This window comes from Allobosea sp. BK604 (assembly GCF_004341515.1).
Taxonomy (GTDB): Bacteria; Pseudomonadota; Alphaproteobacteria; order Rhizobiales; family Beijerinckiaceae; genus Allobosea.
Genome location: NZ_SLZF01000007.1, coordinates 165,032 through 219,953 on the forward strand (window position 1 = coordinate 165,032; position 54,922 = coordinate 219,953).

The window sequence follows — 54,922 nt, forward strand, 5'->3', positions numbered from 1 at the left end:
GCGCGCCCTTTGCCGGCGTGATCCTCCGCAGCGGCAGGAGCGACGTGTTGCCGATGCGGTCGAGTATGGTCGGTTGCGTCTCGCTCATGCTGCCTGCTCCGGTGTCGGTGCAAGGCTTATGGCCGCATAGCAGGCGTTCAGAGGGTACGGAATCCGGACCGCCGGCTCACGCGATCCTGGCGCCGCGCCCGGCCAGAAGCTCGCGCAGCACCGAGCGGTGACAGCGCGCCTCGTCCTCGCAATAGCAGCCGACCGAGAGATCGCTCTTGTGTGAGAGCGTCGCCACCAGATCGAGCGCATGGCGCGCCGCAGGCTCACTCATCTCGGCCTTGAAGGCGCGGGTGAAGTGGCTCCACTCCTTGTCGGTGGTCGCGCCCTGAGCCTCCTTCACCAGCTCGGCACTGGGGGAAAGTTGCGGATACCAGACATCGAACCAGTCATCCGCGGCATAACGCTCCTTGCGCACGCCGCGCGGCAGTCGCCGGACAGTGCCGATGCGCGTGCCCTCCTGCGGGTGGCGCGGCGTGCCGAGCCGGACGATGCGGAGCGTCATGCGGAAAGCTCGCTGGCCGGCCGGGAGGCGGGGGCGACATGGGCGAAGAGATAGCGCTCGAACCAGGTCGGGAAAGCCCGCGCGAGCGCTCGCGGCCCTTCGACTGCCAGACCCAGCCGCTGCGCCTCGACGAAACTCACATCCCCGCGCCACCACGCGACGAGCGCCGGCATTCTGGCCCGGACACAGAGCGGCTCGGGAAAGCCGAGATTCTGGGCGCAGAACGATGCCTCGGTTGGCTTCAGCAGCATGAAGCGCGGCCGGCTTCCCTCGATCTCGAAGCGGATGACGGTCGGCTCCTCCGGCAGGGCGGCGAAGTTCACCCGCCTCTGCATATCCAGCAGCAGCGGCTCGATATCGACGATCTCGCCCTCCGCTTGGCGTGGCAGCCAGCGTTGGCCCCAGGTACCCAGGGCGCCGACCAGAGCCGCCAGTTCCTGCCCCGCCTCGGTCAGCGCATATTCCGGGCCATGCGCGCCCTCGCTGCGGTTGATCGCGCCGACCAGGATAAGTTCCTGCAGCCGTTCCGAGAGCATCGTGCGCGAGATGCGCGGGATGCCGCGCCGGATGTCGTTGAAGCGTCGGCTGCCGCAAAGCAGCTCGCGCACGACGAGCAGCGTCCAGCGGCCGCCGAGAACCTCATGCGCCCGCGCCACCGAGCAGAACTGACCGTGAGCCGTCATGGCGCGAGCCTAACATGCTCATGCCCAATTGGCGGTACGGATTCCGGACCGGCCGGGAGGGTCAGCGCTCGCGCCGGAAGATCATGCCGCCATGTTCAAGCACATCCTCCGAGACGAACACGCCATCGGCGCTGAAGCCGGTATCGTCGACATAGTCGATCTGGTTGCCGGTGATGGCGTAGCGGCCCCGATAGGCGCTCTTGCGATTGCCGCGCTGTTCGTCATAGCGGCCGTTCGGCAGCAATTCGTGGCGAATATGGCCGTCCTCGGTCACCCACATCCCGACATAGCGGTGGGGCGCCGGCTGGGCCGGGCGGCTGCTGTTCTGGGCTTGAGTGGTCATGGCTCTCTCCTGAGGCACGGCGGGCCCGGTCGCCAAAACGGCAAGGGCGGCGAGCCAGATCAGTCGATCGCTGGCGCGCCTCATGGCCGCGCCCCCGGCGCGGCCCGGCGCTCGGCGAACAACGCGCCCAGCGTCTGCGCCGCCTCGATCGCGCGTGGGAAGCCGGCATGGACCGTGGTCAGATGGACGATCTCCTTGAGCTCGGCCTCGCTGACGCCGAGATTGAGCGCGTAGCCGGCATGGACCCTGAGGAAAGGCTGGTTGCCGAGCGCGGCGAAGGCCGAGACGGCGGCGAGCTGGCGCGTGCGATGGTCGAGCCCGGGCCGGCCCCAGACATCGCCGAGCGCATAATCGGTGATGGCGTCGGCGAGATCGGGGAAATCGCGGCGCAAGCCCTCGAGGGCCGGTTGTGGCTGGCCCTGGTTGAGCGTGCGCATCACGTCCTCGCCGCGCCGACGCCGTTCTTCGCCCGACGCCTGGGCGAGTGCCGGTTCGGCCGAGACCATCGCCAGGGCGGCAAGCGCGGGCTTGAATGAAAACATCGTTCCGAGAGTCAAAGCATCCTCCTCCTGTTCGGAGGAGGCAGGCTGCCGCCGGAGTGACGTCCGGCGGTAGATCGTTCCTGCGCGATGATTGCACGATCCTCCAGAGGAGCCGTGCAATCATCCGGAGGCGCGGCCCTACTGTGCCGGCTGCGGCAGGTTCTTCTGCTTCAGCCAGGCGCGCATCTCGCCGATCTCATGCGTCTGCGCGGCGATGATCTCCTGCGCCAGCTTGCGGTTCGCCTCGTCGCGGCCAAAACGCAGCTGGATCTCGGCCATGTCGATTGCGCCCTGGTGATGCGGGATCATGCCGAGCACGAAGGCGGCGTCGGGATCGGGATGGGCGACGCCCTGCATCATCGGCCCGTGCATCCGCTCCATCGCCTGCTGGTAGGCGGCGAGCGCGGGCACCGGCACGGTCGCGGCAGTGGCCGCCTGATGCCCGGCATGTCCGGCATGGCCGGCCGCATCGGCGCCGGTCCGCGGCGGGGCGCCGATGCCGCCGGGCGCCTGCGGGCCATGCGGGTATTCCGGACTATGCGAATGCGTCGCGATCTCGCCGGTGGGCTGGCCGACGCGGCCCTCCGGGCCGTAGAGCGCGATATGCAGGCCCCAATATCCGGTCGCGAAGATCACGAGCGCAGCGGCAAGCCCGGTCGGGACGCCGGCGAGCTTGCGCTTCAGCGCCGGCAGGAAATGCACCTCGCGGGTATGGTCGGCGGCGATCGCGACGATGATCGCCATGATCAGCGCATGACCGATCAGGTCGACGCGGCCGAACGGATAGACCGCCGCATTGAAGATGACGAAGAGCGCGATCGCCGAGAGCCGGCGCACCAGCGGCGTCCAGATCATGCCGAAGCCCATGGTGAACTCGGCGACCCCCGCCATGGGGATGAAGACGTCGCGCGGCATGCCGAAGGTCAGGAAGGGCTTCTCCTCGACCAGCGGGTAGAACCAGTCGGGATAGGCGAATTTCTCAAGGCTCGACCACATCAGCGCGATCGCGACGCCCCAGCGCAGCACCTCGAAACGATGCTTGCGCCATTCCGGATTGCTGGAGGCCTCCAGCACGAGATAGGCGGCGACGCCGACGCCGAGCGCGAGATAGTCGAGCAGGTGGAAGATGTCATAGTCGCGCAACGCCAGCAGCCAGAGGCCGATGATGCCGGCGGCAGCCAGCGGGCGAGTCGCCTGTGGGATGACCAGGGCCGCGATCAGCAACTGCGTCCAGGAGACCCATTCCGCCGGTGTCTTCAGGTCCGGCGTCAGGTAGACGCCGCCGACCGCGAAGATCGCTACGAAGAACGCCGCGATGACGAGCCGGACGAATTCGTCGAGCCGCTGCCAGAGCGGATCGGTGATCCGGTCCATGCCGGCGAGGATCCTCTCGCCGAGCGGCGATTTCTCGATGGCGCGGGTGGCGAGGAAGAAGGCCAGCACCAGCGCGATGCCGGTCCAGAACCAGGTATTGGTCAAGGTCGCGCCGATCGGCTGCGGCGGGGCGCCGACGATATAGGGCGCGAACCATTTCACATGAGCTTGTGCCGGGAGGGAGGCAGCGAGGAAGCCGGCGGCGCCGGCCAGGCGGATCGCGTGGCGTAGGGGCGGGCGGGCAAGGGCAGGGAGCATGACAGCACTCGTCATTCGGCGCCGCGAAGCTGGGCGCGTAAGGGAAATCGGACGGTCGGAGAACTGTATGGATGTGGTCGTCGTCGGCGACGGCGTGGCTTGCGGCGAGCGGTCATGACGCGCCCCCAACGGGACGCGCCTCGCTCGGCAGGCGCAGCGCCTTCGTGCCGATATTGAGCCCGATCTGCAGGCTCTCGGCAATCCGGTGCGCACGGTCGATGAAGGTGGCGGCAGCCGGCCCGGAGCAGAGATCTGCGACCGTCGTCTCGAACAGGCCGAGCCAGCGCTCGAAATGCTCCGGGGTCAGCCCGAGCATCTGGTGCTTCTCATGCGGCCTTCCGCGATAGCGGCCGGTCAGCAGCACGACCGAGGACCAGAATTCGATCATCTGGGCCAGATGCGCATCCCAGCGCCCGGCGAGGCGGCGCTCGAAGATCGGGCCGAGCTCGGCATCGTCACGGATGCGGGCGTAGAAGAGCTGGACCAGCCGCGCGACGAGAGCCTCGGACAGCTCGGCAGGCAGGGCGCGGTCGGTCACGGCATCCTCAAACAGGTATTTTCAGTACCTCTTTCACTAGTGAGAAAAATAGGTATTGTAAATACCTGTTTTAAGAGCTCTGCAGCCAGCCATGAAGTTGACCGCCCATACCGATTACGGCCTGCGCATGCTGATGGCCCTGGCCGTCGCCGGCGAGCGCCGTGTCACGATCGAGGAGGTTGCCGACAGGCACCGGATCTCACGCAACCACCTCATGAAAGTGGCGCAGACGCTGGTCGGGCTCGGCCTGATCAGGAGCACCCGTGGCCGCGGCGGTGGCCTGACGCTGGCGAAGCAGCCGACTGATATTCGCATCGGCGCGGTGGTCCGGGCGCTGGAGACCGATACCGATCTGGTCGCCTGCCTCGGCGACAATCCGGCGAGCTGCGTCTTCAGCGGCGCCTGCCGCCTGACCGGTGCCTTGCGGCAGGCGCTCGAAGCCTTCTTCGCCGAGCTGGACCGGCTCACCTTGGCCGATGTCGCAATGAACCGCGCCGATTTGCGCCAGCGCCTCAGCCTGCCGGCCTGATCGCGCGTTTGTCATGGCGGGCCTGGTTTGCGCGACCTTGCCCTGCCCCTGGTTCAGCGCGAACCTCGTCCTCGTAGGGAGGATCGCCCGGCAGCAAGCCGCGGCGGCGCAAAACGAGGACGTCACCGATGAGCATACGAGACTGGGCCCGGCGCGGAACCGCGGCCACGATCCTGTTTATCGCCTTCACCGCCACGGCAGCCGAGTATCCCGCGCCGAAGCGCGGCACCTGGGTCGCCAAGGATTTCCGGTTTCATACCGGCGAAGTGATGCCGGAGCTGAAGCTCGGCTATGCCACGGTCGGCGACCCTTCCGGCGAGCCGGTCGTGATCCTGCACGGCACCGCGGGTTCGGCCGCGAGCATGCTCAATCCCGCCTTCGCCGGCGAGCTTTTCGGCGCCGGCCAGCCGCTCGACGCTGCCAAATATTTCATCATCCTTCCCGACGCGATTGGCACCGGTCAGTCGACGAAACCCTCCGACGGGCTCAAGGCGAAGTTCCCCAAGTACAATTACGACGACATGGTCGATGCCCAGTACCGGCTGATCAGCGAGGGGCTCGGCCTCAAGCACCTGCGCCTCGTGCTCGGCAATTCGATGGGCGGCATGCAGACCTGGATGTGGGGCGTGAAGCATCCCGGCTTCATGGATGCGCTGGTGCCGATGGCCTCGCAACCGACCGAGATGTCGAGCCGCAACTGGATGATGCGGCGCATGATCGTCGATGCCGTCCGCAACGATCCGGACTGGAAGAACGGCGATTATACCACCCAGCCGCCCGCGTTCCGTACGGCCAATGTCTTCTTCGGCATCGCCACCAGCGGCGGCACGCTCGCTTACCAGAAGCAGGCTCCGACGCGCGAGGCGGCCGACAAGCTGCTCGACGAGCGGCTGAAGGCGCCCTTCACGGCCGATGCCAACGACTTCCTGTTCCAATGGGATTCATCGCGCGACTACAATCCCGCGCCCGGCCTGGATCGCATCAAGGCCCCGCTATTGGCGATCAACGCGGCCGATGACGAGCGCAACCCGCCCGAGACCGGCATCATGGAGCGCGAGTTAAAGCGGCTGTCCAATGGCAAGCTCCTGCTGATTCCCGCGAGCGAAGACACGCGCGGCCATGGCACCACCGGAAACGCCAGGTTCTGGGCCAAGGACATGGGCGCCTGGCTGGCGAACGTGCCCAGGCGCGCCGCGGATTGAGCGGCTGGAGTGCGCCTGACATCGTGCGGCGCTGCGTCGCAGATTGTGGTTGCACGAAAGCGAAACCACGCTAATCTCCCGACCCAGCCGCCACGCGGCCAAAGAAAAAGGGCCACGCAGAAGCGCGGCCCAAGTCTAGGGAGGAAACGCCCAAGGAGGGCGACGCAGCATCTCTGCTGCGGTCCGCATGACGTAGGGTGTGTTCCGATATATCGCAAGAGGAAAAGGGCAGCAGCGCTGCCCTTTTTTAATGCGGGTGGTTTGTAATCCGTTGACCTTGCGGCATCGACCCGAACAGTGGAATGCCCGTTCCGGGTCGACGCGATGCCTGAGGCAAGGAGATAGGTCGTCATGGCGCGTCCGACGGGACGCGCGGCGAAACAGGGTCAGTTCTGCTGCACAGCGGCCGGATCCATCCACATCACCTCCCAGATATGGCCGTCCAGGTCCTGGAAGCCGTGGCCATACATGAAGCCATGATCCTGCGGCTTGTTATAGGTGGAGCCGCCGGCCGCGACTGCGTCCGCGACGATCTTGTCGACCGCTTCGCGGTTCTCGCGTGACAACGCGATCAGCACCTCGCTGGTCTGCGTCGCGTCGGCAATCGCCTTGGGCGTGAATTCCTTGAACTTGGGATGGGTCAGCAGCATCGCGAAGATCGTGTCGCTGATCACCATGCAGGCGGCAGTCTCGTCGGTGAACTGCGCGTTGAAGCTGAAGCCGAGCGCCTTGAAGAAGGCCATCGACTTGTCGAGATCCTTCACCGGCAGGTTGACGAAGATCATCTGGGGCATTGTCGCTCCTTGGGTCTTGTTGGTCGGGGCTGGAGGACGGAAAGCCGCTGCGGCAGGCAGCGGCCGGCGAAACCAGCGAATTTCCGCGTTTCCTCGGATCGCGAAAATTCTATAAGCCTTTGTTTTATCACATTTTCTTCACGCGAACCGGTGCCCGCTTCGCGCGAAAATGCTCTAGGACAGTGCCATCAGGTCCTGCCGCAATCGGTCAGGATCGGCCCCCGGCAGCCCGGCCTCGACGGCGTCATGCGTACGCTGCCAGATCGGCACTGCGCTGGCGAGCAGCGCAATTCCCTCCGGGGTAAGCTTCAGCCGCCGGCTGCGCCTATCCTTCACGTCCTGCATGACGATGACGAGACCACGCCGGGTCAGCGGCTTCAGCGCCGCCGTCAGCGTGGTGCGGTCCATCGCCAGCAGATTGGCGACCGGGCCGAGCGGCGGCGGCTCCGGCCGGTTGAGCGACATCAGCAGCGAGAACTGTCCGTTGGTCAGGTCGAGCGGGCGCAAAGCCTCGTCGAAGCGCCGCGCCAGGGCGCGCGCGGCACGCTGCACATGCAGGCACAGGCAACAATCGCGCACATGCAGGGTTGTCTCGAAGGGGATGGAAAGGGGTTTTGACATCCGAACTTTATGTTGATATCAACGTATTTAGTCAAGCGGTTAAATACGAGCAAGGAGGATGTGCCATGCAACAACACCCCATCGTCTCCCGCGAGGAATGGCTCACGGCCCGCAAGGCGCTGCTGGCCCGCGAGAAGGAAGAGACGCGGCTGCGCGACAAGGTCCGGACCGAGCGTCAGGCGCTGCCCTGGGTCAAGCTCGACAAGGACTATGCCTTCGAGACACCGGCCGGAAAGCGCAGGCTGGCCGATCTCTTCGACGGCCGCAGCCAGCTCCTGATCTACCATTTCATGTTCGGCCCGGACTGGGATGCGGGCTGCACCGGCTGCTCGTTCCTGTCCGATCATCTCGACGGCACCTTGCCGCATCTCAACAATCACGACGTCACGCTGGTTGCGGTCTCGCGCGCCCCGCTCGCCAAGATCGAGGCCTATAAGCGCCGCATGGGCTGGAAATTCCCCTGGGTCTCGTCTGATGGCAGCGACTTCAATTTCGACTTCCATGTCTCCTTCACCAGGGAGGAACTGGCAGGGGAGGCCGTCGATTACAATTTCCGCCAGACGCCGTCCGGTGACGCGCATGACGAACTGCCGGGCCTCAGCGCCTTCTTCCGCAATGAGAAGGGCGAGCTCTTCCATACCTATTCGAGCTATGCGCGCGGTCCGGAAGAGCTGATCGGCACGCTGATGATCCTCGACCGCGCGCCGCTTGGCCGCAACGAGGGGTCGACCATGAATTTCGTCAAGCGTCATGACGAATACGAGGCGGCGCCGAAGGCGCATGTCTGCTGCGCCTGATAAGGGGCGCTCGAGCCTGGAAGGAACAGGCGTGGGGTAGGTAAAGGTGTAGGCGGGATGTTGCGGTCTCGCCGGCGGCATGGGTTGGCCAGGGTCTGAAAGGTGCAATTGGCAAAGCTGCGGCTCTCGTTCAGCTTCCTCTGGTGTTCTCGCCTTTACCTCACACCGCCCTCTTCTTCAGGAGAGGGTGCCTGCGCCTTCCTTGCGAGGCCCGCCATGCTCCTGCTCGACCCGGCCAGCACCCATCTCGTGGTGATCGACTTTCAGGCTCGGCTCATGCCGAAGATCCATGACGGCGCCCGCATTCTCGCCAACGCGCGCCGGCTGGTCGCGATCGCCGAACTGCTCGACATCCCCGTCCTGTTGACCGAGCACAATCCGGCCGGACTGGGCGACACCGTCCGCGAGCTCGCCGAGAGCGGGCCGGTCGTCGCCAAGATGAGCTTCGATGCCTGCGCCGATCCAGATTTCATCGACGCCTTGCCGGATGACGACGAGGAACTCGTCCTATGCGGCTGCGAGGCTCATGTCTGCCTCGGCCAGACCGCGCTCGGCCTGCTCTCGCTCGGTCGGCGCGTCATCGTGGTTCAGGATGCGGTCGGCTCGCGCACGCCCGAGAACAAGGCTGTCGCTCTGCGGCGTCTCGAAAAGCACGGCGTCGAGATCGTCACCACCGAGATGGTCGCCTTCGAATGGCTGCGTAGCGCCGAGCATCCGCGCTTCCGCGATGTCCTGAAGCTGGTCAAATAGGCGCCGCCACCGGAACCCCATCGCGGCGGCTCAGTTTCATCATCTTGTCGGCCTAGTTTTTCCAGGCGCGCTTCCGCGCGGACCGACAAGGGGAGACGTCGATGCTGCGCCGTTCCGTCCTGCAACTCGGCCTTGCCGGGCTTGCTTTCCCGGCCATCATTGGCCGTGCTGCCGCGACCGGGGCGTCGACGCCCGGAACACGGTTCGACGTGACCTATTTCGATCTGCCTGGGATCAAGGGGCCGCATGGCCTCGCCGCCACCGGCGATGGCGCGATCTGGGTCTGCGGCAACAAGAACGGCACGCTCGGCCGCTTCGACCCCCGCACGAGCGAGATCAAGCTCTTCGAGCTCGGTCAGGGCTCTGCGCCGCGCAGCCTGCTGCTCGCTGGTGACGGGGCGTTCTGGCTGAGCGATGCCGGGCAGAACGCGATTCTGCGCGTCGATCCCGCCAGCGGGGCGGTCCAGCCCTTCAAGCTGCCGGCCGAGCGCCCGCACGCCGATCTCGATGCAGCGGTGCTGCGCGACGAGATGCTCTGGTTCACCGGGCAGGAGGGCGTGATCGGCCGCCTCAACACCAAGACGGGCAAGGTCGATCTCAAGGAGGCGCCGCGCGGGCGTGGCGTCGCCGGCATCGTGTTGACGCCGTCCGGCGATCTCTGGTTCGCCTCGACCATCGGGAATTACGTCGCCGAGATCGCGGCCGAGACCTTCGAGGTCATCCCGGCCGAATTGCCGAAGCCAGATCAGGGCCCGCGCCGGCTCGCATCGGATTCGAAGAGCCGCATCTGGGTCACCGAGACCAATTCCGGCAATGTCTCGGCGCTCGACACCAAGAGCCGAAGCTGGAAGAGCTGGAAGCTGCCCGGCGACCGGCCACGCCCGCACGCGGTTTATGTCGACGATTCCGACAAGCTTTGGCTGAGCGACTTCGCCACCAACGCCATCGTGCATTTCGATCCGGTCACGGAGGCCTTCAACAGCCTGCCGAGCGACAAGCCGGGCGCCGAGGTCCGCCACATGCATGGCCGCTCCGGCGAGACCTGGGCCGCCGAGAGCGGGCACGACCGGCTGGTGCGCATCCAGACGGTGAAGCAGGCTTGAGCCGACATCCCGGACGCGCCAAGGCGCGCTGCCGCGCGCTCGCGATGACGCGCTTATAGCGGGCGCTTGATCGCCTTCGCGATGACGCCGACGATGCCTTCGCGGAACAGCAGCACGCAGACCACGAAGATGCAGCCCTGGATGACGGTGACCCAGGCGCCGAAGGATGCCAGGTAGTTCTGCATGGAGACGATGACGAGCGCGCCCGCGATCGGCCCGAACACGGTGCCAAGCCCGCCGACCAGCGTCATCAGCACGACCTCGCCCGACATCGACCAGTGCACGTCGGTCAGCGACGCCAGCTGGAAGACGATCGCCTTGGTGGCGCCCGCCAGTCCGGCGAGCGTCGCCGAGAGCACGAAGACCGCGAGCTTGTACTGGTTGGCGCGGTAGCCGAGCGAGATCGCGCGCGGTTCGTTGTCCCGGATAGCCTTGCAGACCTGGCCGAAGGGCGAATGGATGATGCGGTAGATCAGCAGCAGGCCCGCCATGAAGATCACCGCGACCAGCCAGTAGAGCGCCCGGTCGTCGGCGAGGCTGACGAGGCCGAAGAGCTTGCCGCGCGGCACCGCCTGGATGCCGTCCTCGCCGCCGGTGAAGCGCGGCGTCTGCAGCGAGAAGAAGAACACCATCTGGGCCAGCGCCAGCGTGATCATGGCGAAATAGATGCCCTGGCGGCGGATGGCGAGCGAACCGAACACGGCCCCGAGCGCCGCCGCGATGATCGTTCCCGACAGGATCGCCAGCTCGGGCGTCAGGCCCCAATGCTTGGCGGTATAGGCCGAGACATAGCTCGCCATGCCGAAATAGGCGGCGTGCCCGAAGGACAGCAGGCCGCCATAGCCGAGCAGAAGATTGAAGGCGAGCGCGAACAGCGCAAAGCACATCACCTTCATCACGAAGACGGGATAGGCGACGAAGGGCGCGACCGCGAGAGCGACGGCGAGCCCGATGAAGATCGCCCGGTGCAGCCGCTCGGTGCCCTTGCTGGTTTCGGAAATCGAGAGGCCGGCAGCCGGCGCGTCGGCCGAGATCACGTCTGCCATGGTCAGTTCCTCTCCTTCTCGACGGGCCGCGCGCTCATGCCGTCCTCCCGAACAGCCCGGCCGGCTTAACCAGCAGCACCAGCACCATGATGATGAAGATCACCGTGGCGGAGGCTTCCGGGTAGAACACCTTGGTCAGTCCCTCGATCAGCCCGAGCGAGAAGCCGGTGATGATCGAACCTAGGATCGAGCCCATGCCGCCGATGACGACGACCGCGAAGACGACGATGATCAGGTCCGCGCCCATGTTCGGGTTGACCGAGTAGATCGGCGCCGCCAGCACGCCGGCGAAGGCCGCGAGCGCGACGCCGAAACCATAGGTCAGCGTCACCAGCAGCGGCACGTTGATGCCGAAGGCCTGGGTCAGGGTCGGGTTCTCGGTCGCGGCGCGCAGATAGGCGCCGAGCTTGGTCTTCTCGATCATGAACCAGGTTGCGAGGCACACGACCAGCGAGGCGATCACGACCCAGCCGCGATAGTTCGGCAGGAACATGAAACCGAGATTATGCCCGCCGGCGAGTTGCGGCGGGATCTGGTAGGGCAGGCCGGAGGAGCCGTAGGAATTGCGGAACAGGCCCTGGACGATCAGCGCCAGGCCGAAGGTCAGCAGCAGCCCGTACAGATGGTCGAGATGGGCGATGCGCTTGAGCAGCAGCCGCTCGATCACGACGCCGGTGAAGCCGACAACGATCGGCGAGAGCACGAGCGCGGCCCAATAGTTCAGCCCGAGATAGTTCAGGCCCATCCAGGCGACGAAGGCGCCCATCATGTACTGGGCGCCATGGGTGAAATTGATGATGTTGAGCAGCCCGAAGATCACCGCCAGCCCAAGGCTGAGGATGGCGTAGAACGAGCCATTGATCAGGCCGAGCAGAACCTGGCCGAACAACGCCTGCGGGGGGATTCCAAGAAGCTCGAACATGCCATTCAAACCGTTTCTGTGCGGCAAGGCCGGGGCCGGCTGGCGGCCCCGGCATGGTCGTATCGTCCTGGCTCAGGCGCTCACTTCTTGATGAACGAGCAGCCGCCCTCGGAGAGCGGGCGGAAGGCCTGCTCCGCCGGCAGCACCGCGATCTGCTTGTAATAGTCCCACGGACCCTTCGATTCCGACGGCTTCTTGACCTCGAACAGATACATGTCGTGCATCTTGCGGCCGTCCTCGCGGACCTTGCCCTTGCCGAACAGCGGATCGTCGGTCGGCAGTTCCTTCATCTTGGCCATGACCACGGTCGGGTCCTTGCTCTTGGTCGCCTCGACCGCCTTGAGATAGTGCAGCAGGCCCGAATAGACGCCGGCCTGGACCATGCTCGGCTTCTTGCCGCCATTGAGCTTGGCGAAGCGGTCGGACCAGGCGCGGGTCTGGTCGTTCGTGTCCCAGTAGAAGGACTCGGTCAGCACGAGGCCCTGCGCCGTCTGCAGGCCGAGCGCGTTGACATCGGTGATGAAGACGAGCAGCCCGGCGAGCTTCTGCCCGCCCGCGACGATGCCGAACTCGCCCGCCTGCTTGATCGAGTTGATCGTGTCGCCGCCGGCATTGGCGAGGCCGATCACCTTGGCCTTGGAGGCCTGGGCCTGCAGCAGGAAGGAGGAGAAATCGGTGCCCGGGAACGGCGTCTTGACCGCGCCCAGCACCTTGCCGCCGTTCTTGGTGACGATCGCGGCGGTGTCGCGCTCGAGCGCATGGCCGAAGGCGTAATCCGCGGTCAGGAAGAACCAGGTGTCGCCGCCGGCCTTCACCATGGCGCCGCCGGTGCCCTGCGCGAGCGCATAGGTGTCATAGGTCCAGTGGATCGTGTTCGGCGAGCAGGCCGAGCCGGTCAGGTCCGAGGCGGCGGCGCCCGAGTTGATGAAGATCTTGTTCTTTTCCTTGGTGATCTGGTTGACCGCGAGCGCGACCGAGGAGGTCGGAACGTCCATGATCACGTCGACGCCGTCCTGGTCGTACCATTGCCGGGCGATGGTCGAGCCGACATCGGGCTTGTTCTGGTGGTCGGCCGAGATGATGTCGACTTTGATGCCCTTGTCGGCCGCCTTGAAGTCCTCGACCGCCATGCGAGCGGCGATCACCGAGCCCTCGCCGGAGAGGTCGGCATAGAGGCCGGAGCGGTCGTTGAGCACGCCGACCTTGACGCTGACCTGCGCGAAGGCCGTGCCGCTCATCAGCGCGGCGAAGGCGCCGGCCAGAAGCAGTGACTTGAATTTCATGCCGTTTCTCCCTGAGGATGTCATCGATTGGGATGCGTTTCTTGTTGTTGGGACGTAAGCGATCAAACCCCGAGATAGCCGTGGAGCTTGTCGATGTTCCGGTCGAGCTCGGCATTGGGGATCATGTCGATCACCTTGCCCTGCTCGACCACGTAGTGCCGGTCGGCGACCGTCGCCGCGAAGCGGAAATTCTGCTCGACCAGGATGATGGTGAAGCCCTGTTGCTTCAGCTGTGCGATGGTCCGGCCGATCTGGTCGATGATCACCGGCGCGAGACCCTCGGTCGGCTCGTCCAGGAGCAGCAGGTTGGCGCCGGTGCGCAGGATGCGGCCGATCGCCAGCATCTGCTGCTCGCCGCCCGAGAGCTTGGTGCCCTGGCTGTTGATCCGCTCCTTCAGGTTCGGGAAGAGCGTGAAGATCTGGTCGAGCGAGAGTCCGCCCGGCTTCACCTGCGGCGGCAGCAGGAGGTTCTCCTCCACGCTGAGCGAGGAATAGATGCCGCGCTCCTCCGGCACATAGCCGATGCCGAGCCGGGCGATGGCGCGCGAGGGCAGGCCGATCGTCTCCGTGCCCTCGAGCTTCACCGAGCCCTTGCGCTTGCCCATGATGCCGATGATCGACTTCAGCGTCGTCGTCTTGCCGGCGCCGTTCCTGCCCAGCAAGGTGATGACCTCGCCTGGCGCGACATCGAAATCGATACCGTGCAGCACATGTGATTCGCCGTACCAGGCTTCGAGCCCGCGCACCTGCAGAAGCGGCTGCGTCACCGCTCCCGGCCTCCCGGCGCTCCTGGCCTCAGTGAGCATGGCCGCCTCCCGAGCCGATATAGGCTTCGATCACGCGTGGGTCCTTCGAGACCGTGGCGTAATCGCCCTCGGCCAGGATCTGTCCGCGCGCCAGCACGGTGATGCGGTCGGAGAGCGAGGCGACGACCGAGAGATTGTGCTCCACCATCAGGATGGTGCGGTTGGCAGAGACCTTGCGGATCAGCGCCTCGATGCGCTCGACATCCTCGCGGCCCATGCCGGCCATCGGCTCGTCGAGCAGCATCATCTCGGGGTCGAGCGCCAGCGTGGTCGCGATCTCGAGCGCGCGCTTGCGGCCATAGGAGAGCTCGACCGCCGGCAGCTCGGCGAAGGCGGAGAGCCCGACGGCGTCGACCAGGCGCAGCGCCTCGGCATCGAGCCCGTCCAGCGCCTTCTGCGAGCGCCAGAAATCGAACGAATCGCCGCGCTTGCGCTGCAGGGCGATGCGGACATTGGTCTTGACCGAGAGCTGCGGGAACACTGCCGAGATCTGGAAGGAGCGCACCAGGCCGAGCCGCGCGATCTCCGCTGGCTTCTGGCGGGTGATATCCTTGCCATTATAGACGATCGAGCCCTTGGTCGGCGGCAGGAACTTGGTCAGCAGATTGAAGCAGGTCGTCTTGCCGGCACCGTTCGGGCCGATCAACGCGTGGATCGAGCCGCGCCTGACCTTCAGGTCAACGCCGTTGACGGCGGTAAAACCGCCGAATTCTTTCGTGAGACCTGAGGTTGAAAGAATAATATCCTCAGACATACCACGTATCCATGGCCGTCATCTTGGTCCATTCTTGGCGTGTTCGTTTCCCCTTGGAGGCATGCTGCACCGCGCATATCGTCCATGTCAACGGCGCAGGGATGGCGGCTTTTCCAAGGTAGTAGCCCCAAAAAGGCAAATGCGACCAAAGGCGTAAGCCTAATGTCTAGGGCGCGTGGCGCGCCGGCGCGGTCGCTCTTTCGTGACCGGGGACGCGGCCGCAGGTTAGCAGGAAATCAGCCGGCTCAGCAAGGAGTCGGCACCGCTCCGCCGCGCTTTACCTCGCGTCGCAATCCGGGCGTCGTCATTCAAATGGAGGGTGACGTAGATCACGGAGCATTCTATTGGTCGGGGCTATGTTTCTTTACTTTAGCGTCACGTTGCTGTGTAGTGTAGTCAGCAAGTTCCTTATGTGTCGTTCGGCGGCTACGGCTCGAAATAAACCACGCTGAGGAGCCCTGGCCAGCCCTGCGACGCGGACTTGAAACCAAGGGGGTATGGCCGTGAATACCGTCGTCGTGTCCTGGCTTTCCGCGCTTTGTGCCCGGATCGTCGTCGTCATCGGCGCTTTGCTTTGCCTGGCAAGTCTTGCTGTCCCGGCCCAGGCGGCCCCCGACCGCCGCGTGGCCCTGGTCATCGGCAACAGCGCCTATACCAGCGTCACGCAGCTGCCCAACCCGGAGCGCGACGCCAAGGCCGTCTCGGCCGCGTTGAAGCGGCTCGGCTTCGAGGTCGTCGAAGGCTACGACCTGAAAATGGACGACATGACCATGGTCGTGCGCCAGTTCGCCGAGAAGCTCGACGGCGCGAAGGCGGGCGTCGTCTACTATGCCGGCCATGGCATCGCCGTCGGCGACGAGAACTATCTCCTGCCGGTCGATATCTCGCTGAAGTCGGAGGCCGATCTCGATTTCAAGGCGGTCAATGTCCAGCTCATCCTGCGCCAGATGCAGCGTGACGAGCGCGTCAACATCGTCATCCTCGACGCCTGCCGCGACAATCCCTTCATGGCCCAGCTTGCCGGCAAGTCGCGCGCGATCTCGCGTGGCCTGACGCCGATCGAGACCCAGTCGGCCTCGGGCATCCTGATCGCCTTCGCGACCGACCCGCGCGCCGTGGCGCTCGACGGCACGGCCGGCGCCAACAGCCCGTTCACCACCGCGCTGCTGCGCCATATCGAGACCCCGGACGTCTCGATCACCACGGTGATGGACCGCGTCCGCGCCGATGTCTGGGAATCGACCAACAAGAAACAGAAGCCATGGACCAACTCGTCGATCATCGGTGAGTTCAAGATGAACCCGACCCTGAAGCTCGCCGCGGTCGATCCGTCCTTGCAGGTGCCCTCGCAGGGCGGCGCGGGTGCCGCGGGCACGGCGGCGATCGCCGCTGCCGGCGCGGCCGCCCTCGCATCCGTCCCGGCGGTGCAGGGCCTCGACCGCAGCCAGGTCGACGTCAAGATGTGGGAAGCGGCCGAGCGCGGCAATTCCGCCTCGGATTACAAGGCCTATCTCGAGAGCTTCCCGACCGGCCAGTTCGCCGTCTTCGCCAAGAACCGTCTCGCCAAGCTCGAAGAGCCGGCCGCGCCGGCGAGCACGCCGGCCACACCTTCGCGCCTCGCGGGTGCGGCGGACGAGTCGCTCAAGGGCGAGACCGGCAGCCAGCAGACCGAAACCGCGCTCAAGCTCGGCGCCAAGGATCGGCGCGAGCTGCAGGCCCGCCTGCGCCTCAGCGGCTTCCAGGGGGGCGCGGCCAGCGGCAATTTCGGCCCGGCCCAGCGCATGGCCATCACGGCCTGGCAGAAATCGCGCGAGATCCCGGCGACCGGCTTCTTCACGGCCGCGCAGGTCCAGGCGCTGCGCCTGCAGACCGAGGCCGCCTATCAGCGCTCCCTCGTTGCCGACAAGCCCGTGCCCAAGGCGTCGACGAAGGCTGCTGTCAAGCCGGAGGCCCAGCGCAAGACGCGCAGCGCCGCCCCGAGCCGGGACGAGTACGAGCCGAACAGCTACCGCGCCTCGGCCCGCGAGCGCGGCGGCTATGTCGGGCGCGACCGCAGCTATGACGCCGATCGCTATCAGCGGCAGCAGGACAATTCGGCGGCGGCAGGCGCGATCGGCCAGATCATCGGCGGCGCGGTGCTCGGCGGCTTCGGACGCGGCTTCCGGCGCTGAGGCGCTGCCTTCGGTGGGGGAATACCCCCACCGTCCTTGCGAGCGCAGCGAAGCAATCCAGGAGGTCTCGCTCCACGTCCCCTGGATTTCTTCGCTGCGCTCGCAATGACGGTAAGGGCTAAGGCGCCACCGCCGCCGCGAACACTTTCGCGATATCGTCAAGTCGCTCGGCATAGCCCTCGCAGCTCGGCGTCGCGCCGAGCTTGGCGCCGGCCGCCGCGAACATCAGGCTTCCGATCAGCATGTCGATGCCGATACCGGCCTTGGCCAGCGCGATCTCGCCTGCCTTATCCGCCTCCGTGAACAGGCGCTTCGCGAAGCCGGTGAAGATCTGCTCGAAGGCGATCAGCTCCGGCCCGGCGATGCTGGACATCACCGCCTTCAGCTCGGGCAGGTGCTCGCCGGTGCCGAAACTGGCATAGGCCGTGCCGAAATGGCCGCGCAGCAGCGCCGAGAGCCGGGCCGGGAAGGGCGCTGCCATCACCAGCACGTCACGGCAACGTGCTTCGACACGCTGACCGAGCAAGTGCAGCATCGCCCGGAAGACATCGTCCTTGCCTTTGAAATGGAGGTAGAGCGTCGCCTTGGCGAGCCCGGCCTCCTTGGCGATGTCATCCATGGAGGTGCGCTTGAAGCCGTAGCGGGCGAACAGGCGCAGCGCGGCATCGGCCACCTGCTCGATGCGGTTGGTGCTCTCCTCGGCGGCTGCGCCGGAACCTTCGCTTCGGTCGGACATTGCAGTCTTGACAAGATCCAATCTGCGCGCCACTCTACTGATTAGACTCAAAACGTCTAATCAGTCCAGTCGCGCGACCCAGGACTACGGATCCATAGCCCGTATCTGATATGTCAGATCGGGCCGTCGAGAGCGAGCCTCTCGATCCGCACCATGGTGCCGCGCTGCGTCTTGCCAGCATTCGGAGGCAGCCATGGTCTCACTCAAGGTCAACGGACAGGCGCATAGCGTCGACGTCGACGACGACACCCCGCTTCTTTGGGCGATCCGCGACAATCTCGGCCTCACCGGCACCAAATTCGGCTGCGGCGTCGCGCAATGCGGCGCCTGCACCGTCTATGTCGACGGCCAGCCGGTGCGCTCCTGCGTCACTCCGGTCTCGGCGGTCGGAGACAGCGAAATCACCACGATCGAAGGCCTGTCCGGCAAAGAGGCCGAGGCGGTCCAGGCCTCCTGGACGAAGCTCGACGTGCCGCAATGCGGCTATTGCCAGTCCGGCCAGGTGATGAGCGCCATCGCGCTGCTCAAGGAGAACAGGAAGCCGAGCGATCGCGACATCGATCTCGCGATGAACGGCAATCTCTGCCGCTGCGCCACCTATGTCCGCATCCGCGCCGCGATCCACGACGCGGCCCGCGCGCTGGAGATCTGACCCATGACCGCGCATGACCCGAACCTCTCCCGCCGCTCGCTGCTGAAGGGCGCCGGCGCGCTCGTCATCGGCCTGCACCTGCCGCTCGCTGCCCGCGCCCAGTCCGGCGCCGCCTCGGCGTTCCGTCCCGGTGGCAATGCCACTTTCGCGCCCAACGCCTTTATCCGGGTGGCGCCCGACTCGACCGTGACCGTGCTGATCAAGCATATCGAGTTCGGCCAGGGCCCGTTCACCGGCCTCGCCACCCTCGCCGCCGAGGAGATGGATGCCGACTGGGGCCAGATGCGCAGCGAGCACGCGCCCGCTGACGTCAAGCTCTACGCCAATCTCGCCTTCGGCGCGCAGGGCACTGGCGGCTCGACCGCCATCGCCAATAGCTGGGAGCAGATGCGCAAGGCCGGCGCCGCCGCGCGCGCCATGCTGGTCCAGGCCGCTGCCGAGGCCTGGAAGGTCCCGGCTGCCGAGATCAAGGTCGACGCCGGAGTGATCAGCCACGCTTCCGGCAAGCAGGGCCGCTTCGGCGATTTCGCCGAGGCCGCATCGAAGCTGCCCGTGCCGGAGAACCCGCAGCTCAAGCCCGCATCCGCTTATAAGCTGATCGGCAAGGAAGGCGCGGTGAAGCGCCTCGACTCCTTCGACAAGGCACGCGGCAGGACGCAGTTCACCATCGATATCCATGCACCGAACATGCTGACCGTCGTCGTCGCGCGGCCGCCGCGGTTCGGCGGCAAGGTCGGCAGCTTCGACGCCTCCAATGCGCTGAAGATCAAGGGTGTCGTCGACGTCAAGCAGATCGGCTCCGGCGTCGCCGTCTACGCCACCGGCATGTGGCCGGCGCTGAAGGGCCGCGAGGCGCTGAAGGTCACCTGGGACGAGAGTGAGGCCGAGAAGCGCGGCAGCAAGGAGCTGATCGCCGAATACCGCAAGCTCGCCCGCGAGCCCGGCCTCGTCGCCGGCGCCCATGGCGATGCCGAGGCGGCGCTCGCCAAGGCCGACAAGGTCATCGAAGCCGAGTTCATCTTCCCCTATCTCGCACATGCGCCGATGGAGCCGCTCGACGGCTACCTGGAATGGGATGGCGAGAAGGCGCTCGCCCGCTTCGGCAGCCAGTTCCAGACGACCGAGCACCAGACCATCGCGACGATCCTCGGCCTGCCGCTGGAGAAGGTCCGGCTCGAGACCATGCTCGCTGGCGGCAGCTTTGGCCGGCGCGCCCAGGTCAGCCAGCATCTGGCGGCCGAACTCGCCATGGCCGCCAAGGCCATCGGTCCCAACCGCCCGGTCAAGGTGGTGTGGACCCGCGAGGACGATCTCACCGGCGGCTATTACCGCCCGCTCTTCGTGCACCGCCTGCGCGGCGCGGTGAAGGACGGCAAGATCATCGCCTGGGCCAATCATATCGTCGGCCAGTCCTTCTTCCTGGGCACGCCTTTCGAGGCGATGGTGGTGAAGAACGGGCTCGACGCCACCATGGTCGAGGGCGCCAACGAGATCTTCTACGAGGTAGCGGATTTCCGCTGCGACGTGCACAGCCCGAAGGTCGGCGTTCCCACCCTGTGGTGGCGCTCGGTCGGCCACACCCATACCGGCTATGCCGTCGAGTGCTTCGTCGACGAATTGCTGCAGGCGGCCGGGCAGGATCCGCTCCAGGGCCGGCTCGCCATGATGGGCGACAAGCATCCGCGCGCTGCCGCCGTGCTCAAGGCGGTCGGCGAGATGGCGAACTGGAAGGGCCCTGGCCCGGTCGATGGCCGCGCTCGCGGCGTCGCCGTGGTCGAGAGCTTCGATTCCTTCGTCGCCCAGATCGCCGAGGTCTCGATGGGCCAGGATGGCGAGCCGAGGGTGCACAAGGTCTGGTGCGCGGTCGATTGCGGCGTGGCGGTCAATCCCGACATCATCCGCGCCCAGATGGAGGGCGGCATCGGCTTCGGCCTCGGCCATGCGCTCTATGGCGAGATCACGCTCGATGCCGGCAAGCCGGTCCAGACCAATTTCGACAGCTACCGCTCGCTGCGCATCCACGAGATGCCGGAGGTCGAGGTCAGGATCATGCCCTCGACCGAGAAGCCGACCGGCGTCGGCGAGCCGGGCGTGCCGCCGATCGGGCCCGCCGTCGCCAATGCGCTCGCCGCGCTCGGTCACGGTCGCCCGCGCCAGCTCCCCGTCAAGGGAGGGACGGTCTGATGCGGCGAAGTCTCGTTCTCTCCGCCGCTGCCGGCATCGGCCTCTGTCTAGCCGGCAGCGCGCTGACATGGGCCCAGACGGCGACGCAGTCGCAGCCCGGCGGCGCCTCGCTCAGGCCCGCCGCGAGCTTCAGCAGCATCGCCAACCAGCGCGACCGATCGGTCGCGCTCTTCACCGAGATGGGCAAGGTCATGCAGCATCCGCGCTGCATGAACTGCCATCCGGTCACCGATCGTCCGCGCCAGGGCGACGCGAGGAAACTGCACGAGCCGCTGGTGGTGCGCGGCAAGGACGGGCACGGCGCGCCCGGCCTGCATTGCTCGACCTGCCACGGCAAGCAGAACTATGACCCCGCCCGCATTCCCGGCGACGGCCACTGGGCGCTCGCCCCGGCCTCGATGGCCTGGGAGGGCAAGTCGCTCGGCCAGATCTGCGAGCAGCTCAAGGATCAGAACCGCAATGGCAGCCGCGACCTCGCCGCGCTGGTGAAGCACGTCACCACCGACACGCTGGTGCTCTGGGGCTGGCGTCCGGGCGCGAGCCGCGAGCCGGCGCCCGGCACCGCGGCGCAATTCGGTGAACTGATGCAGGCCTGGGCGGATACAGGCGCGGCCTGCCCGGCGACTTAGCTTTCCCTCTCCCCCTGCGCCCTGAAGGGGCGGATGAGGGGTCGCGCTGCCCTATCCGGTGATTGGGTCTCCCGCAGCCGACACTGCCATCGTCGCGCGACCCCTGATCCGTCTCGGCTTCGCCGAGCCACCTTCTCCCGCAAGGGGAGAAGGCAGGCCCGCGGTTGCTGCACCTTCTCGTATTCGCGCTGCGCCATTTCTCCATGTTGCAACTGCACCATCCGCTCGGCTAGTGCTTGAGGCCGGAGGCAACTTCCCAGCGGCAAAGGCTCTAGCGATGAAGAAGGTTTATCCCGATGCGGCGGCTGCGCTCGCCGGCATCGTCAAGGATGGCATGACCATCATGGCCGGCGGCTTCGGCCTTTGCGGCATTCCCGACAAGTTGATCGAGGCGATCCGTGATTCCGGCGCGAAGAACCTGACCTTCGTCTCCAACAATGCCGGCATCGATGGCGCCGGCCTCGGCATCCTGCTCGAGACCCGCCAGATCAGCAAAATGATCTCGTCCTATGTCGGCGAGAACAAGCTCTTCGCCCAGCAATACCTCGCCGGCGAGCTCGAGCTCGAATTCACCCCGCAGGGCACGCTCGCCGAGCGCATCCGTGCCGGCGGCGCCGGCATCCCGGCCTTCTTCACCAAGACAGGCGTCGGCACCAAGATCGCCGAGGGCAAGGAGGAGCGCGAGTTCGACGGCGAGCGCTATATCATGGAGCGCGGCATTTTCGCCGATATCTCGATCGTCCATGCCTGGAAGGGCGATACCGAGGGTAACCTCGTCTACCGGAAGACGGCGCGGAACTTCAATCCGATGATGGCGACCGCTTCGCGCTTCACCGTGGCGCAGGTCGAGAACCTCGTCGAGGCCGGCGAGATCGATCCTGACCACATGCACACGCCCGGCATCTTCGTGAAGCGCATCGTCCATATCGCCGATCCGGTGAAGCGCATCGAGCAGCGCACCACCCGTCCGCGCACCGCCGCCTGAGGAGCATCGACATGGCCTGGACCCGTGACCAGATGGCCGCCCGCGCGGCCAAGGAACTCAAGGACGGTTACTACGTCAATCTCGGCATCGGCATCCCGACGCTGGTGCCGAACTTCATCCCGGACGGCATGAGCGTGCAGCTCCAGTCGGAGAACGGCATGCTCGGCATGGGTCCCTTCCCCTATGAGGGCGAGGAGGACCCGGACCTGATCAATGCCGGCAAGCAGACCATCACCGAGCTGAAGACGACGAGCTATTTCTCCTCGGCGGATTCCTTCGGCATGATCCGCGGCGGCCATATCGACCTCTCCATCCTCGGCGCCATGCAGGTCGCCCAGAACGGCGACCTCGCCAACTGGATGATCCCCGGCAAGATGGTGAAGGGCATGGGCGGCGCGATGGACCTCGTCGCCGGCGTCAAGAACGTCATTGTCGTGATGGAACATGTCGCCAAGAACAAGGACGGCTCGGAATCGGCGAAGCTGCTCAAAGCCTGCGACCTGCCGCTGACCGGCACCAAGGTGGTCGACATGGTGATCACCGATCTCGGCGTCTTCACCGTCGACAAGGCCAATGGTGGCGGGCTGACGCTGATCGAGCTGGCCGATGGCGTCACGCTCGACGAGATCAAGGCGAAGACCGAGGCCGAGTTCAAGGTCGCGGTCTGAGCGATCCCGCAATCGTCATGGTCGGGCCTGACCCGACCATCTCCATAGGAGAGGCGCCTCGCGCTTAGCCATCTGGGGTGGGAGTTTCACGCCCCCGCCCGACCTCCCAGCCATGCCGAATAAGCTCCGGATCGGCATGTTCCTCCTGCGGGTAGCCGACACAGAGCCAGGCAATCAGCTTCCAGTCCGGCGGCGTATCCAGCGCGGCACTCACCGCCTCCGGCTCCAGGATCGACACCCAGCCGACGCCGATGCCGCGCGCCCGCGCCGCCAGCCAGAACTGCGTGATCGCCGTGACGACCGAATAATCCAGCATCTCCGGCATGGTGCGCCGGCCGAGCCCATGGCCCTGGCCGGTGCCATGGTCGCAGAACACGGCGAACTGCTCCGGCGCATCGCGCAGCCCCTCGAGCTTGAGCCGCGCGTAGAGCGCCGCCTGCTCGCCCTGGTAATCGTCGAGCGCTTCCGCATTGCAGCGCGCAAAGCTCTCGCGCACGGCCTGACGCCGCGCCTCGTCACGGACGCGTATCCAGCGCCAGGGCTGCGAATGGCCGACCGAGGGCGAGAATTCGGTGAGCGCCAGCAGATGCGCGATCGACTCCTCCGGCAACGGCTCCGGCCGGAAACGGCGCACATCGCGCCGCCAGGCGATCAGCTCGTCGAGCTTGCCTGCGAACGCCTCGTCGAAGATGGGCGGCGTGCTCATGCCGGCACGCTGGCGATGGCGTGGAAGAACGAGCCGGTGACGTTCCCGCGGCGGCCGCCGGCGGGCGCGGGAGCCGAGCCATGCGGATCGGTCACCATGGCGAAGGGGGCATCCTCGCCCTGCGAGACGGTGGTGGCGTAGTGGAATTCATGGCCGGTCAACGCCCGCCCGGCCGGGCCGAGTGGCCCATCCGCTTCCAGGACGGCGCGACGGTAGCCCAGGTTCATCCTGCGCTTGGCGAAGGAGGTCTCGACCGAGAGCAGCCCGGCCATCGCATGCGAGATGCCGTCGGCATCGATCAGGCCCTTGCCCAAAACCATGTAGCCGCCGCATTCGCCATGGACCCGCCGCGTCTCGGCGAAGCCGCGCAGGCCGGAGAGGAAGCGGCTCGCAGCCGCCAGTCTTGCCGCGTGCAGCTCCGGATAGCCGCCGGGCAGCCAGCAGGCGTCGCAATCCCCGGGGGGCGCCTCGTCCGCGAGCGGCGAAAACGGCACCAGCGCCGCGCCGGCCGCGCGCCAACCGGCCTCGACATGCGGATAGACGAAGCTGAAGGCGGCATCGCGCGCGATGGCGATGCGCCGGCCGGGGGCGGGCAGGGCAGGCGCGGCAGGTGTCTCGATCGGCAGCACTGTTGCCCCAGCCACTGCGACCACCGCGTCCAGATCGACCGCCGCCGATACCGCTTCCGCCAGCGCATCGAGCCTTGCGTGCAGGCCTTCCGTCTCGCCGGCCTGCACGAGGCCGAGATGGCGCTCAGGCAGGATCAGGCTCGCCTCGCGCGGCAGCGCGCCAAGCACCGGCAGGCCGATCCGTTCCATGCCGGCGCAGGCGAGGCGGCGATGGCGCTCGCTCGCGACCTTGTTGAGGATGACGCCGGCGACCCTGATGCGCTCGTCATAGCGGATGCAGCCGAGCGCCACGGCGCCGGCCGATTGCGCCTGTCCGGAGACGTCGACGACAAGCAGGACCGGCCAGCCGAACATGGCTGCGATATCGGCGCTCGCGCCAGTGTGACCTTCCGGGCCGGGCACTGCGTCGAACAGGCCCATCGAGCCTTCGGCGATGACGATGTCGGCTTCATCAGACGCGTCCCGTGCGATCTGCCCGAGCAGGGCCTCCGGCATCGCGTAGGAATCGAGATTGGCGCTCGGCGCAGCCGTGGCGGCGGCGTGGAAGGCCGGGTCGATATAATCCGGCCCGCATTTCAGCCCGCGCACGGTGAGCCCGCGCTTGACCAGCGCCCGCTGCAAGCCGAGCGTGATCGTGGTCTTGCCCGAGCCGGAGCGCGGCGCGGCGATCAGCAGCCCGCGCGCGCTCATAGCCCGCCGCCCGGCCGGAAGCGCCGATCATAGCCCGTCGAGTAAAGTGCGCTTTCGCCGAAATCCTCCGAGCCCAGGGCAGGACCGACCAGGATCAGCGCGGTGCGCTCGACGCCGGATTGCTGAACCAGCGTCGCGATGCTCGCGAGCGTCCCGCGCAGCACGCGCTCATCCGGCCAGGAGGCGCGGAAGACGATCGCGACCGGGCAATCGGCGCCGTAGAATGGTGTCAGCTCGGCCACCACCTGTCCGACCACATGGATCGAGAGATGGATCGCCAGCGTCGTGCCGGTGGCGGCAAAGGTGGCGAGCCTTTCCTTCTCCGGCATCGAGGAGGCCCGGCCCGATGTGCGGGTCAGCACCAGCGATTGCGCCACGCCGGGCAAGGTCAGCTCACGCTTCAGCGCCGCGGCCGCGGCGGCGAAGGCAGGCACGCCGGGCGTCACCGAATAGGGGATGCCGAGCGCATCGAGCCGGCGCATCTGCTCAGCCGTTGCGCTCCAGATCGAGAGATCGCCGGAATGCAGCCGCGCCACGTCTCGCCCGGCCGCATGGGCAACCTGGATTTCCACGATGATCGCATCGAGATCGAGCGGGGCGGTGTCGACGATGCGCGCGCCCGGCGGGCACCAGTCGAGCATCGCCTTCGGGATCAGCGATCCCGCATAGAGACAGACCGGGCAGGCGGCGATCAGGTCGCGCCCGCGCAAGGTGATCAGGTCGGCGGCGCCGGGGCCGGCGCCGATGAAATGGACGGTCATGGTGCGTCGGGCTCCGCGCTTCTGGCCAGAGCGCAGGTGACGCGCGCTGTCGCGACGCGTGGCTGGATGAGCTCGCCTCCCGGTCCGGCTGCGGCAAGCGCTGCCGCTTCCGCGACGGAGCCGACGCCGTAGAGCGAGGCGATCCTTGTCGAGCGCGTGGCGCAGGCGGCCTCGAAGCCTTTCAGCGCCTCGTCGGGAATGGCGACGAGCTCGGCTTGGCGCGAGCGCGCTGCCGAGACGATGCCCGGCTCTTCGAACCGGCTGGCGAGCGTCGCGAGGCGCAAGCGCCCCTCGGCCGGCAGACCAGCCGCAGCCAGAGCATCATCCAGGCAGGCGAGGATATCGGCCTCGCTTGTGCCCGGGCGCAAGCCGATGCCGGCGACGAGCGTCACCGCTTCACCGCGCGCCATTGCGTCACCGGCATGGCCGAACGCCAGCCATGCATCCCGCCGACCGCGTCGAGATGGCTGATGCCGATACGCCTGAGTGAGCCGCCATGCTCGGCATAGAGCGCTGCCAGACGCGCTTCGCCCTCGATCGTCACGACATTGGCGACGAGCCGCCCACCCGGCTTCAGCGCCGCCCAGGCCGCCTCGAACACGCCGGGATCGGTGATGCCGCCGCCGATGAAGACGGCATCTGGGCTCGCTTTACCGGTAAGTATGTCCGGCGCTGTGCCCATGACGATCTCGACCGCGAGTGCCCCCAGGCTCATGCGGTTGCGGCCGATGCGCTCGGCGCGCTCCGGCTTCCGCTCGAAGGCGATCGTCCGATTTCCCGGATTGCGCAGGCACCATTCGAGCCCGACCGAGCCGGAGCCGGCGCCGATATCCCAGAGCAACTCGCCGGCTCGGGGCTTCAGCGCGCTCAGCGTGATCGCGCGGATTTCCGACTTGGTGATCTGGCCGTCATGCTCGAACCAGTCCTCCTCGAGACCCGTCGCGAGTGGCAGCACGCGCGCCTCCGGCCCGGCGACGAGATCGAGGGCGATCAGGTTTAGCGGGTCGACCGTGCCGAAATCGAATGTATCGGCGGTGCATTCGCGGATCTGCTCGCGCGGCCCGCCCATCGCCTCCATCACGACCATGCGGGACGAGCCGAAGCCGCGCGCCTTCATCACCTCGGACAGGCGTTGCGGTGTCGTGCCGTCCCAGGCCAGCGCCAGCACGCGTCGGCCCGGCTGCAGGAACGGGATGATGCGCTGGAGCGCCCTGCCGTGGAGCGAGACCCGGCCGCATTCCTCCTGCGGCCAGCGCAGCCGGTTGCAGGCGAGCGCGAAGCAGGAGAGCTGCGGAAAGATCTCCATTTCCTCGGCCGGGATCGCCTTCGCGAGGCCGGCGCCGATGCCGTAATGGAACGGATCGCCGGTCGCGACCACGCAGACCTTGCGGCCGCGTTGGCTCAGGATCATCGGCAGCGCGTTGCGGAAGGGCTGCGGCCATTCCGCCGCCTCGCCCGGCACCGCGCCGATCAGCGCGATATGGCGCGCCCCGCCATAGACCAGCTCCGCCCCGTCCAGCGCCGCCGCAGCCTGCGGCGAAAGTCCGGCCCTGCCATCCTCGCCGAGCCCGACCAAAGAAAGCCACGGTTCAACCGAAACTTGGGCGGTTCTCGACAGTTCATCGATTTCAGGCGACAAGAATACCATGACGGTTCTGATCCTAGGCGGTACTAGCGAAGCTGCCGCGCTTGATCAGCTTCTGGCTGAACAGGCGCCGGATATTCGCGCGCTCATTTCTCTTGCCGGACATACGGTCGATCCGAGGCCGTTGAACCTGCCCGTGCGCACGGGCGGTTTCGGCGGCATCGACGGCCTCAGGCGCTATCTGGTCGAGCAGGGCATTGTGGCCGTGGTCGACGCCACCCACCCCTTCGCCGCCATCATGCCCTTCCATGCCGAGGCGGCCTGCAAGGCCGAAGGCGTGCCGCTCCTGGCGATTCGCCGCGGTTCCTGGAAACCGCAGAACGGCGACCGCTGGAAGTCGGTTCCGGACATCCAGGCGGCAGTCGGGGCGCTCGGCACGGAGCCGCGCCGCGTCTTCCTGACGATCGGCCGGCTCGAGCTGCCGGCCTTCGCCGATGCGCCGCAGCATCGCTACCTCGTTCGCGCCATCGAGCCGATCGGCGACCGCCTGCCGCTGCACGGCGTCACCGTCATCCAGCAGCGCGGCCCGTTCGACACCGATGACGAGGAAGACCTGATGCGCCGCGAAGGCGTCGAGGTGCTCGTCAGCAAGAATTCCGGCGGTTCGGCGACGGCGGGCAAGCTCGTGGCGGCGCGCCGGCTCGGCCTTCCCGTCATCATGGTCGAGCGGCCGCCGAAGCCCGATGTCGAATATGTCGACCATATCGATCAGGTCCTGCCCTGGCTGGTCGCCCAGGGGCTCTTCGTCACCGAGCGCGGCGTATAGACGATCGGGCGCTGGCCCGGTCGCTCGATCAGCCGCGTCGACGACGCGCCGATCATCACCAGCGTCGCCATGTCGGCGGTTTCGGCCGCCGCGACCGCCTCGCTCATCGCCAGCACGCGCAGGGCCTCGTCGCGCCGCCCGACGGCGCGGGCGAAGATGACGGGCGTCTCGGGTGGACGATGCCGGGCCGCGAGCTCGAGCGCCGCGCCCAGCTGCCAGGGCCGCGCCTTCGAGATCGGGTTGTAGAGAGAGATCACGAAATCGGCCGCGAGCGCAGCCTCCAGCCGGGCCGTGATCACCTCCCAGGGCTTCAGGTTGTCGGAGAGCGAGATCGCGCAGAAATCGCCGCCGAGCGGCGCGCCGGCCTTGGCGGCCGCCGCCAGCATTGCGGTGATGCCGGGCTCGACCGTGATCGGCAGCGCAAGCCAGGTCGGCTCGCCCGCCTCCAACGCCTCGAACACAGCCGCAGCCATGGCGAAGACGCCGGGATCGCCGCCCGAGACGACTGCGACCTTGCCGCCCCGCGCCGCGAGCCCGAGCGCATGGCGGGCACGATCGAGTTCGACGCGGTTGTCGGAGCCGTGCTTGACGCAATCCGGTCGGTCCGGAATGCGATCGAGATAGGGGCCGTAGCCGACGAGGTCGCTCGCGCTCGCGAGGGCGTGCTGCGCCGCTGGCGTCAGCCAATGCGCTTCACCCGGGCCGAGCCCGACGACGGTCAGCGATCCCAGCCCGGCGCTCAGCCGGGTCGGGCCGGCATCGGGCAGGTCGAAATAGATCGGGCGCTCGCTCATAGCCGCCGCCCCTCGCCGGGCACCAGCACCATCGAGAAATAGGGCGCGGTGTCGTCGGGCTTGTCGGCGAGCCGCGTCACCATCTGTCCGGCCATGGTGGCGCGCTCGACATAGATAGCGCGGCCGATCAGCCCGGCGGCCTCGAGTGCGCGCCGCACCTTCGGCAGGTTGCGGCCGAGCTTCATGATCACGGCGGCGTCGGTGTCCTTCAGCCGGCGCGTCAGCTCGGCCTCGGCGAGCGTGCCGGGCAGCACGGTCATGACGTCGTCGCCCCAGGTGATCGGCGCCTCGGCGCGAACCCAGGCTCCCGCCATGCCGGTGACGCCGGGCACGACCTCGGTCGGGAAGCGATGCGCCAGGCGGCGCCAGAGATGCATGAAGGAGCCGTAGAAGAACGGATCGCCGTCGCAGAGCACGGCGACGGTGTGTCCCGCCGCCATCTCGCCGGCAAGCTGCTCGGCGGCTTCGTCATAGAACGCGGCGATCGGCCCGTCATAGGCCTCCTCGCCGACCTTGGCCTCGGTCGTGACCGGGAAGGCGAGCACGATCTCGCGCTCCGGGTCAGGCGCGATCACTGCGTCGGCCGTGGCGCGGGCATTGCCGCGGCTACCCTTCTTGCAGAAATGCACCAGCCTGTCGGCGCTCGCGATGATGTCGCGTGCCCTGACCGTCATGTAGTCGGGGTCGCCAGGGCCGAGCCCGACGCCGAACAGCAGGATTCCCGAGCGATCCGAGCTCACCTGATCATTCTTTCTCTCGCTCATTCTTTTTCTTGGGCCAGCGCATTGACGGCTGCGGCCGCCATGGCCGAGCCGCCGCGCCTGCCATGCACCACGAGGAAGGGCACGCGCCCGTCCCGCGCCAGCGCGTCCTTCGATTCCGCCGCGCCGACGAAGCCGACGGGGATGCCGATCACGGCGGCCGGCTTCGGCGCGCCGGCATCGAGCATTTCCAGCAGCCGGAACAGCGAGGTCGGCGCGTTGCCGATGACGACGAGCGCACCGGCAAGCCGGGGGCGCCACAACTCCATCGCGGCGGCCGAGCGGGTCAGCCCCATCTCCTTCGCGAGCGCCGGCACCTGCGGGTCGTCGAGCGTGCAGAGCACGGCATTGTCCACCGGCAGGCGCGAACGCGTGACGCCATTCGCAACCATTTTGGCATCGCAGAGGATCGGCGCGCCGGCCTTCAGCGCCGCCTCGGCAGCTGCCGCGAAATCCTCGGACATCGCGACGTCATCCGGCAGGTCGGTCATGCCGCAGGCATGGATCATGCGGACGACGACGCGCGAGGCCGCGCCGGAAAAGCGCGAGAGATCGGCCTCGGCCCGGATGATGGCGAAGGAGCGCTCATAGATCGCCGCGCCGTCGCGGATATAGTCGTAACGCTCGCTCAAACCTTTGGTCCTGAAGCCCGGCCCGATGTCAGGCGGGTGTGAAAATCCTGTCCCGGCTGCAGACGCTGCACAATCTGCGAAAGGTCAAGCCGCCCGGCCGGCTTGTCCCGTGTCGTGCCGCTGAAAACCGCGTCGTAATGACCCTCATGGCCGACTAGGGTGAGATCGGCCGGGCCGGGATTGGCGCAGGATTTCACGCAGCCGGAGACGTGGAGCTTGAGGCCCGCGGCGAGCAGCGGCGCCGCAGCTTCGGCCAGGGTGGCGGCATCGCGGCTGGCCCGCGTCTCGCCGCGCAGGCAGGCCGGCGCGCCGGCGCAGGCCTGTACCGAGAGGCGCGGATCCGTGTTTTGGGTGATCAGGCCGAGTTCGTCCGCGAGGCCGACGAGAGCCTGCGCTTGAATCCAGTCGAGGTCGACGAAGGCAAGGCCGCGCCAGGGCGAGAAGCGGATTGTCGTGCTGCCGCGCGCTTCGGCGGCTGCGCCGAGTTGCGCCAGCGTCGCCGCATCGGAACGGCCGAATGGCAGGCCGATCAGGACCGCGAAACAGGACGGGCCGAGGCTCGGAACTCCCGCGCGCTTCGGCGCAGGGCGTCGCGCCGGGGGCTGGGTTTCCGCGAGACCGCACTTGGCGATCATCCCGCTAAGCCCGGCCTCCGGCAGATCGCGCATGCGGCGGACCGCCGCGAAGGTGGGAAGTCCGGCTGCGAAGCCATGCAGCAACGATGCGACGATGTCGGGAACAGCGGCAGGGGCGGCCGGTCCCAGCCAGCGGCCACGCGGCGTGCCGATCGCGACTTTGCCGGAACCGATCGCGACGACCCGCAGATCGGCTGCGACATGATCGAGCGAAAGCGTCCCGCCGCCATCGACGACGATGCAGGTCTTGGCCGGGAGGCCGGGGATCGACCGGCTGCTGGCTTCGATGGCAGCCGCCAGCGCCGCGGCATCGATCAGGTCGCTCGGATCGTGTCCGGCGAGCGGTGAAGTCAACGTCAGGCGCTGCGGGCCGTCACCTTCGGCTTCGTCGACCAGCCCTTCGCTCAGAAGCGCTTCGACCAGCGCCGGATGCGTTTCCGCGGTCACGCCGCGGAGCTGGAGATTGCCGCGCGCGGAAATCTCGACGAGGCCGTTACCGTGCTCCTGCGCCAACTCCGCGATCCGCCCGAGCTGGCGCGGCGAGAGCGCGTTGCCCGGCGGGTGCAGCCGTACCAGCCAGCCATCGCCGGTCTCCATCGGCCGGAGCGTGCTCGGACACCAGCCGCGGCGGAGTGCCTCCTTCGGCAGAGCGCTCATTCCGCCGCCTCCCGCCCCTGCAGGAAAGCCGCGACCGAGTTGCGCCGGCTCGTCCAGAAGCCGCGTCGCTCGGCCTCCGCGAGGCGGGAGCGGATCGAGGCGGCGGCCGGGGCATTGGCGGCTTCGAGCGCGGTCCACACGGTCGGATCGGCGCAATAGGCCTGGAATACGGCATCGAACAGGGCCTGCGGCACGGCATCGGTGCTGGCGGCATAGACGAAGAGCGTGTCGACCGTCTCGGCCAGTTCGGCCGCGCCGCGCCAGCCATGCTTGAGCTGCCCCTCGATCCAGCGGGGATGGCAGATGCGGCCATGGACGATGCGCGAGATGTCCTCGGCGAGCGCGCGCGCTTTCGGCATCTCCGGCTTCGAGCTGTCGAGGCTGTAGAGCGCCGCCTGCGAGCCGAGGCTTTCAGCGGCTGCCGCGAAGCCGCCGATCACGTCGGCGGCGCTGGACGCTTCGAGGATGTCGCGGCCGGGTGTGTCGCTGACATGGACGAAGGCGTCGGCTTCGGAAATCCGCTGCGCGAAGCCGGCATCGGCCTGCGCCGTTCCCTCCGGCCCGCCATAGGCGTGGCTGCTGGCGGCCAGATACGCCTCCGCGAGATCGGCGCGACCTGCCCACTCCCCGTCGAGCGCGCGATCGGCCATGGCTGCGCCGTAGCGGCCGGGCGCAGCGCCGAAGATGCGGGCACCGGCTTCGCCGCGGCGACGTGCGGCGGATGGCTCGTTCCATTCGTCCGGCTCGTCGAGCGCCGCGACAGCGCGGGCGGCGGCATCGAGCAGGGCGATCTGGCCTGGAAACGTATCGCGGAAGGCGCCGGAGATGCGGACCGTCACGTCGGCACGGGGCTGGACGAGTTTTGGCTGCGGGATGATCGCGAAGCCGGTCACCCGCGTCGAGCCATGGTCCCAGAGCGGCTCGACGCCCATCAGCGCCAGCGCATGCGCGATATCCTCGCCGCCCGAGCGCAGCGTCGGCGAGGCCCAGAGATCCATGACGACGCGGCGGGGGTAATCGCCGTGATCCTGGAGATGGCGCTCGACCACCGCCTTCGCCGCCAGCGCGCCGAGCCTTGCCGCCGAGCGGGTCGGGATCGCGCGCGGGTCGAGCGTCGAGAGATTGCGGCCGGTCGGCAGCACATCGGCCTGCCCGCGATGTGGCGAGCCGGCCGGGCCGGGCGGGATGAAGCGGCCGTCGAGGGCACGCAGCAGGTTCCGGCGCTCGCTTTGCGAGGAGGCGGGATCGTGCCCGGCCTGCCCGAAGACGTGCAGCCCGTCGCGGAAGGGCAGCTCGGCGATGTCGCAGAGATGCGCGTCGAGCGCGGTCAGGGCGCTTGCCATGTCGAGCTCGGGCGCGACGCCGCAGGCCTGAGCCAGCCCGCTCGCCTCGGCCCGTTCGCGAATCTCGCGCGCGACCAGCTCGGCCCGACGCGGATCGAGCACCTGCGCCTGCGAGAATTCCTCGACGAGATCACGTAGCAGGCCAACCTCACCGGCCGCCTCCGCCTGCATGATCTGCGGCGGCAGATGGCCGAGCGTCACGGCCGAGAGGCGGCGCTTGGCCGGAGCGGCCTCGCCGGGATCGTCGACCACATAGGGATAGATCACCGGCAGGCTGCCGATGGCGAGCCGCGGCCAGCAGGCTGCCGAGAGCGCCACCGCCTTGCCCGGCAGCCACTCGGTCGTGCCATGCGTGCCGAGATGGATCAGCGCATCGATCCCGGCGATCTCGCGCAGGCCGAGATAGAAGGCGAGATAGGCGTGGCCGGGCGGGCAATCGGGATCGTGATAGCGCGCCTTGCGGTCGGGCGATGCGTCGCGCGGCGGCTGGAGCGCAATGGTCAGCTCGCCGGCGGTGACGGCGCGGAAGTGGAACGCATGCCCGTCGCAGGCGGGGTCGGCTTCGGGCGCGCCATGGCTGGCGATGAGGGTGTCGCGGGCGGCTTGCGGGATCGTGCCGAGCCAGGCGCGGTAGGTCGCGAGCGGGGTGGCGAAGGTGGCTGGGCCGCCGGTCAGGGCCTGCATCAGCTTCGAGCCCTCATCCTGCGTCTCGAAGGGCGGTTCAGGGCGCGCCGACTCGGCTTCCTGCCTCGTCATTGCGAGCGTTGCGAAGCAATCCAGATTCGTAGAGCTCGACGGCCCCTGGATTGCTTCGCTCCGCTCGCAATGACGGCCGACATCGTAGCCCGCCTCGGCCAGCAGCTCGCGGATCGCCGCGACGCTCGCCGGCGTGTCGAGCCCGACGGCGAAGCCGGCCCGGCCGCCGCGCGCCGGGTAGTCGGACATGACGAGCGCCAGCCGGCGCTCGGCGGCGGGCTTGCGCGCCAGCGCGATCCAGCTCGTGGCGAGATCGGCCAATGCCGCGACGCCCTCCGCATCCGGTACGAGCCGGCGAATGGTCAAGCCGGTCGCTGCATCGCTTTCCTCCGCCTTGAACGCGACGGGGATCGCGCCCAACCGTCCGTCGAACTCCGGCAGCGCCACCTGCATCGCGAGATCGACGCCGGAAAGCCCGCGCGGCGAGGCTTCCCAGGCCTCGCGCGGACTGCCGACCGGCACCGCCTGCAGGATCGGACAATCGGCGGCGTCGAGGACGAAGCCGGCGCCGTCGCGGGACGAGAAGGCGGTCGTGGTAACGATCGCGGCCGGTTTGCGGACGGAGATCAGGGCCGTGAGCTCGGCTGTGACGATCGGGTCCTTCAGGCTGGTCAGCGCGAGGACGAGCGGGGCAAGGCCACGTGCGGCGAGCGCGTCCGCGATGGCCGCGCCGAGGGCCGTGTCGCCGGCGCTGACCGCGGAGCGATAGACGAAGACAGGGACGAGCGAGCGAGCTGTGGGGAGGGCCGCAAGGGCGTCCTGCCAGGATCGGGGCCCGCCCTCGGTGCCAAGCGCGAAGAGTGGGGGCAGATGGACGGGGTGCAAGCGTTGACCGGAAGCGTCGCGCGACCCCTCATCCGTCCCGGCTCCGCCGGGCCACCTTCTCCCGCAAGGGGAGAAGGGCGAAGCGGCCGACGTGGTCCTCTTCTCCCCTTGGGGGAGAAGGTGCCGGCAGGTGGATGAGGGGTCGCGCGACGCTTCCAGGTAATCGTGGATCAGTGCCAGCAACCGCCTCATATTCTCCGCGCCGCCCCCGGCGAGGAAATAGCCCAGCAGCGTCTCGGCGAATTCCGGCGCAACCGTCCCATATTCCGCCAGCCGCGCATCCGTCCGGTCGTCGCCGGGCAGCACGGCGAGCGCCACGCCCTCGCGGCGGCATGCCTGCGCCAGCTGCTCGATGCCATAGCGCCAGTAATCGAGCCCGCCCAGGCAGCGCACCAGCACGAAACGGCTGCGCGCGGCGGTCTTCTCGACCAGCAGGTCGACCGAGAGCGGGTGCTTCAGCCACCGCAGCGAGGCGAGGCGCAGGCTCAGCCCGCCGGCGCCAGCCGCCGCCAGCGCCGAGAGATCGCTGTCCGAGAACGAGAGCACCAGCACATCCCCCGGCGGCAGGGCGAGATCGACGGCGTCTTCGCCGTCGTCGAGCCTGATCTCGCTGGAGGGGAGGAGGTGCATGCCGGATCAGTCCGCGAGCGCGGCCTCTACGGCGGCGCGATCGAAGCCCTTCAGGCCGATCACCACCAGGCGCGCGTCGCGCTTCTCCTCCGCGCCCCAGGCCCGGTCGTAATGATGCCCGACGCGCCGGCCGACGCCCTGCACGACGAGCCGCATCGGCTTGCCGGGAATGCCGGCAAAGCCCTTCAGCCGCAGCACGCCCTCGGCCTCGGCCGCCCTGGCGACGCGCGCCGTCAGCTCCTCCGGCGTCGCGACATCAGGCAGCGGCAGCGAGATCGAGTCGAAATCGTCGTGGTCGTGATCCTCGCCCTCGCCATGATGCGAAGGACGCGCGGCGAGATCGCTCTCGGCGGCAGCGCCGAGGCCGACGATCAGCGCCGGCTCGACCTTGCCATGCGCGGTCTCGACGATCTTGATCGCCTTGGGCAGGTGCTCGGCGATCTCGGCCTTGACCCGCTCGCGGCCGGCGGCGTCGACGAGGTCGCTCTTGTTGAGCAGGATCAGGTCGGCGCAGAGGATCTGGTCCTCGAAGACCTCCTCCAGCGGGTTGTCGTGATCGACCGAGGCGTCCTCGGCACGCAGCGTGGCGAGCGCCTCGGGATCATCCGCGAACTGGCCTTCGGCCACCGCCGGGCCGTCGACCACGGCGATGACGCCGTCGACTGTGACGCGCGCGCGGATCGCCGGCCAGTTGAAGGCCGAGACCAGCGGCTTCGGCAGGGCGAGGCCGGAGGTCTCGATCAGGATGTGCTCGGGCGGGTTCGGCCGGTTCAGCAGCTTTTCCAGCGCCGGCACGAAATCATCGGCGACGGTGCAGCAGATGCAGCCGTTGGGCAGCTCGACGATGTCCTCGGCCGTGCAGCCGGAGATGCCGCAGCCCGCGATAAAGGAGCCGTCGAAGCCGAGATCGCCGAACTCGTTGACGAGCACGGCGAGGCGCTTGCCCTCGGCATTCTCCAGAAGGTGGCGGACGAGCGTGGTCTTTCCGGCGCCGAGGAAGCCGGTGATGATCGTGCAGGGCACCTTGCCCAATGACGGGGTGGGAGCGTTCATGGCTTATCCTTGCTGTGGCGCGGCCGGCAGGGGTGGCACGCGCGCGACCACGCCCTTGCGGAACGAGGCCGGTCTGTCCTTCCAGGCGACGATGCCGTTCGTGCTCGCGGCGTAATGCGTCGCGGCGCTGACGATCTCGTCGGGGTGAGTGGCGCTGTCGAGATCGCCGATCAGGTAGGTCCATTTGCCACCTGCCGCGAAGGCGACGGTGCAGGGCCGGTTGCAGACGGCGAGGCAATCGACGGGCTCGACCGGGATTGTGCTGCCTGCCGATGCGATGCGCTGGCGCAAGGCCTCTGCGAGCTCGGGTCCCGGCTTGTCAAAGCCCTCGGGGAGGTCGGCCCGCGGGCGCTGGCAGGCGACGCAGACGAAGATCGTGAGGTCGCCCTCCGACATGTCCGGTTCCTTAGCGTTCGGCCTGAAACTCAGGCCGTAGCGGGTGCAGCGGCTGCGCGGCGGCTCATCCAGGGCCAGAGCACGCCGACCGCGAAGCCGGTGACCAGCCAGAGCGCGGCCTGGATGCCAAGCGAGAGTGCGGTGAAATGCGCCGCGATCTCGGCCGGGACCTTGCTCTCGGGAGCGGCCGGATGCGGCGCGCCGATGACATGCGGAGCGAGTATCGCCAGCACGGCGAGCGCCCGCAGCCAGGGCGCTTCCATGCGCAGGAAGACGAAGAGCCCGCCCGCCGTGACGAGCGCGGTGGCGATCCACCAGATTTGCCGGTGCACCAGTTCGGCCGCGGCGCTGCCGGGTAGTTCCGGCGCCAGCCCCGCCGCGGGCACGAGCCCAAAGGCGAGGAAGCCGCAGGCGGCCCAGGCCAGCGCGGTGCGATCGTCGATCCGGTCGCCGGCCGCAATCATGCCGCCGAGCAGCAGCGCGGCGAAGCCGATCGCGGTCGCGATGGTGACGAGCGTGGTGAGGGCGGTGCGCTGGAACCCGTCTTCCGGCTTCCATTCAGGATGCTCGCCGCCCTCATGGCCGCTATGGGCGAGGACAACCTTCGCATCGCCGGAGAAGGCCGCCTGCTGCGCCTCGAGCGCACGCATGGCTGTCTCGAAGGTCTCTGCCTTGAGAATCAGCGGGGTGGTGGTGACGTGCTGGAGTGCGCCGATCAACAGCCCAGCCAGAAGCCCGGCCAGAAGACTGACCGTGAGAACACGATTGACCATGATGCTTTTCCCTCAGTGGCAGGGAAAGGCGAGGGTGTGGCGCGTGTCGTGAGCGGCGTTGTGGACGCTGGTCGAGTGGGCGAAACCGACCGTGAAGACCAGCACCGAGCCGAGCACGAGTGCCGCGGCAGCGGCCTTCACCCGTTCGGAAACGCTGGCCTGGCTCGAAATCGAAGCCGTATTCGTGTTCATCGTCGTCTCCTTGGCCACCCCACCGGCGGCCGATTGGATTGCAGCACTAGGACGGCAGGTCTCCTGGCTCGCGGGTCCCAATCTCGTGCCGCCTTCCCGGTGTCACCCAGTGGCCGATGGCGCGAAACTCGCCGCTTACAGTTGCGGGGGCAGCCGCGGTATCGCACCGCGTTCCCTTTTCACCTCGTTGCCGAGGCACCGTCGGGATGATCATTAGCCATCTGTGTGGCGCTGTGCAATGCAGTGCGCCGTCATTGCGAGCACCCGGGTCTTGCCTTCGGCAAGCCCGGGTACAGGCTCCGTGAAGCAATCCAAGGGGGCTTGGCGCCCGGTCCACCTGGATTGCTTCGTCGCTGGGCTCCTCGCAATGACGCATTTTCGCTTTAAAGGCCCCTGTCGTGGCGACGATTCTTCCTGCTCTTACCCTCGTTCTCGGCGGCGCCCGCTCGGGCAAGAGCCGGCATGCCGAGGCGCTGATCGAGGCCCTGCCGCCGCCCTGGACCTATGTCGCGACGGCGCAGGCCTATGACGAGGAGATGGAGGCGCGGATTTCCGAGCACCGCGCCCGGCGCTCGGACAACTGGATGACTGTCGATGCGCCGCTCGCCTTGCCTGAGGCGATTCGCGGGGTCCCGGCTGGCCGGGCGGTTCTCGTGGATTGCCTGACGCTCTGGCTGACCAACCTGATCCTGGCCGAGCGCGACATCGTGGCCGCGAGTGCGGACCTGATCGCGGCCTGCGCGGTGGCCTCAGGCCCGATCGTGCTGGTCTCGAACGAGGTCGGGCTCGGCATCGTGCCGGAGAATGCGCTCGCCAGACGCTTCCGTGACGAGGCCGGACGGCTGCATCAGCAGCTTGCGGCAAAGGCCGACCGCGTGATCCTCATGGTCGCCGGGCTGCCGATGCAGGTGAAGTGAGGACATCATGACGATCGACGCCGACGAGGTCGCCCGCCACAAGGCCAAGATGGCAAAGCGCAAGGCGGTGCAGGATGCAGAGGTCGCTGGCAAGAGCATCGAAAAGGGTCTGCTCATCGTCAATACCGGGCCGGGCAAGGGCAAGTCGACGGCAGCCTTCGGCCTGATCCTGCGGGCGCTCGGCTATGGCTGGCGCATCGGCGTCGTGCAGTTCATCAAGGGCGCCTGGTCGACCGGCGAGCGCAAGGCGCTGGAGGCGTTTGGCGACCAGGTCGTCTGGCACAGCATGGGCGAGGGTTTCACCTGGGAGACGCAGGACAAGGCCCGCGACATCGCCGCCGCCGAGCGCGCCTTCGCCAAGGCGCGGGAGCTGATGGCCGATCCGGAGATCCGCCTGCTGGTGCTGGACGAGCTGAACATCGCCCTGCGTTACGACTACCTTCCGCTGGCCGAGGTGGTCGAGGTGCTCAGGAGCCGACGTCCCGACCTGCACATCGTCGTCACCGGCCGCAACGCCAAGCCGGAACTGATCGAGGCGGCGGATCTCGTTACCGAGATGACGCTGGTGAAGCATCATTTCGCGGCGGGCGTGAAGGCGCAGGAGGGGATTGAGTTTTAGGCGAAGAAGGTGAGTACGATGGCGGTACCGGCCGCGGCCATCCCCCACAGCAGCGCGCACGCCTTTCGATAAAGCCGCAGCGCGCGCCTGATATCCGCTGCGTTGGCTTCGGCCCGGCCATCCCCCATCCAGCCATCCTCGACGCGGACAGCGCCATAGATGCGTGGCCCGGCGAGCCTCAAGCCTAGCGCCCCCGCCATGGCAGCCTCCGGCCAGCCGGCATTGGGCGAGCGGTGATGGCCGGCATCGCGCTTGACCGCACGCCAGGCCTCGGCAGGGCTCGCATCGCGCTCGAGCGCGGCGGCCCCGATCAGCAGCAGCGCTGTCAGTCTTGAGGCCGGAAGGTTCACCAGATCGTCGAGCCGCGCCGCCGCCCACCCGAAGGCGAGATGGCGCGGCGTCTTGTGGCCGATCATGGAATCTGCGGTGTTCACCGCCTTGTAGAGCGCCGCGCCCGGCAGCCCGCCAATTCCGAGCCAGAAGGCCGGGGCGGTGATGCCGTCCGAAAAATTCTCGGCCAGGCTCTCGATCGCGGCCCGCGCCACCCCGGCTTCGTCGAGGCTCTCGGGGTTGCGGCCGACGATCATCGAGACCGCCTTGCGGCCCTCGGCCAGTCCGCCGATCTCGAGCCCCTCGGCGACGCGCGCGACATGCTGATGCAGGCTGCGCTGCGCCAGCAGGCTGGAGGCGATGAGCGCCAGCGGTAGCAGGCCGAATGGGCCAAGCGCCCGGCAAAACGCGGTCAGGGCGAGGGAGGTGGCAAGCGTGATTGCCAGCAGCACGAGCAGCGCCAGAACGCCGGCAAGCCTGCGCTGTGCAAACGAATCGCCGTCCCGGTTCAGCCCGCGGTCGAGCCGTGCGATCAGCGCGCCGATCCAGGTGACGGGATGGCCGATCCGTGCGTACAAGCCCTGCGGATAGCCGCAGGCCGCCTCGATCACGAGCGCGGCGAGGAGGAGCGGCAGGGTTTCGGACGGGCTCATGCGGGCGGAGAAGGCTTTGGTTGAGGGCGAGGTCTGGCATGGCGGCGATCTGGCGACAGCGAAGGCGCTGTTCCCGGAGGCGCCCGAGCCCTGGATCGATCTCTCGACCGGGATCAATCCCATCCCGTATCCGGTTCCGGCGCTGCCGTTAAGCCTGTGGCAGCGCCTGCCGGGCAAGGCGGAGGAGGCGGCGCTGCTCGAAGCGGCCCGCAAGGCCTACCGCGTGGCTGCTGGGGCGGGCCTCGTCGCGGCGCCGGGCACGCAGATCCTGATCGAGGCGCTGCCGCGCATTGCCGGCGAAGGGCCGGTCGCGGTGCTCGGCCCGACCTACGCCGAGCACGCCCTGTCCTGGCGCAAGGCCGGTGCATCGGTGCGGGAGATCGCGACTCCGGACGACGCCGGCGACGCGCCTGTGGTCGTGCTGGTCAATCCGAACAATCCCGACGGCCGCGTCATCGGCCGCGAGGCGCTCGCCTCGCTCGCGCGCCGGCTTGCCGAACGCGGCGGCCTGCTGATCATCGACGAGGCCTTCGTCGACTTCACGCCACGGGACAGCCTCATCCCCGAGCTGCCGCCTTCGACCCTTGTGCTGCGCTCCTTCGGCAAGACCTATGGGCTCGCCGGCTTGAGACTGGGTTTCGCCGTCGCCGAGCCGCGTCTGACCGATGCCCTGCGCACGGCGCTCGGGCCGTGGTCGGTGGCCGGACCGGCCTTGCATGTCGGCGCGCTCGCGCTGGCGGATCGAGCCTGGCTCGACGCTGCCGCCCGAGCGCGCGCGGCCGATGCCATCAGGCTCGACACTCTGCTCGCGCCACACGGCCGGATCGTCGGCGGCACCGCGCTCTACCGGCTGCTCGCCACGCCGGACGCGTCCGCGCTCTTCGCCCATCTTGGCCGCAACGGCATCTATGCCCGCCGGTTCCAGAACGATGCGAGCTGGTTGCGCTTCGGCCTGCCGGGCGATGAGCCGGCCTGGGTGAGACTTGGCGAGGCTCTGGCCTCGTTCGTGCCGGCGCGCCATGGCGCCGCGTAGCGGCCGCATGCGCCGAACGCGGAGACGAGCCGGATTTCCACCGATAAGCTTGCGACCAACGACAATCAGGGGATGACGAATGCAGCCTTTGCCTGACGAGCGCGATCTGACGATCGGCTTCGCCCATGCCGCCTATCAGCTCGAAGCCGAGTTCGCGACGCGCGGGCGGGCGGCGAAGACCTTCGAAGTCCGCTCGCTCGACGAGTTCAAGACTCGTGCCCCCGAGGCGGATGTGATCGTCGTCTCCGGCCTCTGGCGCAACGAGCTGATCGCGGCCTGTCCCAAGCTGCGCTTCGTCCAGTCGATCAGCGCCGGCACCGACCAGTTCGACAAGCCGGCCTTCGCGAGCGCCGGCCTGCGTCTCGCCAGCGCCCAGGGCGGCAATGAGCGCGCCGTCGCCGAGCACGCCATGGCGCTGATCCTCGGCCTCACCCGCCAGATCCATCTCTGCCGCGACAACCAGAGCGCCAAGTTCTGGCGGCCCATGATCGGCGATCGCGGCAAGCGCGAGGACGAACTCGGCGGCAAGACGCTGGTCATCGTCGGGCTCGGCCGCATCGGGCTGAGGCTCGCCGCGCTCGCCTCGGCCTTCGGCATTCGCGTCGTCGGCGTGCGCCGCCAGCCGCGCAAGGAGCCGAATGTCGACGTCGTCGTCACGCCCGATCACCTGCACGAGGTTCTGGCCGAGGCCGATCTGGTGGCGCTGACCTGCCCTCTGACGCCGGAGACCGAAGGGCTGATCGGCAAGGCCGCGCTCGCCGCGATGAAGCCGGGGTCCTTCCTGATCAACGTCGCGCGGGGAAAGGTCGTCGATGAGCAGGCGTTGTTCGGGGCGCTGACCTCGGGGCGAGTGGCCGGCGCCGGACTCGACTGCTTCCACGACGAGCCGCTGCCAGCCGACTCGCCTTTCTGGGCGCTGCCGAACCTCATCGTCACCCCGCATAGCGCCGGCGAGACCCGCGCCTACGAGACCAATGTCGTCGACATCCTCCTCGACAATCTCGGCCGGCTTTCGCGCGGCGAGACGGCTCTGCGCAATCAGATCGTGTGAGCAGACCAAATCTGCCCGCCGGAAGTTGCCGAAAGGTCACGTGGATGACATTCCGACGGGCTGCGAACGGCCGTCAATTGGCGAACCAGTGACCTTGCGGCATCATATTCGGTGGACTGGGGAACGGGTCGGTTTGGCGTGTTGATTCGCCGCCGGGGTGAGGTTCGTGCCTTGCCTGTCGTGTCGGGTGCTGGTCCGCAGGGCGTTTGGGGGCTGGCATGGGTGATCGCGGGCAGTTTGCAGTCGGGCGGCTGATCGCGGCTTCGCGCCTTTCATTTGGTCCGCACCGCTCGCTGCTATCGATGCGTACCAGCCTGTTCGCCTTGATGGCGGCGCTCGCGCCCGCCACCGCCGCTCGGGCGGACGGCTTCGCCACGGATACAGCCTCGCTCAACGCGCAGATCGCCGCGGCCAACGTCTCGGCGAGCGCCTACACGATCACCATCCAGAACGACATCACGCTGACCTCGGCCCTGGCGGCGATCAACAACGCCTCGGGCGCCACCGTCACCGTCAGGAGCGCCGATGGCAGCGCCTTCACCATCAATGGCGCCAATAGCTTCCAGATCTTCACCGTCAATGGCGGCCTGGCCTCCTTCGAGAACCTCACGCTCACCAACGGCCTGGCGCGGGGCGGCAACGGGGCGATTGGGCAGGACAACATCGCCGGTGGCGGCGGGGGCGGTGGTGGCCTCGGCGCGGGTGGCGGACTCTTCGTCGCGGCCGGGGCGAGCGTCGACGTCGCAGGTGTGAGCTTTGCTGATAATCGTGCCGTCGGTGGAAACGGTGGGTCCGCAGCGTCCTCATCGTCCAGTGTCGGAGGTGACGGCGGTGGCTTGAATGGCGCCGCGGGCGCAGCGGGGGGCGCTGCCAATGGCGGTTCGGGCGCTTCCGGAGGCTTCGGTGAGGGCGGCGGCGGTAGCGGCGGCAGCACGGTGGGCCTCTCCGGAAACGGGGGAAGCGGCGGCTTTGGTGCCGGCGGTGGCGGCGCGGGTGGAGGAAGCTCGAACGGAACGCCGGGCCTTGGCGGCACCGGTGGCGGAAACGGAGGCGCTGCCGGAGTAGGACTATATGGCGGCGGCGGCGGTGGCGGCGCCGGCTTCGGCGGTGCGCTCTTCGTCGATCAGGGTGGCTCGCTCACGCTGCGCGACACGGGAATCGTCTCGAGTGATTTTGCCAATGCTGTCGCAGGTGGTGCAGGCGGGGCTGAGCTTGGCACGATTGCCGGTGCTCAACCGGGTTCTGCCGGCTCGGCCGCGGGGCAGGCGCTCTATCTGCGCGGGACAACCGCGACCATTTCCGTCGACGCGGCGGCGTCGCCGTCCGGCCGGACCTATGCCGGCACGATCAGCGGCGATGGCGGCCTCATCAAGCAGGGCAGCGGCCTGCTCGCGCTGACCGCGGCCAACAGCTTCACCGGCGACTTCACCCTCGACGGCGGCACCGTCAGCGCCGGCCATGCTTCTGCTCTCGGCGGCGGAACATTCATTGCGAGGAGCGGCACGCTCGACATCCAGAACGGCATCACGCTCGGCAACGCCGCCAGTCTCGAAGGCAATATCGCCATCAACGTGGCATCGAGCGCGTCGGGCAGCTATGCCGGCGTGATCGGAGAAAGTGGCGGGGCTTTCGGGATCGCCAAGACGGGCGCGGGCACCTTGACGCTCACCGCCGCCAATACCTTCACCGGCGACTTCACCCTCGATGGCGGCACCGTTCGCGCAGAGAATGACAGCGCGCTCGGCGGCGGCCTGCTGCTGGTCAAGAACGGCACGCTCGACATCGCGCCTGCCGTCAGCATCGGCAACACCGCCGTCCTGGAGAACAACTTCACCATCAATGTGGGGCCCGGCCCGGCGGCCACCTATAGCGGCGACATCCTGGAAAGCACCGGCTCGTTCGGCGTCACCAAGACGGGCGACGGCACGCTCGCGCTGAGGGGAGCCAACAACTATTCGGGCGCCACCATCGTCAATGGCGGCACGCTGCTGATCCAGTCCGACGGCGCCCTGCCCAACGCCAGCGACGTCACGGTGAATGCCGGCGCCACGCTCCAGATCGAGGACGGCTTCGTCGAGCCCTGGATCGGCTCGCTGGCCGGCGCCGGCAACGTCGTCATCGGCTCCGACTCGACCCTGACGATCGGCTTCAATCCTGTTGCCACTGTCTTTTCCGGCTCGATCACGGGCAATGGCTCGCTCGCGATGGAAGGCCCGGGCCAGCTCAAGCTGACCGGCACAAGCGCCATCGGAGGCGCACTGATCATGTGCGGCAGCTGCGCCAGCGCGCTGCTCGAGATCAGTGGCGGCTCGCTGAGTGTCGGCGACCCCCTCAGCTTCAGCGGTGGCGGCGTACTGATCGGCGGCGGCACCTTGCGCGTGAGCAATGGCGGAACGCTGACTCTGGTGAGTCCGGGTGACGTTCTCTCCGTCCAGTCCAAGCTCGAGGTCACGGGCGCCGGCTCCAGCGTCACGGTGGAAGGCCTGACCCAGATCGGTGGCCCCGACCCGACGACCATGGCGATCAGCGCCGGCGGCGTCGTGAACAGCAGATCCGGCGTCATGCTGGAGGGGCTCTTCAACAACGCCATTGTGACGGTGGACGGCGCCGGCTCGACCTGGAATGTCGATAACGTCCTGTTCGTCGGAGGTTTTATCGGCGTCGGTACCGGAACGGTCGTCGTTTCCGCGGGCGGCATCGTCAATTCCACGGGTTTCGTAGAGATCGGCTCGGATCCCGATCCCCTGCTCGGCCTCGCCACCGCGAGCGTCACGGTGACCGGGGCCGGCTCGATCCTGAACGCCGATAACGGACTCACCGTCGGCCATCCCGGCTGCGGCTGCGGCAGCGCCGACTATGCCGGCATTCTGACCATCGCCGATGGCGGCGCAGTCAATGCCGCTGCGGGTATGGAGATCGGCGTCGCCGGCACGCTCAATCTCGGCATAGGCGGGCTTGCCGGTTCTCTGGTCACGCCGACGCTCAGCAATGATGGCCGCATCGTTGCCGATTTCACCGACAGCGCGACGCTTGCCGCCGATATCAGCGGTAGCGGCACGCTGACCAAGCAGGGTTCCGGCACGCTCGTCCTGACCGGCAACAACAGCTATACCGGCACGACTTTCCTCAACGGCGGCAGCCTCAGCATTTCCTCGAACGCCAATCTCGGCGACATCTCGAGCACGCTTGCCATGAACGGCGGCATCCTGCGCGTCACCGGCACGGGGCTCGCCTCGCTCGGCACGCGCGCCTTCAGCTTCGGCGGGTCCGGCGGTGGCTTCGATATCGCTGAGGCCGCCAACAGCTTCACGGTCGCGCAGCCGCTCTCGGGGGCCGGCTCGCTTGAAAAGCTCGGCGCTGGCACGTTGCTGCTGACGGGCGCGAATTCCTACACGGGCGCAACCCATGTCGCTGGCGGCACCTTGCAGGCCGGCGCGGCCGGCGCCTTCTCGGCCGGCTCCGCCTTCACGGTCGATGCCGGGGCGCGCCTCGTCCTCGCCGGGCTCGACCAGAGCGTCGGCTCGCTTGCAGGCGCCGGCTCCGTCGATCTCGGCACTGCCCGGCTGAACACCGGCGGCAATGGCGCCTCGACCCTGTTCTCGGGCGTCATCTCCGGCACCGGCTCGCTGGTCAAGGAGGGGGCGGGCACGCTGACGCTCACGGGTCCCAACGCCTATACGGGCGGCACCACGATCAGCGGCGGCACGCTCATCGGCAATACGACGAGCCTCCAAGGCGCGATCCTGAACAACGCTGCCCTGGTCTTCGATCAGGCCACGGCGGGAACCTTCGCCGGCGCCATCTCCGGCACAGGCGCGCTGACCAAGCAGGGCGCGGGCGCGCTGAACCTCACCGGCACGAGCACGATGAGCGGCCCGACCATGGTGACGGGCGGGTTGCTCTCGGTGAACGGCTCGCTGGCCAATTCGGTGGTGACGCTGAACGGCGGCACGCTCGGTGGCAATGGCACGGTCGGCGGCATCAATGTGCTGAATGGCATGGTCGCGCCGGGCAATTCGATCGGAACGGTCAACGTTGCCGGCAATGTGAGCTTCGCTGCCGGCACAACCTATCAGGTCGAGCTCGATGGGACCGGCGCCAGCGACCGGATCGTCGCGACGGGCACGGCCACGCTCAGTGGTGGCCAGGTCCAGGTGCTGGCTGCGACCGGCAGCTATGCGCAATCGACCAGTTACAGCATCCTGACGGCGCAGGGCGGGATCAGCGGCCAATTTGCGAGCGCCACGTCCGATCTCGCCTTCCTGACACCGTCGCTCAGCTACGGCCCCACGGCCGTCGTGCTGACGATGATGCGCAACGACACCGATTTCGGGCCGCAGCCGGGACCGCGCGCCTTCGTCGCCGCGACCCGGAATCAGGCCGGCGTCGCCAATGCCGCGCAAGCGCTTGGCAGCGGCAACCGCGTCTATGAGGCCCTGCTGGGAACCACGGCCGATCAGGCCCGTGCCGGCTTCGACCTGCTCTCCGGCGAGGTGCATGCGCAGGCCGTCTCGGTCGCGATCGAGAACAGCCATCTCATCCGCGACTCGATCCTCAACCGGCTGCGTGCGCCCTATGGCAGCACGGCGGCCGGCGGCAGCGTCTCCGGCGGATTCACCGCCGATCTGCCCGGCCGCAAGTCGGTCACGGTCATGCCGGCCCCGGCTTTCGACACGCGCCGCTTCACGCTCTGGGGCGAGGCCATCGGTGCGCAGGGCTCGGTCGACCGCGATGGCAATGCCGCCTCGCTCAGCTATCGCGGCGGCGGCATGCTGTTCGGCGCCGAGCTGGAGCAGGGGCAATGGCGGCTCGGCGCCGCCGGCGGCTATACCAACACCGATTTCGATGTCGATGCGCGCCGGTCGAATGGCGAACTGTCGAGCTTCCACGGTGCGCTCTATGGCGGCGCCCGCCTCGGCGCCTTTGCGTTGCGGGCCGGTGCCGCCTATTCGTGGAACGATGTCGACGTGAAGCGCAGCGTCGCCTTCCCCGGCTTCTCCGATTACCTGAAGCTCGACGGCCGCAGCGCCACGGCCCAGGCCTTTGCCGAGATCGGCTACGGGCTGACGCTCGGCCAGGTCGCACTCGAGCCCTTCGCCCAGATCGCCGCAGTCAATATCCGCAGCGAGCGCGAGGCCGAGCAGGGCGGCGCGGCCGCGCTCACGGTGCTCGGCCGCGACCAGACGCTGGGTTTCACCACGCTCGGCCTGCGTGGCGAGATGCAGTTCGGCTCCCTGCCCTTGGTGGCGCGCGGCATGCTCGGCTGGCGCTATGCGTTCGGCGACATCACCCCGACGGCAGATCTGGCCTTCGTCGCCGGCGGCCTGCCGTTCCAGACCTATGCCGCGCCGGTTGCGCGCAACACGCTCGTGGCCGAGGCGGGCCTGGCCTGGAAATTGTCGGGTTCGACGACGCTGGGTATCAGCTACGGCGCGGCGGTCAGCGACAAGGCCCGTAACCAGGCGGTCAAGGGCCGGATCGACATCGCGTTCTGATTTGCGCTCGGTCCGTCATGCTCGGCCTTGTGCCGAGCATCCACGCCTTGAACACCGCCCTCGACCAGCGAAGACGTGGATGGTCGGGACAAGCCCGACCATGACGGGGAGCGGCGACCCCGAGGCCGCCTAAGCCTCGTGCAGCCGCCGATAGATGCCGTCGGCCTTGACCAGGTCGGCATGGCTGCCCTGTTCGGCGATGCCGTTGGTGTCGACCACGACGATGCGGTCGGCATCGCGGATCGTCGCCAGCCGATGTGCGATCATCAGCGTGGTGCGGCCCTGCGACAGCTCGGAGAGCGATTGCTGGATGGCGCGCTCGGTCTGCGTGTCCAGCGCCGAGGTCGCCTCGTCCAGGATCAGGATCGGCGGGTTCTTCAGAAAGATGCGGGCGATGGCCAATCGTTGCTTCTGGCCGCCCGAGAGCTTGACCCCGCGCTCGCCGATGATCGTGTCGAGCCCCTCCGGCATTGCGGCGATGACCTCGTCGAGCCGGGCACGCCCTGCGGCATCCAGGATCTCGTCCTCCGTGGCCTCGAGCCGGCCATAGGCGATGTTCTCTCGCAGCGTCCCGGCGAAGAGGAAGACATCCTGCTGCACGATGCCGATCTGCCCGCGCAGCGAGCCCAGCGTCATGTCGCGGATATCGATGCCGTCGATCGTGATGCGCCCGCCTGTCACCTCGTAGAAGCGCGGCAGCAGCGAGCAGATCGTCGTCTTGCCGGCGCCGGACGGGCCGACGAAAGCGATGGTCTCGCCCGGCTTGATCGTCAGGTCGATGCCGGCCAGCACCTGCCGGCCGGTCTGATAGGAGAACGAGACCTTCTCATAGGCGATCTCGCCCTTCAGACGCGGCACGTCTTGGGCGCCCGGCCGGTCGGCGATGTCGGGCTCGGTATCCAGGAACTCGGTATAGCGGCGAAAACCCGCAATGCCTTTCGGATAGGTCTCGATCACCGAGTTGATCTTCTCGATCGGCCGGAAGAACACGGTGACGAGCAGCAGGAAGCCGACGAAGCCGCCCTGGCTGAGCGAGCCGGTGATGACGAAATAGCTGCCGGCGACCATCACCACCATCTGGGTCAGGCGCATGCTGAGATAGCTCAGCGAGGTCGTCGCCGCCATGATCCGGTAGGCGTTGAGCTTGGTCTCGCGGTATTTCTGGTTGTCGCTGGCGAAGAGCCGGCGCTCATGGTCCTCGTTGGCGAAGGCCTGGACCACGCGGATGCCGCCGACCGCCTCCTCGATGCGGGCATTGAAGCTGCCGACGCGGCGGAAGAGCTGCTGCCAGTTCTGCGTCATGCGCCCGCCATAGCGGCTGGTCAGCCAGCCGGTCAGCGGCACGACGCAGGCCGTGATCAGCGCGAGTTCGACGCTGACCATGAACATCAGCGCGAAGGCGCCGAGCAGCGTCATGATCGCGATGAACAGGTCTTCCGGCCCATGATGCGCGACCTCGCCGATCTCCTCCAGGTCCTTGGTCAGCCTGGCGACGAGATGGCCGGTCTTCTGGTTGTCGAAATAGCTGAATGAGAGCTTCTGCAGATGGTCGAAGGCCTTGCGGCGCATCTCGGTCTCGATGTTGATGCCGAGCATGTGGCCCCAATAGGTCACGATCGCCATCAGCCCGCCATTGAGCAGGTAGATCGCCATCAGCCCCGCGGCGCAGGCGAGGATCAGCCCCCAGTTCTGGCTCGGCAGCAACTGGTCGATGAACAGCTTGACCGCGATCGGGAAGGCGAGCTCGAGCACGCCGGACAGGACCGCGCAGGAGAAATCCAGCACGAACAGCCCGCGATGCGGCGCGTAATAGGCGAAGAAGCGGCGAAGCATGGTTTTTCGGGCCTCGTCTCGTCCAGCGTAGCCGGCGCGAACGGCGTTTTGCCTTCTATAGGCGGCGCGACCGCGCTGCGAAACATATCTGCACGCATGGTGGGGCATTCTGCGAGCAGTGTGGCCCGGGTGCTCGCAATGACGTGGACGTGTCGATCCTAGCGATTGAACCGGACCGGCACTGCCAGGGCGATGGCGCCGCCACCACCGACGCCGGCCGGCGGGGCCGGGACCGGGCTGGCCCGACGGACCATCGAGACGGCCTCGTCATCGAGCGCCGGATCGCCAGACGAGCCGGTGAGCCGGGCCGACAGCACGCGCCCGCCGCGATCGATGCTGAAGGCGACCTGCACCGTGCCGGTGCGCGCGCCCGGCGGGAAGCGCTTGTAGCGGTTGAGATGCGCGATCAGCAGGCCACGCCAGGAAGCGGTGGACATTGACGGCGCAGTGGACGCGCCGACGGGCGCGGACGTGGGCGCGGCCGCCGTGGCAGGCGCGGGCGGCGGCGCGGCAGCACGTTCGGCCTTCGGCTTTTGGCGCTCGACCGGCTTGCGGCGCTCGACGACCTTCGGCCTGGGCGGCTTCGGCTTGGGCTCGACGATCTTCGGCTCCGGCTTCTCGATCTTGGGCGGCGGCGGCGGCGCCAGCACGGCGGCTGGGTCCGGCAGCTGCGGCAGTTCCGGCAGCTTGATCTCGGGCTCCGGCAGCTTCACCGGCTCGGGCTCAGGTTCGGGCACAGGCTCGGGCGGCGGCGGCTCGGGTTCCGGCTCCTTGACCGGCTCGGGCTCCGGCGGGGGCGGCTCCGGCTCGGTCTGGGTCGGCTGCGGGGCCGGCGGCAGCTCCTCCGGCGGCGCTTCGGGCGCCACCGAAACAGCAGCGAGCTCGATCATCACGGCCGGCTCGGGCGCGCCGGCCGCCGCTTCGTTCGGGCGCCAGCTCAGCGCGAACCAGGCGAGGCTGCCATGGGCGGAGACGACGACCAGCGCGGCCATGGTCCACCGCAGCAGCGCCGGCCAGATCCGCCGCGGCGTGCTCTCGCTGCCGAGCATCATGGCTTTGCACCCGCGCTCGGGGCCGGCGCGTTGCCCTGGCCGGTATCCTCGAGCCCGACCAGCGCGATCTTGAGGTAGCCGGCATTGCGCAGGAGGTTCATCACCTCCATCAGGTCGCGATAGGCGACCGTGCCGTCGGCGCGCAGGAAGACGCGCTGCTCGCGGTCGCTGCCGGTCTGCTGGTCGAGCACTGCCTGCAGCGCCTCGCGCGGCACGCCGTCATTGCCGAGCGCGAGGGAGAGATCGCCCTTCACCGTCAGGAAGACCGGCTTGTCGGGGCGCGGCTGCGGCCTGGCGTTCGAGACCGGCAGGTCGACCGCGACATCGACGGTCGAGAGCGGCGCGGCGACCATGAAGATGATCAGCAGCACCAGGATGACGTCGATGAAGGGCGTGACGTTGATATCGGCGACTTCGCCGAGATCGCCATCCTGCGGATCCTTGAGCGAGACGGCCATGGCTCACTCCGCCGGCATCAGCCGCGGCATGGCGGTGACGGCCTGGGCAGGCTGCGCCGGCCGTTGTGCGGCACGGTGCGCGCGTTCCAGGTCTCGCGAGAGATGGCGCAGCACCTCGCCCGAAGCGTCAGAGAGCACGGCGCGATAGCCGGTGATGGCGCGGGCGAAGACGTTGTAGATGATCACCGCCGGGATGGCCGCGACAAGGCCGATCGCCGTCGCCAGCAGCGCCTCGGCGATGCCCGGCGCCACAACGGCGAGGTTCGTCGTCTTCGACTGCGAGATGCCGATGAACGAGTTCATGATGCCCCAGACCGTGCCGAACAGGCCGACGAAGGGCGCGGTCGAGCCGATCGTCGCGAGCAGGCCGGTGCCGCGTGCCATGTTGCGGCCGGCGCGTGCCTCGATCCGGGCGAGCGCGATCGCGACGCGCTCCTTGATGCCGTCTTCCGACAGATCGGCCGAGCGTGCGGTCTCGCGCCGCGCCGCCTGAACGAGATCAGCCACCGCGCCGCGGCGGGTGCGATGCGCCGCGATGATCTCGGCCGCAGCCTCCAGGCTCTCGGCCTTTTCCAGCCGGCGCGTCGCCTTGTGGGCGCGGCTCTTGGCCGACATCAGCTCGAGCGCCTTGGCGAGCCAGATCGTCCAGGTCACCAGCGAGGCGAAGGCGAGCCCGACCATCACGGCCTTCACGACGATATCGGCCGCCATGAACATGCCCCAGGGCGAGAGGTCATGCGGCAAGGTCGCGGTCACGACCGGGGCAGGACTGGCGGCCGGCGCCGGGACCGGTGCAGCGGTCGAAAGGCCGGCATCGGGGGCGGGCGCCGTCGCTGCCGGCGGCGCCACCGGGGCGCCAGGGGCCGGCGCGGTCACGGCGGGAGCGGCAGGCTGAGGCGCGGGAGCGGGCTGGGCGAAGGCGGAAACCGACGAGACGATCAGCGCGACGGCCGGCGCAAGCAGCCGCAGGGCCAGGCGAGCCGGATTGGACTCTCCGCAGCAATGAGCCGAAGCAGGATCGCGATGAGGGGTGTCCCTGTCAGTCATTCCGATGAACTCTCTGTCACGCGCAGGCAGATGAGATTCAAGATTACGAAGCATTCGAGCAGATTAGTTTCTCTTTAGAAGAAATCTAAACAGATCAAATCTCATCTTTGGCGTTACTGGCGAGTTGAGTGCCCATTGTCAAAGCGAAACATCAGTCTGGCGATGACGCGACGCGATTGTTTCCTTGCAGAGGGCGCATAAGGTGCGAACTGCGCGCTGCGCATGCCACCACGGACACTGCGCGGCAGGCCCGGCGCAAACGAACGAAAAGGCTTGCATCTCCCGCACGGGAATGCTGCGACAGGAGGTCCCGCCGCCTTTGCGTCGGAAGGAGACCGCCGCAAGACGATGCCCAGCCTGCCAGCACCGCTCGGCCGCCACGGCCTCAGCCTCATCATCGCCCTCGGCATCACCCAGGTCGTCGGCTACGGCGCCCTCTACTATGCCTTCGCCGTGCTGGCGCCGCGCATGACCGAGAGTTTCGGCTGGGCTCCGGAATGGACCTATGGCGGCTTCGCAACCGGGCTCCTGGTCGGCGGGGCCATCGCCCCGATCACCGGGCGGATGATCGATCGCCATGGCACGAGGCTGGTGATGACGCTCGGTTCGGTCCTGGCCGGGCTGTCATTGCTGTTGCTCGCCGAGGCGCGCGGGCCGGTGAGCTATTTCGCTGCGATGATCGCGGTCGCGGCCGTATCGACCATGGTCTTCTACGAGGCCGCCTTCGCCGCGCTGACCCAGGCGCGTGGCGCCGGTGCCCGGCGCGCCATCAGCCAGCTCACCCTGATCGGCGGCTTTTCCTCCACTCTGTTCTGGCCGTTGACCACGGCGCTGCTGGCTTATCTCGACTGGCGCGGAATCTACCGCGCCTATGCGCTGCTGACGCTGGCGCTTTGCGTGCCACTCCATCTCTTCCTGCTGCCGGGGCGGGTGAAGCGCTCCACTGCGCCAGCGCTGGCAGGCGCCGGCGTGGCGGCGCCTGCCGCGACATATCTCGAGGGCGGGGAGCGTCGCCGTGCCTTCATCCTGCTCGCCTTCGCCTTTTCGTTGCAGGGCTTCGTCGTCTCGGCCATGTCGGTGCATCTGCTGTCCATGCTGCAGGGGCTCGGCCTCAGCGCCGCAGTTGCAGTAACGATCGGCGCCATGGTCGGCCCTTCGCAGGTCGCGGGGCGGCTGTTCGAGATGCTGTTCGGCGCCGAGGTTTCGCCGGTGACGACCGCCTGGCTCTCGGCCCTGCTGATGCCGCTCGGCTTCCTGCTGCTGATGCTCGGCACCACCACGGCGACGCTCGCAGGACTCTTCGCCATCGCCTATGGCATCAGCGTGGGGTTGGGCTCGATCGTGCGCGGCACCGTGCCGCTCCAGCTTTTCGGCCCGGCCGGCTACGGTGCCATGCTCGGCAAGCTCGCTGCGCCCGGCCTCGTCATCAAGGCAGCCGCGCCGCTCGCCTTCGCCATGCTGATCGAGCGCGCCGGGCTGATGCCGGGCAATGGCCTCTTGCTGCTTTTGTCCGCCCTTTCCGCCGGCGCGCTGTTCCTGCTGGCACGCAAGATCCACTGAGCCGGACTCGCCATGGCGAAGCGGGATTACGGTCTATAGAATTCCCCTCCCACCTTGGGCGGGCGGTGGGTTCGCCACGCGACTTTGGAGACCGACCATGAATGAAGACCGTTTCAACATGGCTGTCCGCAAATTCCTGAAGGAAGTGGGCGTGACCTCGCAGCGCGAGATCGAGCGCATCGTGCGGGAAGGGGCGGGCGAAGGACGCAGCCTGCGGCTGCGCATGACCCTGACCTCCGAAGACGCACCCGCGCTCAAGCATGTCGTCGAGACGACGATCGATCTGCATTGACCGGCTCCGGAGCCGGGCCTTCGGTCAGGCGCGGCTCTCGCGCCACCAGCGCCGCACGGCATCGCGCATCTGCATCGCGGCGGCATAGACCGCGCTCGCCCTGAGCCAGGCCAGCAGCGTCTCGCGCAGCGCGACCACGTTGCCCATCGTCCAGGCGAGCCAGCGATAGGTCAGCAGCTTGTCGCGCCCGGCATGGTAGATGCGCTCGACGATCAGGAAGCTTGCCAGATAGGCGAAGATCAGGATGACGGCGCCGGAGACGATCTTGCCGTCCGCGACCAGCAACAGGCCGATGAGCTTCAGCGGCTCGGCGACGGCGAAGGGCACGGCCAGGGTGAGCAGGATGGCGAGGCGCGGCATCCGGGCGATCGCCGCTTCCGCCTGCGCGACGAAGCGTCGCTGCGCCACCCAGTCCGCGATCGGCCGGTAGAGCGGACGGACCAGCTCGTCGAGCAGGATCAGGACGGAGAGCACGCCCTGGACAACGAGCAGGACGGCCCGGCGCAGGCCGAATTGTCCCGGTTTTGGCGGTGGCGCTGCAGTCATGGCGCTCTCTTACGCTGTCGCAGGCGCTGGATGAAGGGCCGATATGCGGCTCCCCCGCTCGCGCCGGCCTGACAGGATCGTGAAAGATCGGAGCTACGAACTCTTCCAAAAAGAAGCTTAGTTCCGTGGCATCGCTGTCTGCGTCGGTTGCGGCGCGCGGTGTCGGTGGGCGAAGCGAATGCTGCGAAAGGGTGTCCGGTTGAACGACGGCTGGAGACAGGGGCGCGACAGGGAAAGCCCGCCGGCGGGCTCCGCCCTGCTGGTCGCTGCCCTGCTGGCGGCCGTGCCCGCGCAGGCGGCCGGGGACAAGGCGCTCGGCGAATATCTCTCCTCCGAATGCACCTCGTGCCACCAGCTTTCGGGCCGCTCCACCGGCGGCATCCCGCCGATCATCGGCTGGCCGCAACAGCAATTCGTCGCCGTTCTCGAGGCGTATGGCCGCAAGGAACGTGAGAACCAGGTGATGCAG

At 67.9% G+C, this 54,922-nt stretch carries 55 protein-coding genes and 1 riboswitch (2 of these 56 cut by a window edge); of the genes, 20 read left to right on the plus strand and 35 right to left on the minus strand.

Features of this window, described 5'->3' with window-relative positions; translation table 11 throughout:
• The 7 genes from EV560_RS21935 to EV560_RS21965 form a co-directional block, all read right to left on the minus strand.
• Window positions 1–88: the 5' portion of a PLP-dependent cysteine synthase family protein gene (locus EV560_RS21935; protein ID WP_131857944.1), read on the minus strand. It extends 848 nt beyond the left edge of the window; only the first 88 of its 936 coding nucleotides appear in the window; its start codon is at window positions 86–88; its stop codon lies off the left edge, out of view.
• 78 nt (window positions 89–166) lie between these two features.
• On the minus strand, window positions 167–553 hold the full coding sequence (locus EV560_RS21940; RefSeq protein WP_131857945.1) for a DUF488 domain-containing protein: 387 nt from the start codon (window positions 551–553) through the stop codon (window positions 167–169).
• Window positions 550–1,236: a winged helix-turn-helix transcriptional regulator gene (locus tag EV560_RS21945; protein ID WP_131857946.1), complete on the minus strand. Its 687-nt coding sequence runs from the start codon at window positions 1,234–1,236 to the stop codon at window positions 550–552. The genes EV560_RS21940 and EV560_RS21945 overlap by 4 nt, the downstream gene beginning before the upstream one ends.
• A gap of 61 nt (window positions 1,237–1,297) precedes the next feature.
• Window positions 1,298–1,663: an Atu4866 domain-containing protein gene (locus EV560_RS21950; RefSeq protein ID WP_131857947.1), complete on the minus strand. Its 366-nt coding sequence runs from the start codon at window positions 1,661–1,663 to the stop codon at window positions 1,298–1,300.
• Window positions 1,660–2,121 carry a carboxymuconolactone decarboxylase family protein gene (locus tag EV560_RS21955; protein WP_131857948.1) on the minus strand — a complete coding sequence of 154 codons (462 nt, stop codon included), beginning with the start codon at window positions 2,119–2,121 and terminating at the stop codon, window positions 1,660–1,662. Before EV560_RS21955 ends, EV560_RS21950 begins: the two co-directional genes overlap by 4 nt.
• Window positions 2,122–2,259: 138 nt before the next feature.
• Window positions 2,260–3,753 carry a CopM family metallochaperone gene (gene copM, locus EV560_RS21960; RefSeq protein ID WP_131857949.1) on the minus strand — a complete coding sequence of 498 codons (1,494 nt, stop codon included), beginning with the start codon at window positions 3,751–3,753 and terminating at the stop codon, window positions 2,260–2,262.
• Between the two features lie 112 nt (window positions 3,754–3,865).
• Window positions 3,866–4,291 (minus strand): group III truncated hemoglobin, encoded by a 426-nt coding sequence (locus EV560_RS21965; RefSeq protein ID WP_248312157.1) that lies wholly within the window; start codon window positions 4,289–4,291, stop codon window positions 3,866–3,868.
• A 91-nt stretch (window positions 4,292–4,382) separates the two neighbouring features.
• Between EV560_RS21965 and EV560_RS21970 the strand changes: the two genes are divergently transcribed.
• Both EV560_RS21970 and EV560_RS21975 read left to right on the plus strand, forming a co-directional pair.
• The gene (locus EV560_RS21970) at window positions 4,383–4,820 is read left to right on the plus strand and encodes an RrF2 family transcriptional regulator (protein WP_131857951.1); all 438 of its coding nucleotides are present in this window, start codon (window positions 4,383–4,385) and stop codon (window positions 4,818–4,820) included.
• Between the two features lie 128 nt (window positions 4,821–4,948).
• Window positions 4,949–6,022, plus strand: a complete 1,074-nt coding sequence (locus tag EV560_RS21975) for an alpha/beta fold hydrolase (protein WP_131857952.1) — start codon at window positions 4,949–4,951, stop codon at window positions 6,020–6,022.
• Window positions 6,023–6,408: 386 nt separating this feature from the next.
• On the opposite strand, the gene EV560_RS21980 is transcribed toward EV560_RS21975, so the two are convergent.
• Both EV560_RS21980 and EV560_RS21985 read right to left on the minus strand, forming a co-directional pair.
• On the minus strand, window positions 6,409–6,816 hold the full coding sequence (locus EV560_RS21980) for a VOC family protein (protein WP_131857953.1): 408 nt from the start codon (window positions 6,814–6,816) through the stop codon (window positions 6,409–6,411).
• Window positions 6,817–6,990: 174 nt separating this feature from the next.
• Window positions 6,991–7,437 carry a MarR family winged helix-turn-helix transcriptional regulator gene (locus EV560_RS21985; protein ID WP_131857954.1) on the minus strand — a complete coding sequence of 149 codons (447 nt, stop codon included), beginning with the start codon at window positions 7,435–7,437 and terminating at the stop codon, window positions 6,991–6,993.
• Between the two features lie 65 nt (window positions 7,438–7,502).
• On the opposite strand from EV560_RS21985, the gene EV560_RS21990 reads away from it, so the two are divergent.
• The 3 genes from EV560_RS21990 (at window position 7,503) to EV560_RS22000 (ending at window position 10,087) form a co-directional block, all read left to right on the plus strand.
• Complete coding sequence (locus EV560_RS21990) at window positions 7,503–8,234, plus strand: DUF899 domain-containing protein (RefSeq protein ID WP_131857955.1); 732 nt, start codon at window positions 7,503–7,505, stop codon at window positions 8,232–8,234.
• 216 nt (window positions 8,235–8,450) lie between these two features.
• Entirely contained in the window at window positions 8,451–8,984 is a 534-nt protein-coding gene (locus tag EV560_RS21995) for an isochorismatase family protein (RefSeq protein ID WP_131857956.1), read from the plus strand.
• Between the two features lie 101 nt (window positions 8,985–9,085).
• A complete protein-coding gene (locus tag EV560_RS22000) occupies window positions 9,086–10,087 on the plus strand; it encodes a Vgb family protein (RefSeq protein ID WP_131857957.1) in 1,002 nt (333 codons plus the stop codon).
• 53 nt (window positions 10,088–10,140) lie between these two features.
• On the opposite strand, the gene EV560_RS22005 is transcribed toward EV560_RS22000, so the two are convergent.
• From EV560_RS22005 to EV560_RS22025, 5 genes are all read right to left on the minus strand, one after another.
• Complete coding sequence (locus EV560_RS22005) at window positions 10,141–11,133, minus strand: branched-chain amino acid ABC transporter permease (protein ID WP_131857958.1); 993 nt, start codon at window positions 11,131–11,133, stop codon at window positions 10,141–10,143.
• Between the two features lie 34 nt (window positions 11,134–11,167).
• Window positions 11,168–12,055, minus strand: coding sequence for a branched-chain amino acid ABC transporter permease (locus tag EV560_RS22010; protein ID WP_131857959.1), 888 nt, complete (start codon window positions 12,053–12,055; stop codon window positions 11,168–11,170).
• A gap of 80 nt (window positions 12,056–12,135) precedes the next feature.
• Window positions 12,136–13,338, minus strand: coding sequence for an ABC transporter substrate-binding protein (locus tag EV560_RS22015; protein WP_131857960.1), 1,203 nt, complete (start codon window positions 13,336–13,338; stop codon window positions 12,136–12,138).
• Between the two features lie 62 nt (window positions 13,339–13,400).
• A complete protein-coding gene (locus EV560_RS22020) occupies window positions 13,401–14,144 on the minus strand; it encodes an ABC transporter ATP-binding protein (protein ID WP_131857961.1) in 744 nt (247 codons plus the stop codon).
• Entirely contained in the window at window positions 14,134–14,898 is a 765-nt protein-coding gene (locus EV560_RS22025; RefSeq protein ID WP_131857962.1) for an ABC transporter ATP-binding protein, read from the minus strand. The genes EV560_RS22020 and EV560_RS22025 overlap by 11 nt, the downstream gene beginning before the upstream one ends.
• Before the next feature lie 503 nt (window positions 14,899–15,401).
• Between EV560_RS22025 and EV560_RS22030 the strand changes: the two genes are divergently transcribed.
• Window positions 15,402–17,069 (plus strand): caspase family protein, encoded by a 1,668-nt coding sequence (locus EV560_RS22030; RefSeq protein WP_165923576.1) that lies wholly within the window; start codon window positions 15,402–15,404, stop codon window positions 17,067–17,069.
• A 118-nt stretch (window positions 17,070–17,187) separates the two neighbouring features.
• Here the strand turns inward: EV560_RS22030 and EV560_RS22035 are convergent, their stop codons facing one another.
• Window positions 17,188–17,805, minus strand: a complete 618-nt coding sequence (locus EV560_RS22035; RefSeq protein WP_131857964.1) for a TetR/AcrR family transcriptional regulator — start codon at window positions 17,803–17,805, stop codon at window positions 17,188–17,190.
• A 193-nt stretch (window positions 17,806–17,998) separates the two neighbouring features.
• Here EV560_RS22035 and EV560_RS22040 point away from each other — a divergent pair, with 193 nt between their 5' ends.
• From EV560_RS22040 to EV560_RS22060, 5 genes are all read left to right on the plus strand, one after another.
• Window positions 17,999–18,457, plus strand: coding sequence for a (2Fe-2S)-binding protein (locus tag EV560_RS22040; RefSeq protein WP_131857965.1), 459 nt, complete (start codon window positions 17,999–18,001; stop codon window positions 18,455–18,457).
• Between the two features lie 3 nt (window positions 18,458–18,460).
• Entirely contained in the window at window positions 18,461–20,641 is a 2,181-nt protein-coding gene (locus EV560_RS22045; RefSeq protein ID WP_131857966.1) for a xanthine dehydrogenase family protein molybdopterin-binding subunit, read from the plus strand.
• Window positions 20,641–21,270 (plus strand): Isoquinoline 1-oxidoreductase subunit, encoded by a 630-nt coding sequence (locus tag EV560_RS22050; RefSeq protein ID WP_131857967.1) that lies wholly within the window; start codon window positions 20,641–20,643, stop codon window positions 21,268–21,270. The genes EV560_RS22045 and EV560_RS22050 overlap by 1 nt, the downstream gene beginning before the upstream one ends.
• Before the next feature lie 277 nt (window positions 21,271–21,547).
• Window positions 21,548–22,255 carry a CoA transferase subunit A gene (locus EV560_RS22055; RefSeq protein ID WP_131857968.1) on the plus strand — a complete coding sequence of 236 codons (708 nt, stop codon included), beginning with the start codon at window positions 21,548–21,550 and terminating at the stop codon, window positions 22,253–22,255.
• Between the two features lie 11 nt (window positions 22,256–22,266).
• A complete protein-coding gene (locus tag EV560_RS22060; protein WP_131857969.1) occupies window positions 22,267–22,923 on the plus strand; it encodes a CoA transferase subunit B in 657 nt (218 codons plus the stop codon).
• Window positions 22,924–22,987: 64 nt separating this feature from the next.
• Here EV560_RS22060 and bluB read toward each other — a convergent pair whose 3' ends face one another.
• Genes bluB through cbiE form a run of 5 tightly spaced genes read right to left on the minus strand, consistent with a single transcriptional unit; the run spans window position 22,988 to window position 27,285 of the window.
• On the minus strand, window positions 22,988–23,629 hold the full coding sequence (gene bluB / locus EV560_RS22065; RefSeq protein ID WP_131857970.1) for a 5,6-dimethylbenzimidazole synthase: 642 nt from the start codon (window positions 23,627–23,629) through the stop codon (window positions 22,988–22,990).
• Window positions 23,626–24,948, minus strand: coding sequence for a cobyrinate a,c-diamide synthase (locus EV560_RS22070; protein ID WP_131857971.1), 1,323 nt, complete (start codon window positions 24,946–24,948; stop codon window positions 23,626–23,628). Before EV560_RS22070 ends, bluB begins: the two co-directional genes overlap by 4 nt.
• Window positions 24,945–25,709 (minus strand): precorrin-4 C(11)-methyltransferase, encoded by a 765-nt coding sequence (gene cobM, locus EV560_RS22075; protein WP_131857972.1) that lies wholly within the window; start codon window positions 25,707–25,709, stop codon window positions 24,945–24,947. The genes EV560_RS22070 and cobM overlap by 4 nt, the downstream gene beginning before the upstream one ends.
• Window positions 25,706–26,119: a cobalamin biosynthesis protein gene (locus EV560_RS22080; protein WP_131857973.1), complete on the minus strand. Its 414-nt coding sequence runs from the start codon at window positions 26,117–26,119 to the stop codon at window positions 25,706–25,708. The genes cobM and EV560_RS22080 overlap by 4 nt, the downstream gene beginning before the upstream one ends.
• Entirely contained in the window at window positions 26,098–27,285 is a 1,188-nt protein-coding gene (gene cbiE, locus EV560_RS22085; RefSeq protein ID WP_348982257.1) for a precorrin-6y C5,15-methyltransferase (decarboxylating) subunit CbiE, read from the minus strand. The genes EV560_RS22080 and cbiE overlap by 22 nt, the downstream gene beginning before the upstream one ends.
• Window positions 27,286–27,355: 70 nt before the next feature.
• Between cbiE and EV560_RS22090 the strand changes: the two genes are divergently transcribed.
• On the plus strand, window positions 27,356–28,120 hold the full coding sequence (locus EV560_RS22090) for a cobalt-precorrin-6A reductase (protein ID WP_131857975.1): 765 nt from the start codon (window positions 27,356–27,358) through the stop codon (window positions 28,118–28,120).
• On the opposite strand, the gene cobJ is transcribed toward EV560_RS22090, so the two are convergent.
• The 9 genes from cobJ to EV560_RS22135 are packed head-to-tail and all read right to left on the minus strand — an operon-like array spanning window position 28,063 to window position 37,567.
• A complete protein-coding gene (gene cobJ / locus EV560_RS22095) occupies window positions 28,063–28,914 on the minus strand; it encodes a precorrin-3B C(17)-methyltransferase (protein WP_131857976.1) in 852 nt (283 codons plus the stop codon). The genes EV560_RS22090 and cobJ overlap by 58 nt on opposite strands.
• Window positions 28,911–29,678, minus strand: a complete 768-nt coding sequence (locus EV560_RS22100; RefSeq protein ID WP_131857977.1) for a precorrin-2 C(20)-methyltransferase — start codon at window positions 29,676–29,678, stop codon at window positions 28,911–28,913. Before EV560_RS22100 ends, cobJ begins: the two co-directional genes overlap by 4 nt.
• The gene (locus EV560_RS22105) at window positions 29,675–30,307 is read right to left on the minus strand and encodes a precorrin-8X methylmutase (RefSeq protein WP_131857978.1); all 633 of its coding nucleotides are present in this window, start codon (window positions 30,305–30,307) and stop codon (window positions 29,675–29,677) included. Before EV560_RS22105 ends, EV560_RS22100 begins: the two co-directional genes overlap by 4 nt.
• A complete protein-coding gene (gene cobG, locus EV560_RS22110; RefSeq protein WP_131857979.1) occupies window positions 30,304–31,599 on the minus strand; it encodes a precorrin-3B synthase in 1,296 nt (431 codons plus the stop codon). Before cobG ends, EV560_RS22105 begins: the two co-directional genes overlap by 4 nt.
• A complete protein-coding gene (cobN, locus tag EV560_RS22115; RefSeq protein WP_131857980.1) occupies window positions 31,596–35,153 on the minus strand; it encodes a cobaltochelatase subunit CobN in 3,558 nt (1,185 codons plus the stop codon). The genes cobG and cobN overlap by 4 nt, the downstream gene beginning before the upstream one ends.
• Before the next feature lie 6 nt (window positions 35,154–35,159).
• Entirely contained in the window at window positions 35,160–36,206 is a 1,047-nt protein-coding gene (gene cobW / locus EV560_RS22120; RefSeq protein WP_131857981.1) for a cobalamin biosynthesis protein CobW, read from the minus strand.
• 3 nt (window positions 36,207–36,209) lie between these two features.
• Window positions 36,210–36,602 carry a DUF1636 family protein gene (locus EV560_RS22125; protein ID WP_131857982.1) on the minus strand — a complete coding sequence of 131 codons (393 nt, stop codon included), beginning with the start codon at window positions 36,600–36,602 and terminating at the stop codon, window positions 36,210–36,212.
• A gap of 29 nt (window positions 36,603–36,631) precedes the next feature.
• Window positions 36,632–37,375, minus strand: a complete 744-nt coding sequence (locus tag EV560_RS22130) for a CbtA family protein (protein ID WP_131857983.1) — start codon at window positions 37,373–37,375, stop codon at window positions 36,632–36,634.
• Between the two features lie 12 nt (window positions 37,376–37,387).
• A complete protein-coding gene (locus tag EV560_RS22135) occupies window positions 37,388–37,567 on the minus strand; it encodes a CbtB domain-containing protein (RefSeq protein ID WP_131857984.1) in 180 nt (59 codons plus the stop codon).
• A 36-nt stretch (window positions 37,568–37,603) separates the two neighbouring features.
• Window positions 37,604–37,785, minus strand: a riboswitch (cobalamin riboswitch).
• A gap of 180 nt (window positions 37,786–37,965) precedes the next feature.
• On the opposite strand from EV560_RS22135, the gene cobU reads away from it, so the two are divergent.
• The gene (gene cobU, locus EV560_RS22140) at window positions 37,966–38,484 is read left to right on the plus strand and encodes a bifunctional adenosylcobinamide kinase/adenosylcobinamide-phosphate guanylyltransferase (RefSeq protein ID WP_131857985.1); all 519 of its coding nucleotides are present in this window, start codon (window positions 37,966–37,968) and stop codon (window positions 38,482–38,484) included.
• A gap of 7 nt (window positions 38,485–38,491) precedes the next feature.
• Window positions 38,492–39,103, plus strand: coding sequence for a cob(I)yrinic acid a,c-diamide adenosyltransferase (cobO, locus tag EV560_RS22145; protein WP_131857986.1), 612 nt, complete (start codon window positions 38,492–38,494; stop codon window positions 39,101–39,103).
• Here the strand turns inward: cobO and cbiB are convergent.
• Entirely contained in the window at window positions 39,100–40,086 is a 987-nt protein-coding gene (cbiB, locus tag EV560_RS22150; RefSeq protein WP_131857987.1) for an adenosylcobinamide-phosphate synthase CbiB, read from the minus strand. The two genes, cobO and cbiB, sit on opposite strands and share 4 nt — an antisense overlap.
• On the opposite strand from cbiB, the gene cobD reads away from it, so the two are divergent.
• From cobD to EV560_RS22165, 3 genes are all read left to right on the plus strand, one after another.
• The gene (cobD, locus tag EV560_RS22155) at window positions 40,085–41,119 is read left to right on the plus strand and encodes a threonine-phosphate decarboxylase CobD (RefSeq protein WP_131857988.1); all 1,035 of its coding nucleotides are present in this window, start codon (window positions 40,085–40,087) and stop codon (window positions 41,117–41,119) included. The two genes, cbiB and cobD, sit on opposite strands and share 2 nt — an antisense overlap.
• A 79-nt stretch (window positions 41,120–41,198) precedes the next feature.
• Complete coding sequence (locus EV560_RS22160) at window positions 41,199–42,170, plus strand: D-2-hydroxyacid dehydrogenase (RefSeq protein ID WP_131857989.1); 972 nt, start codon at window positions 41,199–41,201, stop codon at window positions 42,168–42,170.
• Between the two features lie 302 nt (window positions 42,171–42,472).
• Complete coding sequence (locus tag EV560_RS22165) at window positions 42,473–47,665, plus strand: autotransporter domain-containing protein (protein WP_131857990.1); 5,193 nt, start codon at window positions 42,473–42,475, stop codon at window positions 47,663–47,665.
• A 129-nt stretch (window positions 47,666–47,794) separates the two neighbouring features.
• On the opposite strand, the gene EV560_RS22170 is transcribed toward EV560_RS22165, so the two are convergent.
• From EV560_RS22170 to exbB, 4 genes are all read right to left on the minus strand, one after another.
• Window positions 47,795–49,498, minus strand: a complete 1,704-nt coding sequence (locus EV560_RS22170) for an ABC transporter ATP-binding protein (protein WP_131857991.1) — start codon at window positions 49,496–49,498, stop codon at window positions 47,795–47,797.
• A 158-nt stretch (window positions 49,499–49,656) separates the two neighbouring features.
• Window positions 49,657–50,550, minus strand: coding sequence for an energy transducer TonB (locus EV560_RS22175; protein ID WP_131857992.1), 894 nt, complete (start codon window positions 50,548–50,550; stop codon window positions 49,657–49,659).
• The gene (exbD, locus tag EV560_RS22180; RefSeq protein ID WP_131857993.1) at window positions 50,547–51,008 is read right to left on the minus strand and encodes a TonB system transport protein ExbD; all 462 of its coding nucleotides are present in this window, start codon (window positions 51,006–51,008) and stop codon (window positions 50,547–50,549) included. Before exbD ends, EV560_RS22175 begins: the two co-directional genes overlap by 4 nt.
• A 3-nt stretch (window positions 51,009–51,011) precedes the next feature.
• On the minus strand, window positions 51,012–52,055 hold the full coding sequence (gene exbB, locus EV560_RS22185) for a tonB-system energizer ExbB (protein WP_131857994.1): 1,044 nt from the start codon (window positions 52,053–52,055) through the stop codon (window positions 51,012–51,014).
• A 348-nt stretch (window positions 52,056–52,403) separates the two neighbouring features.
• On the opposite strand from exbB, the gene EV560_RS22190 reads away from it, so the two are divergent.
• Together EV560_RS22190 and EV560_RS22195 are read left to right on the plus strand one after the other, a co-directional pair.
• A complete protein-coding gene (locus EV560_RS22190; RefSeq protein WP_165923577.1) occupies window positions 52,404–53,615 on the plus strand; it encodes an MFS transporter in 1,212 nt (403 codons plus the stop codon).
• Between the two features lie 97 nt (window positions 53,616–53,712).
• Window positions 53,713–53,907, plus strand: coding sequence for a DUF6494 family protein (locus tag EV560_RS22195; RefSeq protein ID WP_131857996.1), 195 nt, complete (start codon window positions 53,713–53,715; stop codon window positions 53,905–53,907).
• Window positions 53,908–53,931: 24 nt separating this feature from the next.
• On the opposite strand, the gene EV560_RS22200 is transcribed toward EV560_RS22195, so the two are convergent.
• Complete coding sequence (locus tag EV560_RS22200; RefSeq protein WP_131857997.1) at window positions 53,932–54,453, minus strand: hypothetical protein; 522 nt, start codon at window positions 54,451–54,453, stop codon at window positions 53,932–53,934.
• Between the two features lie 178 nt (window positions 54,454–54,631).
• Between EV560_RS22200 and EV560_RS22205 the strand changes: the two genes are divergently transcribed.
• Window positions 54,632–54,922: the 5' portion of a c-type cytochrome gene (locus EV560_RS22205; RefSeq protein WP_131857998.1), read on the plus strand. The gene runs 78 nt beyond the window's last position; 291 of the gene's 369 nt are visible here — the first part of the coding sequence; its start codon is at window positions 54,632–54,634; its stop codon lies beyond the right edge, outside the window.

What these genes read in the sequence shown, in the direction of transcription:
- EV560_RS21940 (WP_131857945.1), bottom strand. Translation starts at nt 553, where the DNA reads ATGACGCTCCGCATCGTCCGGCTCGGCACGCCGCGCCACCCGCAGGAG.
- EV560_RS21945 (WP_131857946.1), bottom strand. Translation starts at nt 1,236, where the DNA reads ATGACGGCTCACGGTCAGTTCTGCTCGGTGGCGCGGGCGCATGAGGTT.
- EV560_RS21950 (WP_131857947.1), bottom strand. Translation starts at nt 1,663, where the DNA reads ATGAGGCGCGCCAGCGATCGACTGATCTGGCTCGCCGCCCTTGCCGTT.
- EV560_RS21955 (WP_131857948.1), bottom strand. Translation starts at nt 2,121, where the DNA reads ATGTTTTCATTCAAGCCCGCGCTTGCCGCCCTGGCGATGGTCTCGGCC.
- copM (WP_131857949.1), bottom strand. Translation starts at nt 3,753, where the DNA reads ATGCTCCCTGCCCTTGCCCGCCCGCCCCTACGCCACGCGATCCGCCTG.
- EV560_RS21970 (WP_131857951.1), top strand. Translation starts at nt 4,383, where the DNA reads ATGAAGTTGACCGCCCATACCGATTACGGCCTGCGCATGCTGATGGCC.
- EV560_RS21975 (WP_131857952.1), top strand. Translation starts at nt 4,949, where the DNA reads ATGAGCATACGAGACTGGGCCCGGCGCGGAACCGCGGCCACGATCCTG.
- EV560_RS21980 (WP_131857953.1), bottom strand. Translation starts at nt 6,816, where the DNA reads ATGCCCCAGATGATCTTCGTCAACCTGCCGGTGAAGGATCTCGACAAG.
- EV560_RS21985 (WP_131857954.1), bottom strand. Translation starts at nt 7,437, where the DNA reads ATGTCAAAACCCCTTTCCATCCCCTTCGAGACAACCCTGCATGTGCGC.
- EV560_RS21990 (WP_131857955.1), top strand. Translation starts at nt 7,503, where the DNA reads ATGCAACAACACCCCATCGTCTCCCGCGAGGAATGGCTCACGGCCCGC.
- EV560_RS21995 (WP_131857956.1), top strand. Translation starts at nt 8,451, where the DNA reads ATGCTCCTGCTCGACCCGGCCAGCACCCATCTCGTGGTGATCGACTTT.
- EV560_RS22000 (WP_131857957.1), top strand. Translation starts at nt 9,086, where the DNA reads ATGCTGCGCCGTTCCGTCCTGCAACTCGGCCTTGCCGGGCTTGCTTTC.
- EV560_RS22005 (WP_131857958.1), bottom strand. Translation starts at nt 11,133, where the DNA reads ATGGCAGACGTGATCTCGGCCGACGCGCCGGCTGCCGGCCTCTCGATT.
- EV560_RS22010 (WP_131857959.1), bottom strand. Translation starts at nt 12,055, where the DNA reads ATGTTCGAGCTTCTTGGAATCCCCCCGCAGGCGTTGTTCGGCCAGGTT.
- EV560_RS22015 (WP_131857960.1), bottom strand. Translation starts at nt 13,338, where the DNA reads ATGAAATTCAAGTCACTGCTTCTGGCCGGCGCCTTCGCCGCGCTGATG.
- EV560_RS22020 (WP_131857961.1), bottom strand. Translation starts at nt 14,144, where the DNA reads ATGCTCACTGAGGCCAGGAGCGCCGGGAGGCCGGGAGCGGTGACGCAG.
- EV560_RS22025 (WP_131857962.1), bottom strand. Translation starts at nt 14,898, where the DNA reads ATGTCTGAGGATATTATTCTTTCAACCTCAGGTCTCACGAAAGAATTC.
- EV560_RS22035 (WP_131857964.1), bottom strand. Translation starts at nt 17,805, where the DNA reads ATGTCCGACCGAAGCGAAGGTTCCGGCGCAGCCGCCGAGGAGAGCACC.
- EV560_RS22040 (WP_131857965.1), top strand. Translation starts at nt 17,999, where the DNA reads ATGGTCTCACTCAAGGTCAACGGACAGGCGCATAGCGTCGACGTCGAC.
- EV560_RS22045 (WP_131857966.1), top strand. Translation starts at nt 18,461, where the DNA reads ATGACCGCGCATGACCCGAACCTCTCCCGCCGCTCGCTGCTGAAGGGC.
- EV560_RS22050 (WP_131857967.1), top strand. Translation starts at nt 20,641, where the DNA reads ATGCGGCGAAGTCTCGTTCTCTCCGCCGCTGCCGGCATCGGCCTCTGT.
- EV560_RS22055 (WP_131857968.1), top strand. Translation starts at nt 21,548, where the DNA reads ATGAAGAAGGTTTATCCCGATGCGGCGGCTGCGCTCGCCGGCATCGTC.
- EV560_RS22060 (WP_131857969.1), top strand. Translation starts at nt 22,267, where the DNA reads ATGGCCTGGACCCGTGACCAGATGGCCGCCCGCGCGGCCAAGGAACTC.
- bluB (WP_131857970.1), bottom strand. Translation starts at nt 23,629, where the DNA reads ATGAGCACGCCGCCCATCTTCGACGAGGCGTTCGCAGGCAAGCTCGAC.
- EV560_RS22070 (WP_131857971.1), bottom strand. Translation starts at nt 24,948, where the DNA reads ATGAGCGCGCGCGGGCTGCTGATCGCCGCGCCGCGCTCCGGCTCGGGC.
- cobM (WP_131857972.1), bottom strand. Translation starts at nt 25,709, where the DNA reads ATGACCGTCCATTTCATCGGCGCCGGCCCCGGCGCCGCCGACCTGATC.
- EV560_RS22080 (WP_131857973.1), bottom strand. Translation starts at nt 26,119, where the DNA reads ATGGCGCGCGGTGAAGCGGTGACGCTCGTCGCCGGCATCGGCTTGCGC.
- EV560_RS22090 (WP_131857975.1), top strand. Translation starts at nt 27,356, where the DNA reads ATGACGGTTCTGATCCTAGGCGGTACTAGCGAAGCTGCCGCGCTTGAT.
- cobJ (WP_131857976.1), bottom strand. Translation starts at nt 28,914, where the DNA reads ATGAGCGAGCGCCCGATCTATTTCGACCTGCCCGATGCCGGCCCGACC.
- EV560_RS22100 (WP_131857977.1), bottom strand. Translation starts at nt 29,678, where the DNA reads ATGAGCGAGAGAAAGAATGATCAGGTGAGCTCGGATCGCTCGGGAATC.
- cobG (WP_131857979.1), bottom strand. Translation starts at nt 31,599, where the DNA reads ATGAGCGCTCTGCCGAAGGAGGCACTCCGCCGCGGCTGGTGTCCGAGC.
- cobN (WP_131857980.1), bottom strand. Translation starts at nt 35,153, where the DNA reads ATGCACCTCCTCCCCTCCAGCGAGATCAGGCTCGACGACGGCGAAGAC.
- cobW (WP_131857981.1), bottom strand. Translation starts at nt 36,206, where the DNA reads ATGAACGCTCCCACCCCGTCATTGGGCAAGGTGCCCTGCACGATCATC.
- EV560_RS22125 (WP_131857982.1), bottom strand. Translation starts at nt 36,602, where the DNA reads ATGTCGGAGGGCGACCTCACGATCTTCGTCTGCGTCGCCTGCCAGCGC.
- EV560_RS22130 (WP_131857983.1), bottom strand. Translation starts at nt 37,375, where the DNA reads ATGGTCAATCGTGTTCTCACGGTCAGTCTTCTGGCCGGGCTTCTGGCT.
- EV560_RS22135 (WP_131857984.1), bottom strand. Translation starts at nt 37,567, where the DNA reads ATGAACACGAATACGGCTTCGATTTCGAGCCAGGCCAGCGTTTCCGAA.
- cobO (WP_131857986.1), top strand. Translation starts at nt 38,492, where the DNA reads ATGACGATCGACGCCGACGAGGTCGCCCGCCACAAGGCCAAGATGGCA.
- cobD (WP_131857988.1), top strand. Translation starts at nt 40,085, where the DNA reads ATGCGGGCGGAGAAGGCTTTGGTTGAGGGCGAGGTCTGGCATGGCGGC.
- cbiB (WP_131857987.1), bottom strand. Translation starts at nt 40,086, where the DNA reads ATGAGCCCGTCCGAAACCCTGCCGCTCCTCCTCGCCGCGCTCGTGATC.
- EV560_RS22160 (WP_131857989.1), top strand. Translation starts at nt 41,199, where the DNA reads ATGCAGCCTTTGCCTGACGAGCGCGATCTGACGATCGGCTTCGCCCAT.
- EV560_RS22165 (WP_131857990.1), top strand. Translation starts at nt 42,473, where the DNA reads ATGCGTACCAGCCTGTTCGCCTTGATGGCGGCGCTCGCGCCCGCCACC.
- EV560_RS22170 (WP_131857991.1), bottom strand. Translation starts at nt 49,498, where the DNA reads ATGCTTCGCCGCTTCTTCGCCTATTACGCGCCGCATCGCGGGCTGTTC.
- EV560_RS22175 (WP_131857992.1), bottom strand. Translation starts at nt 50,550, where the DNA reads ATGATGCTCGGCAGCGAGAGCACGCCGCGGCGGATCTGGCCGGCGCTG.
- exbD (WP_131857993.1), bottom strand. Translation starts at nt 51,008, where the DNA reads ATGGCCGTCTCGCTCAAGGATCCGCAGGATGGCGATCTCGGCGAAGTC.
- exbB (WP_131857994.1), bottom strand. Translation starts at nt 52,055, where the DNA reads ATGACTGACAGGGACACCCCTCATCGCGATCCTGCTTCGGCTCATTGC.
- EV560_RS22190 (WP_165923577.1), top strand. Translation starts at nt 52,404, where the DNA reads ATGCCCAGCCTGCCAGCACCGCTCGGCCGCCACGGCCTCAGCCTCATC.
- EV560_RS22195 (WP_131857996.1), top strand. Translation starts at nt 53,713, where the DNA reads ATGAATGAAGACCGTTTCAACATGGCTGTCCGCAAATTCCTGAAGGAA.
- EV560_RS22200 (WP_131857997.1), bottom strand. Translation starts at nt 54,453, where the DNA reads ATGACTGCAGCGCCACCGCCAAAACCGGGACAATTCGGCCTGCGCCGG.